The following is a 50,547-nucleotide window of genomic DNA, read 5'->3' on the forward strand; positions in this document are numbered from 1 at the left end:
CCCTCCCACGGGCCCCGGGTAGCGTGGCCACCGTGAACGCAGCACGGAGGACCATCGTCGTCGGCATCACCGGGGGCATCGCGGCCTACAAGGCGGTGCAGGTCATCCGCGGCTTCGTGAAGGCCGACCACGACGTGCACGTCGTCCCGACCGAGGGCGCCCTGCGCTTCGTCGGACTGCCCACCCTCGAGGCCCTGAGCCGGAACCCCGTCACGACGAGCGTGTTCGAGGACGTCGCCGAGGTCCGCCACGTGGCACTCGGCCGCCGTGCGGACCTGGTGGTGGTCGCCCCCGCCACCGCCGACTCGCTCGCCCGGATGGCCGCGGGGCTGGCCGGGGACCTGCTCGGAACGACGCTCCTGGCGACCGAGGCCCCGGTCGTCGTGGCACCGGCCATGCACCCGCAGATGTGGGAGCACCCCGCGACCCGCGCGAACATCGCGACGCTGCGCAGCCGCGGGGTGCACGTCGTCGGCCCGGAGGTCGGTGCACTCACCGGTGACGACGCCGGCATCGGTCGCATGTCGGAACCGGAGGACATCCTGGCGGCGGCCCTGGCCGTGCTGGCCGAGACCACCGGCGTGGGCCGACCCGACGGAGCCGAACCGGGCCTCCAGTCCGCGACCGCCGGCAGCACCGGCGCCCGCGGGGAGCAGGGCGACCTGGCGGGCGTGCGCGTCGTCGTCAGCGCGGGTGGGACCCGCGAACCGTTCGACCCGGTCCGCTTCGTCGGCAACCGCTCGAGCGGACGGCAGGGCGTCGCCATCGCCACCGCCGCCGCGTCCCGCGGTGCGGACGTCATCCTGGTCGCGGCCAACGTCGACGGCAGCCTGACCGCAGGACTCGACGCGCACGTCGTCCCCGTCGGCTCCGCCCTCGAGCTCGCAGACGCCGTGCACGCCGCCGCCGCCGACGCGGACGTCGTGGTGATGACCGCGGCGGTCGCGGACTACCGACCGGCCGAGGTCCGGTCCGAGAAGCTCAAGAAGGACGCACAGGGCGAGCGCATGTCGCTCGAGCTGGTGCGGAACCCGGACGTCCTGGCCGACCTGGTGGCGAACCGCCGGACCGGTCAGATCATCGTCGGGTTCGCCGCCGAGACGGAACCCGACCGCGACGCGCGCCTCGAGCTCGGTCGCGCGAAGATCGCCCGGAAGCCGGCGGACATGCTCGTGCTGAACCGGGTCGGGTGGTCCGAGGGCTTCGAGCGCGAGGAGAACGCCATCGAGGTGCTCGTCCCCGGTGGCGAGGTCATCCGGGCGGCATCCGGCACGAAGGCCGAGGTGGCCGCCGCGGTCCTCGACCTGGTCGCGACCGCGCTGACCTGATCGCCCTGACCTGATCACCCTGACCTGGTCGCTCCGGGCTCGGTCCCCCGCCGCAGGATCCTGGGTCGCTTCTGGGAGCACCCACCGACCGGCGGGCCACGATGGGGCCATGGGACGACGCTCCGCACGCGCCAGACGCGCCACCAGGACCGCGGGCGCGCTCGCGGTCCTCCTGGGCGGCGCCGGCGTCACGCACTTCCTCCGCCCGCGCGGCTACGACCGCATCGTGCCGGCCGGCCTGCCGCCCCGGACCACGACGCTCCTCTCCGGAGCCGCCGAGCTCGGCATCGCGACGGGTCTGCTGATCCCGGCCACCCGCCGCGCGTCCGGGATGGCCGCGGCCGCGCTCTTCCTGGCCGTCTTCCCCGCGAACGTCACGATGGCCAAGGGCATGCTGGACAGCCCGCGGTCGACCCGGGCGATGCGGCTCGTCTCGGTGGTGCGCCTCCCCCTGCAGGCGCCGCTGGTCCTGTGGGCACTGCGCGTCGGTCGGCACGCGCCGCGACGATGACCCCGACGGCGCGCGAGCGGGCGTCCGTCCCCCTGGTGCACCGCGCGGTCACGGTGCACGCGTGGGAGGACGTCGTCTTCGCGCACTGGCGGCACGACCCGGCGTCGCTGGCGCAGCTCGTGCCGCGAGGCACACGCCCCGACGTCGTCGACGGCAGCGCGTGGGCCGGCCTGACGTCGTACGTGTTCCGCGACACCCGGGTCCCGCCGTTCCCGCCGTCGCGGCGAATCGGCTCGATGACCGAGGTCACGATCGAGATCCTGACGATCGACGACCGCGGTCGACGCGGTGTGGTCTACCGGACCGTCGACACCGCCAACGTGCCCGCCATCGTGGCAGCACACGCGCTCCTCGGTGTGCCGTACACGTTCGCACACGCGCGTGGCAGGCGCCGCGGGGACGCGCTGCGCTACCGCTCCGTGCGGCACCCGGAACGCTCCGGGGGCCCGCTCGGTCGTCTGCGCGTCCTGCGCGGACCGACGGGAGGCGCGGTCCAGCCCCGCCACGCCGCTGCGGTCCGGGTCGTGGCCGGTGCGGTCGACGACACCCCGCTGGCGACGGAGCTCACGACCCGGTCCGGGATCCACGCGCGGCACTTGGCGCAGACCGTGTTCTGGCAGCGTCAGCACCCGCCGCTGACACTCCGGCAGGCGCGGTTGGAACGGCTCGAGGGCGACTTGCCCGACGCTGTCGGGATGTCGGGGCTGTTCGACCGGGCACCGGACTCGCTCCTGGTGCTCGACGGCACGACGGTGCGGTACGCGTGGGGGGACGTGGTCCGGTGAGTACGCACCCCGACCTCGACCGGTTCGAGCGCGCCCAGGACGGTGTGCACGAGATCGCGCTGGCCGAACTGCGCCGGGGACGCAAGGACACGCACTGGATGTGGTTCGTGTTCCCGCAGCTCGCCGGGCTCGGGCACAGCGCGACGGCCGTGCGGTACGGCATCAGCGGTGCCGCGGAGGCACGCGCCTACCTGGCGCACCCCGTGCTCGGACCGCGGCTGCTCGAGGTCGCCGACGCCGCAGCGACCAGCCGGGCGCGCTCGGTGGACGCGCTCATGGGCGGCATCGACGCCGTCAAGCTCCGGTCCTCGATGACGCTGTTCGCCGCGGTGGCCGACGATCCCGCCCCGTTCCGTGCCGTGCTGGACCGCTGGTGGGCCGGCGAGGACGACGCGGTGACCCTGGGGCGACTGCGGGACACTGACACACCCTGAACCGAGCGGAACACCGTTCGTATGTCAGGTATCGTCGGCCGTGCATCCGCACACCGACCAGCGTCGGCCGACGGAACCCGAACCGAAGGAAACGACATGCCGGTCCCCAGCAGTGCCCCGACCGAACACCAGCTGCTCCGCGACACCGTCCGTCAGAAGATCCACGCCGCGATCATGGACGGCACGCTCGAACCCGGTGAGCGTCTCAACGACGACGAGCTCATCGCCTGGCTCGGCGTCTCCCGCACCCCCATCCGCGAAGCGCTCAGCCAGCTCGCCCGGGCCGGGCTCATCGAGATGGCGCCGAACCGGTACACCCGGATCACCACACCCAAGCCGGACGAGGTCATCGAGGCGCTGCAGACACTCGGCGTGCTGTTCGGCGGGGTCGTCCGGCTCGCGGTCCCCCGGCTCGGGGCCAGCGCACGCAAGAAGGTCCTGGCGGCGCTCGACCGCACGATCGCCGAGCTCGAGGCGCACGACGTCCGCGCCGTCAACACCGACGCGCTCGGCGTGTTCGCCCTGTACGTCGCCGAGTGCGGCAACGAGAACCTGCGACGGGTGTGCACGGACACGATGGACGGGCTCGCGTTCCGGTTGCGCCTGCCGAACCTCGACGAACTGGTGGACTGGGACCGGATGACCGCCGACTTCAAGCGGCTGCGCAGCGCCACGGAGAACGGCGACAACGTCGAGGCCGAGCTCGCCACCGAGGCGATCCACCAGCTCCCCGGGGAGAAGCACTGACACCGTTCCTGCGGAGACGTACAGGGAACCCCGTCCCGACCGAGCCGGTAGCATCGGCTCGACCACCGCACGACCCCCTGGAGCACCCGATGAGGCAGCACAACTCGGACCACCCGATGGGGCAGACCGACCGCACCGAGATCGCCGCACGCCTGGCCGGGGCGGTCGGACGGATCAACCGGCGCGCACGCTCCGACTCGGCGTCGCTCGGGTACGGGATCGTCTCCGCCCTGGCGACGATCCAGCGCGAAGGACCGCTCCGTCCGGGCGACCTGTCGCGACTCGAGGTGGTCACGAAGCCCACGATGACCCGCATCCTGACGGAGCTCGAGCAGCGCGGGCTCATCGCTCGCGAGGCCGACCCGACCGATGGTCGAGCGTTCAAGGTGAGCATCACCGACGCCGGCGTCACCGCGGTCGAGGACGCCCGGTCGCAGCGCACCGGGATCGTCGCCGAGCTCATCCACGACCTGCCCGCCAGCGACCTCGACGCGATCGCCGGTGCCCTCGACGCGCTGGAGCGCGTTGCACAGGGCCAAGGCGTCCAGCAGGAGCCCAGCTCGGAGCGCTGAGCACCCCCCTGAGGCATCGCGCCAACCGGGTGGACGGACCGTTCTGCCAGTCGCTGTTGACGGTTCGCCCAGGGTCGTCGTCCAGGGTGGCCGTTTCCGTCATCGCGGCGGCCGCCCCACACGGCCGCCCGGCGGACGGACGGGCCCCCACAGCACCGTCCGGACTCCCCCACCGGCGGGTCCCTGCTGCGCTGCGACGATGCGGTGCGCACGGCCGACCCGCCCGACACCCGGAAACGATGCCAGGACTGCACCCCCACGCCCCGACGCCCATCCCCACCGACCCGGTCCCGACGACCCGGCGCGCTGCGCTCGACAGCCCGTCGCGCCGGATCCGCCGCGCGCTCCGCAAGCGCGGCGTGCTGCTCGCGAGCGGCGCCGCCGTGCTCGTCGTCGCCGGTGGCGCACTGACCGTCGGCTCCCAGCCGGCGATCGGCGAGGCCATCGGCATGCCCACGGCCTCCGCAGCGCCCGCGCTGAGCGGGACCGCGCTCGACCGCGCCCAGGCGGCCGCGACGATCACGACCGCGAAGACCGTGGTCGCCGACGCGAACGACAAGACCGACACCGCCTCCCTGGAACGACGGATCAGCGCACTGTCCGACTACCGGCAGCTGTCCGGGGCGGCCATCAGCGACCGCATCCAGTCAACCGTCGACACCGCGCAGGACGTCGCCCAGGCGAGTGCCGACCAGGACCGGCGCGACGCGGCCGACGCGGCCGCCGCAGCACGGGCCGCCGAGGCCGCAGCAGCGGCGAAGGCCGAGGCGGACGCCGCAGCCGCGGCCGCCGCCCAGGCCGCCGCCGCCCAGGCCGCCGCGAACACCCCAGCTGGGGCGAAGTCGACCGCGGCCTCGCTCGCCTCGTCGCAGTACGGCTGGGGGTCCGACCAGTTCCAGTGCCTGGACAGCCTCTGGACGAAGGAGTCGGGTTGGGACTACCAGGCGTACAACCCGTCCGGCGCGACCGGCATCCCGCAGGCGCTGCCCGGCTCGAAGATGTCGACCGTCGCCGCCGACTGGCAGACAAACGCCACGACCCAGGTCACCTGGGGGCTGCGGTACATCAAGGACGCGTACGGCACCCCGTGCGCAGCCTGGAGCCACTCGCAGGCGACGAACTTCTACTGAGCAGGCACCGTCTGAGCGACACGTCGACCGGCCCCGGGTTCCGCCCGGGGCCGGTCCTCGTGTAGGCATGCACGGTGACGACGATCGGACTGCGCCGGATGCGGCCTCGCGACCCCGCCGAGGGGCACCGCGCCGCCAGCCCGCTCGAGCTGCTCTTCGACCTGGTCTTCGTCGTCGCCGTGGGCTTCGCCGCGTCGAACCTGCACGAGATCGAGGCGGAGGGACACGTCAGCTCGGCGATCCTGTCGTTCGCGTTCGTGTTCTTCGCCATCTGGTGGGCGTGGATCAACTTCACCTGGTTCGCGACGTCCTTCGACACGGACGACTGGCTGTACCGCGTGGCGACCTTCGTGCAGATGGCCGGGGTGCTCGTCCTGGCCGCCGGGGTCGGGCCCGCGATGCACGGCGAGGCGCCGGTGGTCGTGGTCATCGGCTACGTGGTGATGCGGCTCGCGCTCGTCGCACAGTGGGTCCGCGCCGGGGTGTCCGCTCCGCAGTACCGGTCGACGGCGACGCGGTACGTCGTCGGCGTCGTCGTCGTGCAGGCGCTCTGGGTCGCGCTGCTGGCGGTCCCGCACGCCGCAGCGCCGGCCGTGATCCCGTTCCTCGTGCTGTTCGAGCTGCTGGTGCCGGTCTGGGCGGAGTCCAGCTCCGAGACGACGCCGTGGCACACTCGCCACATCGCCGAGCGCTACTCGCTCTTCACGCTCATCGTCCTCGGTGAGGGACTGGTGGCCTCGGCGAACGCCGTCATCGACGGCCTGCGGCACGCGGAGCACCTCGGACCGCTGCTCACCCTGGCCGGCGGCGGACTCGTGGTCGTCGCCGGGCTCTGGTGGATCTACTTCGCCCGCGAGCAGCACGAGCACATCCGGGGGCTGCCGAGCGCCCTGGTCTTCGGCTACGGCCACTACGTGGTCTTCGCCGCGGCAGCCGCACTCCCCGCGGGCATCGAGGTCGCCGTCAGTGCCGACGCCGGCGAGGCGGACCTGACCCGGGCCTCCGTCGCGGCGACCATCGCGGTGCCGGTCGCGCTCTTCGTCGCGGCGGTGTGGGCGCTCGCGCTCCGACCGACCCTGGCGCCCCGGTGGAACGTGACCGTCGTCGCACTCGTCCTGGTGGTGCTGGCGAGCATCGCGGTCCCCACCGCGTCACTGGTGGTGACCGCGCTCGCGGTCGCCGCGATCGTGGTGGTCCTGGAGGTCGCGGAGCGCAGCCCGGTCGACTGACGGACGGTCTGCGGTCGCGTCAGCCGACGCGTGCGACGCGCACGTCGACCCGGGACAGCGTGTGGCCGGCAGCCGTCGCGGCGGCGAGCGCCGCGTCGTGCACGGCACGTGCGACCTGCGGTGCCGGGGCGAAGCCGTCCGTGCCGATGACGACGCGCAGGACGTCGCCGTCGACCACGACACGCGGCGGGTTCCCGGTCGCCGAGATGCGCTGCACCGCCGTGACGGCGCTGTGCAGGGTCGGCTTGGCGCGGTACAGCTCGGCGACCCCCGGGACCTCGAGGACCGCGGCCTCGACGGCGTCGACCGTGTCGACGGACCAGGTCTCGTTCGTCTGCGGCGCGTCGTCGGTGTGGCTGGGGTCGCTCATCCTCGGGCCTCCTCGGTGGTGTCGGTCTCGGTGTCGCGGTCGGGGTCGGTCGTGTCGACGTCCACCGCCGCCGGGTCGGCGTGCGCCTCCTCGGCGTCGCGTCCGACGAGCAGGTCACGGACGACGACGTCGACCGCCTCGACCACCAGGTCGGTCTGTTCGCGGAGCGTCTGGTCGACCGCGGTCCGGACCAGGTCCGCCGTCGCCGGGATCGACGGGCCCGCCACGATCGCGACCTCGACCGAGACGCGGACCGGCGCGAGCAGCTGCGTCACGTCGCCCTCGATGGCGCAGCGGGCGACGACGATGCCGGGGACCGAGTCACCGGCACGCCGGACCAGTGACCGGATCGCACCCTCGGTCATCACCGGACGCTCGGTCGCCGACGACGACCGGAGCGGGACGTCGCGGCCGGAGCGGGCCTCGATCGAGATGTTCGCCAGGACACCGCCGATCCAGGACTCGTCGGCCGGGGCCTCGGAGCGGGCGGCGTTCTCGAGCGAGCCGAGCGAGGCGTGACGCAGGCGGATGATCGCCGCCAGGGCGTTCTGACACGCGGGCGAGTCGTCGATGCTCGGGACGGGTGGCTGCATGCCGGCGTCGAGGTAGTCGGCGAGTTCGTCGATCGAGTGACCGTCGAGGTCGTCGGGTTCGAGGGACGCGAGTGCAGCACTGTCGGGCAGTTCGTTCATCGCCAGCCCTCCATCAGACTGATCATGTTCTTTCTGGCGCGGGACAACAGTCCGCGCACGGTGGAGACGGGCACGCCGAGGTCTTCGGCGATCTCCTCGTACGAGGAACCCAGGAGTTCCTTCATGAGCCAGCACCGTCGCTGCGCCTCGGGAAGGGACTCGAGGGCCAGCTCGACGGCGTGCTCGCGGTCGTGGGCCTCGGCGACGCGTTCGGGAGCTCCGTCGGCAGGAGCGGCGACCTCGATCTCGGTGACGTCGTCGTGGTCGCGTCGTGCCCGGATGCGGTCGAGGCACTTGCGACTGAGGATGCGCATCAGCCACGCCTTCACGTGCGACCGGTCCTCGAGCGAGTCCAGCCGGTCCCACGCGGTGATGAAGGTCTCCTGCACGACGTCGTCGAGCTCGTCGGTCGACCCCAGGGTGCGGCGCGCGTAGGCACGCAGCAGCGGGGTGTGCCGGCGGATCAGGACCTCGAAGGCCCGGACGTCACCGTCGGTCGACCGTCCGGCGAGGACGCCGTCGTCGAGGTCGACGAGTGCCGTCCGGGGTGGCTGGTGGTGCACGGTTGGTTCTCCAGGTCGCGAGTGCGGGCTCGGTGTCAGGAGACGCGCGACTCCGTCTCGTCGGCGTCCTCCTCGGGCATGTGCACATCCTGCACCGTCACGTTGACCTCGGCGACCGCCATGCCGACGATCTGCTCGAGTGCGCGGGCGATCGACGAACGCACGTCGTCGGCGAGGCGCTGCAGCGGCACGGGGTACTCGGCGACGATCACGACGTCGGCGGCGACCTGCTTCTCGCCGACCTCGACCGAGATGCCCTGGCCGTGGTCGCGCTGCCCGATCGCGTCGCGGACGGCGCCGATCGCACGGGCGGCTCCGCCACCGATGGCGTACACGCCGGGGACCTCGCGCGCGGCGATGCCGGCGACCTTCTCGACGACGGCGTCCTCGATGACGGTGCGGCCGGTGGTGTTCGTGGAGTTCGTCATGGTGTGCTCCTGCTTCGTTCGTGGGGACGCGGCGACTGCCGGGTCCACCCATGTGACGGTGGTCGGGAGCGGAACGTCACAGGCGCCAGCGAACTGCCAGGTTCCGCTCGGCGGCCTCCGTGGGGCAGGCTGGGTGCATGTCGCTCGTCACCGCCGTCTGCCGCGTCGACCGCCTGCTGCCCGACCGCGGCACGATCGGGGTCACCGCGATCGACAAGCGTCCGGTCGACGGCCCGGTCCGTGTCCGTCCGCTCGGGCTGCACGCCGACGTGCAGGCCGACCGCAAGCACCACGGCGGCGAGGACCAGGCCGTCTACGCGTACGCCGACGAGGACGCCGCCGTCTTCGCCGCGATGCTCGACCGGCCGATCGCACCCGGACTGTTCGGCGAGAACCTCCGCACGAGCGGCATCGACGTCACCGGAGCGGTCACCGGGGAGCGCTGGCGGGTCGGCGACACCCTCGTGCTCGAGGTCACGATCCCGCGCATCCCGTGCGGCACCTTCGCCCGACGGATGGACGTCGACAAGTGGGTCAAGCGGTTCGCTGCGGAGGGCCGCCCCGGCGCCTACCTGCGCGTCGTGAAGTCCGGGCCGGTCGCCGCTGGTGACCCCGTCGTGGTCGTCGACCGTCCCGAGCACGGTGTCACGATCGGTGAGCTCTTCTCCGGGGTGACGCCGGAACGCGCCCAGGCGGTGCTCGACGAGGCCGATGGGCGGGCGCTCGCGCCGAAGGTGCTGCGTGAGGTCACGAAGGCGCTCGCCCGACGCTCGGCGGACGTCACCCCCGCAGGCTGAACCGCGCGACCTCGACCACGTCGTCGTCGGCCAGTCCGGGGTAGTGCCCGCGGAGCCCGTCCCGCAGTGCCGCCACCGACCCGACGTTCTCGTCGCGGGCGTCCTGGTCGTCGATCTCCGCGACGCGCTTGCGGGTCACCGACGTGACCACTGCGGGGACGGCGTCGAAGGCCTCGGCGTGCTCGTCCTCGAACGCGAACGTCGTGGGTCCGGCACCCTGCGGGTCGTCGAACCGGATCGTCGCGGTCTTCCGCCCCGCCAGCACGGCGTCGCGGTACCGGCCCGCGAACCGGACGACCCGTTGTGCCGGCGCGTCCGGCCAGCGGTACGACCGCGGCAGCAGGCTGCGCACCGGGACGCTCTCCGGCTCCGCGCCGATGCCGGGGACCAGCACGAGGGCCTGCGGGTGCAGGTCGAGCAGGACCTGGCGGCACCGGCCGCACGGGGCGAGGACGCCGCGCCCGCCGTCCCCGACCGCGACGATCGACATCACCGGGTCGTCCGACACGGCTGCGGCCGCGCCGAGCACGGCCAGTTCGGCGCAGGGGCCGCCGGTGAAGTGGAACACGTTCGCTGCGACGTGCACTCGGCCGGAGAGGTCCATCGCCGCAGCCGCCACCGTGTGGGTCGCGTCGCCCGCACGGCTCCCGCCGAGTCGGGCCGCGGCGGTCGTCGCCGCGTCGAGGATGATCGAGTCGGTGCGCCACAGCATGGGCCCAGCCTGCCAGGTGTCAGCGGCGGACCAGGCGTCCCGGTCGCGGTCAGTCGTCGCGCCCGCGGTTCGGGTCCAGCGGGCGCTTCGCTCGCGGGAGCCCGGCGACGACCAGGTCGTACGCGTTCGCCACCAGGTCCTCGACGAGGGTCTCATCGATGCCGTCCCCGGGCGCCAGTGTGATCCAGTGCCGCTTGTTCATGTGCCACCCGGGCGTGATCTCGTCGTGGTCCCGCACCAGGGCAGCGCCGTGCGGCGGCGCACACTTCAGGTTGACGATCGGCACGCCCCGCAGCTCCGAGGTCATCACGAACATCTTGCCGACGACCTTGTAGACGAACGCGCCCTCGCCGAAGGGCTGTGTCTCCTCGACCGCCGGCAGGCCCGTCGCCGTGCGGACCGCGATCTCGTGCAGCGCTGCTCCGTCCATCGCCCCAGCATGCCCGAAGCCCCGGACAGGGGGTCTCGGGCACCGCGGACCGATGCGTACGATCAACCGTCACGTGTCCGACGTGACGGGGAACGACCCCTGGGGGGACCATGCGCATCATCACGTCGATCGGCGTCACCGCCACCGCCCTGGCACTCGCCGCGACGGTCAGTCTCGGCACGGCCACGCCAGCCGAGGCCGCCGCGACCGTCTACAAGAACTGCGACGCGGTCCACAAGGTGTACTCCGGCGGCATCGCAAAGAAGTCGGTCACGCAGAACCGGGTCACCACGAAGGGCAAGGTCACGTACCGCGCGCTGCAGGGGACCGTGAAGAAGGACGACGCGCTCTACGCCGCGAACAAGAAGTCCGACGCCGACGGCGACGGGATCGCCTGCGAGATCAGCTGACCCCGACGGTCACAGCGCCGGGACGCCCTCGCCGCCGGAGCGTGGACGGGCGGTTCCGGCGACACCGGTGACGACCGACCCGGCCGGGACGTCCTTGGTGACGACCGTGTTCGCGCCGACGACCGAGTCCGCACCGACCGTGATCGCCCCGATCAGCGACGAGCCGGCACCGAGCACGACCCGGTCCCCCACGGTCGGGTGCCGCTGGGCGCCCGGTCCGTGCGCCCCGCCGCGTCCGCCCAGCGTCACGCCGTGGAACATCAGGACGTCGTCCCCGACCACCGCGGTCTCGCCGATCACGACGCCCATGCCGTGGTCGATGAAGAACCGTCGTCCGATGCGGGCGCCCGGGTGGATCTCGATCCCGGTCAGGGCGCGAGCGGTCTGCGCGACGACCCGGGCCGCGAAGCGGGACCCGGGCAGGTCACGGGCGATCCAGAGCCGATGTGCCACCCGGTGCGCCCAGATGGCGTGCAACCCGGAGTAGACCACCGCGTTCTCGAGGTCACCGCGGGCAGCGGGATCTCCTCGGCGTGCTGCGGCGAGGTCCTCTCGCACCGTCCGCAGCACGCCGTGACGGCGATGGGTCACGCAGTGAGTCCCTCGAAGAGCACCGTCGACAGGTACCGCTCGCCGGTGTCGCAGACGATCGCGACGATGCGCTTGCCGGCGTTCTCGGGCCGGGCGGCGATCTCGATCGCGGCGTGGATGATCGCGCCGGAGGAGATCCCCGCCAGGATGCCCTCGTCCGTCGCGAGCGCACGGGCGACCCGCAGCGCGTCGTCGAGCTCGACGTCGAAGACCTCGTCGATCACGGAGCGGTCGAGCACTTCGGGGATGAAGTTCGCACCGATGCCCGCGATCTTGTGCGGCCCCGCCTTGCCCTCGGTCAACAGGGGCGAGTCCTTCGGCTCGACCGCGACGATCTGCACGCCGGGAACGCGCTCCTTGAGGACCTGGCCCACACCGGTGATGGTCCCGCCGGTGCCGACGCCCGCGATGAACACGTCGACGTGCTCCTCGGTGTCGCGGAGGATCTCCTCGGCCGTCGTGCGACGGTGGATCGCGGCGTTCGCGGCCGTCTCGAACTGGTGCGCCAGGATCGCGCCGGGCGTCTCGTCGACGATGGCGGCGGCTCGTGACACAGCTCCCTGCATGCCCTCGCCACCCGGGGTCAGGACGATCTCGGCACCGTAGGCACGCATCACGGCGCGACGCTCGACGCTCATCGTCTCGGGCATCGTGACGATGACCCGGTACCCGCGAGCGGCTCCGACGAGTGCGAGCGCGATGCCCGTGTTGCCGGACGAGCCCTCGACGATCGTGCCGCCGGGCTTGAGGTCGCCGGACTGCTCGGCAGCGTCGATGATCGCGACGCCGAGACGGTCCTTCACGCTGGCACCGGGGTTGTAGAACTCGAGCTTCGCCAGGATCTCGGCGCCGCCCTCGACGGGGAGTCGGTTCAGCCGCACGAGCGGGGTGTTGCCGAAGGCCTGCGAGATGTTGTCGTAGATGGTGCCGGTCATCCGTTCCGTCCTCACGTTCGGTCGCCCGCGGTCCGACGTGGAGGCGCGGCGTGCGCTGCGATCCTAGCCACCGGACCCGACGTGGCCCTGTCGATGACGCGAGCGGCTCGCGGGAGCCGCACCGGCCTGCGGTCCGTCAGCCGACGCTCGCGTCGAGTGCGCGCCGTAGGTCGGCTTCGGACGGCAGCGCTCGCTGCAGTTCGGGCGGGAGGAGGTCGTAGCGGGCGACGCCGACGGGCGCCGCGGATGAGCCGAGTGCGTACCGGACCACGGCGTCGCTCTTGCCCGTCACCAGCAGCAGTCCCACGGTCTCGGCGTGTGTCGAGAGCCGCATGCGGTCGTCCACGACGGTGACGTAGAACGAGAGCTGTGTCCCCAGGGCAATTGGTCAACAGCCTGTTGACCTCATGACGATTCTTCAGGCCACAGCTGCGAGCTGCCGCATGTACTTCAGGTTCGTCGCCGAGAACCCCTTCACGTCCGGGAAGGCCCGACGGAGATCGCCCGCCAGGCGGGGCAGCACACCGCTCCCCCAACGCCCACGAGCCGACCGTTCGAGCAAGACGGAACCGATGGACCAGTAGAGGTGGATGAGTTGCGCGTTCGCGGCGAGTTGCACACGGCTCCGCGCGGCGCGGACCCTCGTGCTGATGAGCTCGAGCGTCTCGCCGTAGTCAGTCGGCAGGGGGTGATCGTCGGCCATCGTCCGAGCCTGCCCCGCGCAGCCGACGAGGACTGCATCGCCGGTATGCACGTCAGGCGCGATCACGATCGTCCCGCCGCGGGCACGATCCGCCCGACGCGAGTACCCTGCGCGGGAACGACGAGGAGGTCACCATGCCCTGGACAGCACACCCCGACGCCGCTCCGCCGGTGGTCGACCGCAGCGCGTTCGACCAGGCGCTCGCGGAACAGGTCGACGCCGAGAAGGAAGTCACCCGGCACGGCGACCGCGTGTCGGCCGCACGGCGCCGGCTGCCGATGGTCCGGGTCGAGGACTACGCGTTCACCGGACCCGACGGCCCCGTCCACCTGTCCGAGCTCTTCGGCGACCGCTACCTGCTGCTCGTGCAGAACGTGATGTTCGCCCCGAACTGGGACGAAGGGTGCCCGAGCTGCACCTGGGCGGTCGACAACCTCCCCGCGGACATGGGCCGCGTGGAGGACGAGGGCATCGCCTTCGCGATGATCTCGCAGGCACCGATCGAGAAGCTCGACTCCTGGAAACGTGCGCGCGGGTGGCCGCACACCTGGGTGTCCTCGGGCGCGACCAGCTACCACGACGACTGGGGCTGGACGGTCCAGGACGACGACGGAGCGGACTTCCCCCTGCCCGGGTACTCGTACTACCTGCTGCGGGACGGCGTGCCGTACCTGACGTACGCGACGAGTGCCCGCGGGACCGAGGCGATCCTGCCGGTGGCGCACATCATGGACCGCACGGTGTACGGCCGGCAGCAGGACTGGGAGGACAGCCCCGCGGGGTGGCCGCAGTACCCGACCTACGGCTGACCACCGGCACCGACCCCCCGGCGAGCCGACCCCGTCGCCACGCGCTACCGGACGAACGCCGTGCGCGCGAAGCGCTCGTCCGTCGCCTCGAGCACGCGCAGGACGTTGCCGCCGGCGAGTGCCTCGAGGTCGGTCGCACCCCATCCGCGCCGCTCGAGCTCGGCCGCCAGCACGGGGTACCGCGACACGTCGCGCAGGTCCGGGGGCAGCACCGGCGTTCCGTCGTAGTCCCCACCGAGGCCGATGTGCCGGACGCCGGCGACGTCCCGCGCGTGCTCGACGTGGTCCGCGACGTCGGACACCGTCACGAGCGGACCGTCGCCGACCGATCCCGCTGCCTCCCAGTCCGCCCACGCCCGTGAGACGAACTTCGGGACGAACGTGACCATCACCACGCCGCCGTTGTCGGCCAGCCGGGCGAGCACGTCGTCGGGGACGTTCCGCGGGTGGTCGTTGCGGGCGATCGTCGACGAGTGGCTGAAGACCACCGGACTGGTCGCGACGTCGAGGGTGTCGCGCATGGTCGCCGGCGCCGTGTGGGACAGGTCCACGAGCATGCCGATGCGCTCCATCTCGGCGACGACCTGCCGCCCCCGGTCGGTCAGACCCCCGTGGGCCCGATCCCCCGTCGCCGAGTCCGCCCACGGGGTGTCGTCGTTGTGCGTCAGCGTCATGTAGCGCACCCCGAGCCGGGCGAAGTCGCGGAGCACGGCCAGGTCGTCACCGATCGAGTGCCCGCCCTCGGCGCCGAGCAGCGACGCGATCCGGCCGGCGCGCGTCGCGGCCCGGACCTCGGCGGCGGTGCGGGCGAGTGCGAGGTCGTCCGGGTACCGCTCGACCATCCGGTGCACGACGTCGATCTGCTGCAGCGTCGTGCGAACCGGTTCCGGGTCGTCGGCGGGCACGAACACCGACCAGAACTGCCCGACCACACCGCCCGCGCGGAGCTTCGGCAGGTCGGTGTGCAGGGAGTCCTGCTCGGTGTCGATGCCCTCGACGCCGGAGTCATGGGACTCGCGCCGTTCCCAGGGCAGGTCGTTGTGGCCGTCGATCACCGGGAAGGGAAGCGTCATGCCCTCGACGCTACAACGCGCCCGTCAGCGCCATGAGCCCCAGGCTCGAGCCGGTCACGACGAGCCACAGCACCAGCCCGAGCACGAGGGGGCGGAACCCCGCACGACGGAACCCGGCGATGTCCGTGGACAGGCCGATCGCGCTGAGGGCCACCGTGATCAGGAACGCCGCGACGGTCGAGATCGCCGGGTGGACCGGTCCGGGCAGGACGCCCGTGGAGTTCACGGCCGCGGCGATGACGAACCCGATCAGGAACCAGGGGACGAGTCGGGACACGCGACGGACGCCCCAGCGCTGCCGCGGCGTCGCGGACGCACCGGTGTCGCCGGCTGCGAGTCGCACGGCGGCTTCCTCGCGTCGGCCGACCAGCCACGCCAGCCCGAGCACGATCGGGATGATCATGAGCGTCCGGACGAGCTTCACGACGACGGCGAAGTTCGCCGCCTGGGTGCCGTAGGTGCTCGCCGCCGCCACGACCGAGGACGTGTCGTTCACGGCGGTCCCGGCGAACAGCCCGAACGCGTGCTGGCTCATCCCCAGCGCGTGGCCGACGACGGGGAAGACGATGACGGCCGCCACGTTGAACAGGAAGATCGTCGAGACGGCGTACGCGACCTCGACCGACACGGCGCCGATCACGGGCGTCACCGCGGCGATCGCCGACGCGCCGCAGATGCCGGTCCCGACACCGATGAGCGTGCGCAGGTTGCCGACGACGCCGAGCAGCCGGCCGACACCCCACGCCGCGAGCAGGCACACCACGAGGGTGCCGAGCATGACCGGCAGCGACTCGACGCCGACGCGGGCGACCTCGAGCAGCGACAGCTGCGCGCCGAGCAGCACCACGGCGAGCTGCAGCACGAACTTGCTGGCCGTCGTGATGCCCGGCTTGAGCGCGTCCGAGGGGCGACGCACCATCCCGATCACCGCACCGAGCACCACGCCGCTGACCGGCGCGCCGACGACGGGCAGGAACCGGCCGATGACCGTGGCGACCACGGCGATGCCGGTGGCGAGCGCGAGACCGGGTGCGAGCCTCCTGGCCGTTTCCGTCATCGATGTCACGGCACCATCCTGCCCTACGCCAGGATCGGACCATGACGGTTTCGTTCCGGGTCGTGACCGAGCTCGACGCCACCCCCGAGCGAGCCTTCGCGCTCTCGCTCGACATCGGCGCGCACGAGCAGTCGATGGCCGCCAGCGGCGAGCGTGCGGTGAGCGGCACGACGTCGGGCACCATCGGCCTGGGCGAGACGGTCACCTGGCGTGCGCGGCACCTCGGTGTGGTCTGGCGCATGACCTCACAGATCACCGCGTCGGAGGCGCCGCACCGGTTCGTCGACGAACAGGTGCGTGGACCGTTCGCCCGGTTCCACCACGAACACCGGTTCGAGCCGTCGGCCCGTGGTACGCGGATGGTCGACACCATCACCTTCCGCGCGCCCCTCGGGCCGCTCGGGCGCCTGGCCGAGGTCCTCGTGCTCGGGCGGTACATGCTGCACCTCATCCGGCAGCGGAACGCGTTCCTGGCTGAGCAGGCGCGCGCGCACTGAGCGCACCCGCGGTGCTCGGGGCACCGGCGTCCTCGGCCCGCACGACCGCGGGCGATCGGGGTACACGCGTGTGTCGGCATGCCGTACCCCCGGAACCCCCAAACGACCGGGATCCTGCAGAACACCCCCGATCAGGCGCACACTCGCCACACCGGAGATCACGTGCGTGTCATCGATGCCCACACTGTGCCTCTCCAGATCAGACAGGCGCCTCGAATGGCCACGTCCCGTTTCCTCCGCCCCACGCTGATCGCCGTCACCGGCATCGGACTCGCCGCAGCGATGGCCCTGGCCTCCGGTTCTGCAGCGTCAGCGGCCACGGTCATCTCGGGGCCGGTGGACCTCGGGACCGCCGCGACCTACGGCATCCTCGGCGCCAGCGCCGTCACGAACACCGGGCCGACGGTGGTGAACGGCGACCTCGGCGTCTCGCCGGAGTCGTCCATCACCGGGTTCGGGGGCGCGCCGAACGGCAGGGTGACCGGCACCACGCACCAGACGGACGCCGAAGCCGCCCAGGCGCAGCTGGACACCACGACCGCCTACAACGTGGCCGCGTCGCTCAGCCCCAAGCGGACCGGGCTCACCGAGCTGAACGGCCTGTCGTTGTCACCGGGGGTGTACTCCGGGCCCACGCTGCAGCTGGCGAACAACGGCGCGCTGACCCTGGCTGGCAGCGCCGACTCCGTGTGGGTGTTCCAGGCCGCCTCGACCCTGACCGTCGGGTCCGGCACCCGGATCACGATCACCGGTGGCGCGAGCTCGTGCAACGTCTTCTGGCAGGTCGGCAGCTCCGCGACGATCGGGACCAAGGCCCGGTTCCAGGGCACCGTCCTGGCGAACCAGTCGATCACCGCGACGACCGGCGCCACCGTGGCCGGACGACTCCTCGCGAACAACGCCGCCGTCACGCTCGACTCGAACGTGATCACCGCATCGCAGGGCTGCCCCGCACCGGGCTCGACGTCCGAGACCACCGGCCCCACCATCACCGCGGGCACCCCGAGCGATGCCACCGCCGGTCAGCCGTACTCCTACACGGTGACCGCGACCGGCACCCCGACGCCGACCTACAGCGCCGCGGGACTGCCCACGGGGCTGACGATCAACGGCACGACCGGCGTCATCTCGGGCACGCCGACCACACCGGGGACGACGACTGCGACGGTGACCGCGTCCAACGGCACGGGGCCGGACGCGACGACCACCGTGTCGATCACCGTGCAGCCAGGCGCGGGCACCGTGACGCCGGCGCCCACGGCCACACCGACGGCAACGCCCACCGCTCCGGCCACCACGCCGACGACGCCGGGCACGACACCGACACCGGCCGCCGGTCGTGGCGGGAACCGGCCCACCGGTGAACTGGCGTTCACCGGCACCGACCCGACCCTGCCCCTGGGCATCGCCGGGGCGCTCCTCGCCGGAGGCATCGCCCTCGCGGTCGTCACACACCGTCGTCGGGCACGCAGGGTCTGACCCGGCGAGTCCCCGGCCCGTGCTGCTCGGGGCCACGCCGCCGGGCACCCGGTGACGCGGTCACCGCCAGGGCGCGAGCTCCCGTTCGACCACCACGCGTGCCCGTGCCAACTGGCCACGCACGGTCGAGACCGGCACGTCGAGTTCGAGCGCGATCGCCTCGTAGCTGTGGCGCTCGAGGTGTCGCAGCTCCCAGCAGCGACGTTGCAGGGACGGCATGGCGTCCAGTACACGCTGCGCCGCCACGACGAGGGACGCCCGTTCCGCCACGGCCGCCGGAGCACGGTCGGTGGAGGCCGGCATCGAGTCGTCCAGCCCGGTCCGGCGCTGCGCCACGGAGCCCCGAAGCCGGTCGTAGCTGCGGCGTCGGACCGTCGTCACGAGCCAGCCCGTGACGGCAGCACCGTCCGCCATGGCGCCCAAGTGCGTCCAGGCGGCGATGAAGGTCTCCTGCACCACGTCGTCCGCGTCGCTGGAGCTCCGCAGGATCCCGAGCGCGGTCGCACGGAGCAGTCCGGCGTTGCGCCGCACGATCTGCGCGAGCGCACGGTGGTCGCCTGCCGATGCACGGCGGACGAGCGTCCGGTCGGCGTCGCCCGCCGCGGCACGGCTGAGGGCCACCGCGGGAGCGACCGCGCGCAGTCGCGCGGCAGGCCGGACGGGAGGGTCGGCGAACGTGAGCGGACCGACGAACGTTCGGTAGGGGACGGTGGTGAGCATGCGGGATCCGATCCTGGTGAGGCTGGTTGCGGATCCTTCGGAGACATGGGGTCGTCAGGCGGGGACAAGCATGTCCCCAACAGAGGGGACATCGGGTGGCGGAGCCCGGGTCCGCGGCTCCTCCGACCGGCGGGCACGCCAACCGCCGTCCGGACGGCACGTGCCCCCACGCGCCCTCTGGAACGCGTCAGCCGCTGACGCCTTCCAGAGGGCCGCGCACCAGAGCCCCGGCCTGGTCGCCGCTGCCGGGACCGGTCAGAGACCGAACCCACCGTCCGACGTCAGCACCTGCCCGACCACCCAGCTGCCGCTCGACGTGGCCAACCACCCGATCAGCTCGGCGGGGTCCTGCGGCGTCCCCACCCGCCCGAACGGCGTGCTCGCGACGTACGCGTCCAGGTCCTCCAGCGATCGGTCGGTCGTCTCCGGGTCCATGTAGCCGGTGTTGACCGGACCGGGGTTGATCGTGTTGAGCACGATGCCGAGCTCCAGCAGCTCGGCGGCCACCGTCGCGGTGACCCCCGCGAGGGCGGCCTTGCTGGCGGCGTAGGCCACCTCGCCGCGCATCGCGCCGTGGATCTGCCCCGACGTCATCCAGAAGACGTGACCCTGGACCTCGGCGTACGGCCCGGTCCCCGCGATCCGGTCACCCGGACGACGTGGTCCGTCGCTGGCGGGCGCGCGACGACGGGCGAACTCCGCGGTGAGCAGCATGGTCGCTCGGGTGTTGACCTCCCAGAAGGCGCTGAGCCGCTCCGGCGTCATGTCGAGGATGCTGCCGTCGTCGCCGCTCTTCGCGTGGTTGCAGACCAGCACGTCGACCTGCCCGGTGAGCGCAGCCGCCGCCGAGAGCACGTCGGGCACGGACGACGGATCGCGCAGGTCGGCCGACACGTCTGCGAACCGGGCGCCGTCGACCAGGACGTCGCGGATGCCGTCGCGGACCGCGTCCAGGTCGTCACCGCCCCACGGCAGGTCCATGTCGTGTGGTCGGTGGTGGTGGATGACGACGTCCGCGCCGAGTGCGGCCAGCTTGCGGGCGACGGCGAACCCGATGCCGCGGCGCCGCGAGACGCCGGTGACGAGGGCGGTCTTGCCGTGCAGGGGAAGGAGTGCGGACATGGTGGACCTCTCGGACGTGCGCCGGGGATCGGCGCGCAGATGTGGTCGGAGACGGTTCAGCGGCACTGCATGACCAGCACACTACCGACGTCGACGCAGGAGTGCACCCGCAACCGGCGAGCCGATTCCCGCGGGTGTGTGACTTCCGTCGGGTTCACCCCGTCTCACTGGTGAACAGCAACCGCCGGGAACGCCCGGCGGGAACACGAGAGGAAACGACACATGGCTGACACCACGACCACCACCCCGGCGACCACCGCCGCTGCCACGCGCAGCGGCCAGCACGCGGGCGCGAACGGCGTCTCCGGCGCGACGAAGATCGAGGACACCGTCGTCGAGAAGGTCGCCGGCATCGCCGCCCGCGAGGTCAACGGCGTGTACTCGCTCGGATCCGGCGCGGCCCGCGCGATCGGCGCCATCCGTGACGCGATCGGCCAGCACGACCACGGCCAGGGCGTCAAGGTCGAGGTCGGCGAGAAGCAGGTCGCCGCTGACATCGTGATCGTCGCCGAGTACCCCGTGGCACTGCAGCAGGTCGCCGACGGCGTCCGCGCGTCCGTCACGCGTGCGCTCCAGCAGATCGTCGGCATGGAGGTCGCCGAGGTCAACGTCACCGTCCAGGACGTCCACATCCCCGGTGACGACGACGACAACGACGACAAGAAGGAGTCGCGCGTCGAATGACCGGTCGCAACGAGCCGGTGAGCGAGTCGACCTCCGAGCAGCGGCGTGAGGACGCCGCTGCCTGGAGTCCGCTCGCACGGTACCTCTCCGAGTTCTTCGGGACGTTCCTGCTCGTCCTCGGCGGCGTCGGCACGGCGCTCTTCGCCGCGAACTTCCCGAGCAGCACCGACAACCAGTCGGGCGTCGGGTTCCTCGGCGTCGCGCTGGCGTTCGGCCTGACCGTGATGGCCGGCATCGCCGCCGTCGGGCACATCTCCGGCGGCCACTTCAACCCGGCGGTCACGCTCGGGCTGTTCGCCGCGGGTCGCACCGACGCGAAACACGTCCCCGGGTACCTGGTGTCCCAGGTCCTCGGCGGCCTCGCCGGCACGAGCGTCATCGCGATCGTGCTGTCCGGCAAGCGCGGGGCCTTCGCGGCCGCGCAGGACGCCGGCTTCGCCTCGAACGGCTTCGGCGACCACAGTCCCGGCGGCTACGGCCTCGGCGCGGTGTTCCTGACCGAGGCGGTCCTGACCGGCGTCTTCGTCGCGGTGATCCTCTCGGTGACCGCGAAGCGCGAGTACCAGGCGCTGGCCCCGATCGGGATCGGCCTGACGCTGACGCTGATCCACCTCATCAGCATCCCGGTCAGCAACACCTCGGTGAACCCGGCCCGCTCGATCGCGAGCGCGGTCTACGGCGGTGCCGACCCGCTGGCGCAGCTCTGGGTGTTCATCGTCGCCCCGATCCTCGGCGGCGTCGTCGCCGGTGCGGTCGTCCGGCTGGCACGTCGGCGCGAGCGGGCGTGACGGCGGGTCGCGCGCCCTCCTGATCCGGGCGCGCGACGAGACGAACGGGAGGCCCGGTGCCAGCTGGCACCGGGCCTCCCGTCCGTCCTGAGCGCGGGGCGCTCAGAACGCGGGCCGCTCCTCGAAGACCGACATCAGCATCGCCGCGCCGAGGCGCGCGGACCGGGCCGGCTTCGCCGACCCCTGGACGGCGGACTCGACGCGGGCTCCCTCGACCAGCAGCGACAGCGTCTCGGCGATGTGGGACGGCATGTCGGCCCGTGCGCAGAGCAGGGCGAGGTGGTGCTCGACGTCGCGGAAGTGCTCCGCGGCCAGTTCGGCGATGAGCGGGTCCTGGCGGCCGAGCTCGGCGTGCCCGTTGATGAACGCGCAACCGCGCCAGCCCTCGTCCTCGAAGCACTCCTCGAGGTAGCTGAAGATGCCGAGGATCTCGTCACGCGGGTCCGGAGAGGCCTCCGCGATGTGCGCGAGCGCCCGTCGCCAGGCACCGTGCCAGCGCCGCAGGACCGCGACGACCAGGGACTGCTTGGTCGGGTAGGCCGATCGCAGTTCCGCCATGCTGAGCCCCGCGCGCACGGCGACGTCCTCCATCGTGACGGGCTGGACGCCGTGCTCGGTGAAGAGCGCGTCGGCAGCCGACGAGGCCGCGCGTTGTCGGCTCGTCTCGGGAGCGGGCGGTGTCAACGTGAGGATCGTCATCGTGGGTTCGCCTGGTCCTGGTCGCTCGGTCGTCGATCGGTGGTGTCGGTCTCGGTACCGGGGGTCACCCGGCGAAGAAGTCCGCGTAGGTGGGGTCGGCCACCGAGCCGTGGCCCAGGCGGGACCGCACGATCGCCGCGAGGTCGTCCGGCGGGGTCAGTCCCCGGCGACGCCACTCCGCCGGGTCGCGCCGGAGTTCCTCGAGCGAGCCGCGGTCACGCATCGACCCGCTCCTGTTCGGCGAGCAGCGCGGCCATGTCGATCGGCTGCGTCAGGGTCTCGTCGTACGGCGTGACGGCGCTCATGCCGAGAGCCCGAGGACGACGGCGGCCGAGGCCAGGACGGTGACCGAGACCACACCGCTGCCGATCGCGGCGAACTGCAGCGCACGGTGGCGCTGCGCGTCGCGGACCTCGCTGAACGCGCTGCGGTGGTGTGCGCGTGCCCTGATCGCGACCGCGTCGAACGCGGCCTTGGGCCCTGCGGCGGACTCGATCGGTGCTGCGGTCACGGTGCTCATGGTCCTCTTCCTCGTCGTCACGGCGGGGTGCCGTCGGTGTCGATCAGAACCTACGAGTCGGCGCGACGCGTGTCCGGCGGGGTCGGCGGACGTCTCGGATCCCGGACGTCCGGACGCCCCGGACAGCCGGATTCCGGACATCACCCCGCGGGTCGGTCGTGTCCGCGATGCGCGGGCACCCGGGAGATGAGCGCTTCCCGGACAGCAGCCGTGCCAGGGACCCGGCCGTCCGGCACAGTCGGTCACACGATGCTCCATGACTGACGACCGCGCGCGCGTGCACGACGACACCCGGTCCAGCGACATCGAGCAGGCGCGCGACTTCCTGATCGGTGCCTACGACGCCGACGAGTGGCGTGCCGAGACGACCACACAGCCGTTCGACTTCCGGTACTCCGCCGTCGGCGACTCGGCGATGACCCTCCGCGCGATCCGGTTCGACGGGCACCTCGAGGGTGTCATGGTCCCGACGACGGACTTCGTCGTCCAGTGGGTGACCCGTGGCTCGGGCTCGATCGGCGAGGGAGATGCCCGCATCGTCAGCGAGGTCGGTCGGCCGCAGCTCTGGCCGCAGCACGGAGCGACCTTCACCTACCGCGACTACGACCAGCGCCTCGTGCAGGTCAACCGCTCGGCACTCGTCGAGCTCGCCGGCGAACGCGGGGTCGAGGCCGGCCAGGTGCACCTCGACCACACCATCCGCCCCGACGACCGCGCGATGCAGATCTGGAGGAACACGGTCTCCCTCATCTCGCACACGATCATGGACCGGCAGGCGTCACCGCTACTGCAGGCCGAGATGGGACGGCTCGGCGCACTGGCGCTGCTCGAGCTCTACCCGCTCGTGACGGCGTCGCTCCCCGGCGAGCTGCTCCTCCCCCGCAACGCCCACATCCGGCGCGCGGTCGAGTACGTCCACGAGCACGCCCACCAGCCGATCACCAGCACCGACCTGGCCGAGGTGGCCGCGCTCAGCCTGCGCGCCCTGCAGCAGGCCTTCCAGCGACAGCTCGGCGTCAGTCCCAACGGGTACATCCGGCAGGTCCGGCTCGACCGGGTCCGTGACGCGCTGCTGCAGGGCGACCCGGCCACGACGAGCATCGCCGACGTCGCCCGGCTGTGGGGCTTCGCGCACGCCGGGCGGTTCTCGGCCGCCTACCTGGAGCGGCACGGCGAGTACCCCCGGGCGACGCTCCGGCGCTGACCGGCAGTCGGGCGTGACGGTCGACGGCCGAGACGGTCGACGGCCGTCACGGTCGACGGTCGTCACGGCGACCGTCAGACCGCGTGGGTGACGATCGGCGGCAGCGGGACGGCGGAGTCGGCCACCCGGGTGAGCTTCGCAGCGACGGGTCGGAACAGCGCCGACGTCAGCACCTTGTCGGCGACGCCGCGGGCCGCCAGCCCCAGGCGGGACTGCGGGTAGGCGAAGTGGACGATGCCCCTCGGGATGCCCTGGATCCGGTCGACGAGCGGCCGCATCCACCGGTCGAACGCACCGAACGCCGCGTCCAGGTCCCGCCGGCTGGGTCGTCCAGGGCCACGGGCGGACAGGCTCGCGGCGAGCACGTACCCGCTCGTCAGGGCGAGCGAGGCACCGCCGCCGCCCATCGGCGTCACGCACCACGCCGCGTCCCCGATCGCGACGACGCGTCCCCGGTGCCACCGCCGCATCCGGATCTGCGTGAGTTCGTCCAGGTACACGTCGTCGGACTCGGCCAGGCCGTCGAGCACCCGCTCGGACTCCCAGCCGGCACCGGCGTACCGGCGACGCAGCACCGCCACGGCCTCGTCACGCTGCACGCCCGCCAGCGCGTCGCCGCCGGCGTACGCCAGGATGGCCCGCGTCGTGCCGTAGGGGTCGGGGCGCAGGTGCACCTGTCGGCCGCCCACCGCGTTGTACCAGCGCCACCGGTCGTCGTCCGTCGGGGTGCGCGGGATCGTCCCGAACACCATCGTCACACCCAGGTCCCGCGCGTCGACGTCGTCGTCCGGGAACACCAGGTCCCGTGTCCGCGACCGCACGCCCTCCGCGATGACGAGCAGGTCAGCGTGCAGGACCCGTCCGGTGCCGGTGGTCACCGTGACACGGTCCGCGTCCGCACCGTCGTTCGCTCCCCCGGCCATGTCCTCGACCTCGTCGATCGTCTCCCCGTAGACCAGCTCCACCCCGGCGGGCAGCGCATCGAGCACCGCGCGGGCGAAGTCGCCGCGCAGGACCTCGAGTTCGGCGGTCGCGCCGTCGGGACCGTCCGAGGGCAGCTCCGCCCGGACCCGGCCGTCCCGGTCGACGAGCACCGTGCCGGTCTCGGTGGTGTTCGCGGCGCGGATCGCCGGCACGAGCCCCATCCGGTCGAGCACCTCGCGGGCGACACCGCGCACGTCGACGTTCTATCCGCCGTCACGGAACGCGGGTGCCCGTTCGATCACGGTCACGTCCCATCCGGTGTGCCGGAGCCACCAGGCGGCCGACAGACCTGCGATGCTCGCCCCGGAGATCACTGCATGTGGTTTCGTCATGCTTTACAGTAAAGCGACTTTGCAGCAAAGGAACCTGGATGACCGAGATCGACCCCCTGACCCACCCGTGGGCCGAGGACCAGGTCGCCGCGATGCACCGCCTGCGCGACTGGGCGGTGACCTTCATGGAGCTGAACCACCACCTGTCGTCCTGGATGGCACTGCCGGTGTCCGATGCCAACGCCCTCGGCCAGGTCATCTGGGCCGAGGTCGCCGACGCCCCCCTGTCGCCCGCGTCGCTGGCGCGGCGGATCGGGATGACGAGCGGCGCCACCTCGATCCTGCTCGACCGCCTCGAGACGGCCGGGCACGTGGAGCGGCACCGCGAGAGCGCCGACCGCCGGCGCATCACCCTCCGTGCGACGGCGACGGCACGTGCCGAGAGCCAGCGGTTCCTCGCCTTCGCGGGCACCGAGATCGCGGCCACCGTGCAGGAGACCCCGGCCGAGGACCTCGAGGCGGTCATCCGGTTCCTCGACCGGATGACCGCGGCAGCGACCGCGGCGAACGGGCGGCTGGTCCAGCGCGCGACCACCGGTCGCTGAGACCCGGACCGCTGACAGCACCCGCCGACCAGGATCATGCACAGGGATGTGCACGATGATGGCGGCATGGACTCCATCCGCTACGTCGCGATCGGCGACAGCTTCTCCGAGGGCATCGGCGACACCGGCGACGGCACGACCGCCGGAACCCCGACGCTCCCCGGGTGGACCGGCCGCCTGGCGACGGGCATCGCCGCACTCCACCCCGGCGCCGCCGTGTCCTACGCCAACCTCGCCGTCCGCGGTCGACTGCTCGCCGGGGTCCTGGACGGACAGCTCGACGCAGCGCTCGCCCTCGACCCGGCCCCGACGCTCCTGACCTTCTGCGCGGGTGGCAACGACCTGCTGCGTCCGGCCTTCGACCCCGCCGTGCTCATCGCGCCGCTCCAGGCCGCCGTCGAACGCGTGCTGGCGCGCGGCATCCGGTTCGCACTGCTGAGCCCCGCCGACCCGAGCGCCCGCCTGCCGCTCGGTGCGCTCATCAACCGCCGCGGTGATGCCTGGGCCGATGCCCTCGAGGGCCTGGCCCGACGCCACGACCTGCCCTTCGTCGACGTGTCGCGCGACCGGCACCTCGGCCGTGCGGAGTTCTGGTCGGAGGACCGCCTGCACATGAACGCCGCGGGGCACCAGCGCGTGGCCGACCTCGCGCTGCACGCGATCGAGGCCGGCCCCCTCCCCGCGGAACCGGCGGACGCCCGGACGGCGAAGGCGCGCCTGCCCGAGGAGCTCCGCTACTACCGCGACCACGTGCTGCCGTGGGTCGGTCGGCGCGTGACCCGACGCTCGTCGGGCGACGGCCGGTCGGCGACGTTCCCCGCATGGACACCGGTGGTCTGAGCACCCCCTCAGAGAGTGGTGAACACGCACGATCAGCGCGGTTCCCCGCACGCCCCGACGGCCCCGGTTGCCGCTGGACGGACCAGCCGGTCCACTGGACGGGTCCACGCCAGCCGACGTCCGGGGAGACGGCCATGACGACCACTGCACCGCGCGCATCATCGACTGCCGCAGCAGCCACTCCCGGCAACGTCCGTGGGATCGACCACATCGGGCTCACCGTTCCCGACATCGACCGGGCCACCGACTTCTTCGTCGACGGGTTCGCGGCGGTCGTGCTGTACGACCGGTTCCTGCGGAGCGAACCCGTCCGCGGCGAGGCCGACGTGCAGCGGCGCCTGGGCATCCCGCACACGATGGCCCAGGGCGCCCTGCGGATGCTGGCGCTGCCGAACGGCCCCGGGCTCGAGCTGTTCGAGTACCACGGGCGCGGTCAGCGCGATGCGGCCCGTCCCAGTGACCTCGGGTGGCAGCACGTCGCCTTCTACGTGGACGACCTCGACCGTGCGCTCGCCCGGATCGAGGCAGCGGGCGGGCGTCGCTACGCCGATCCACGTGACCTCGGCGGCAACGAGAGCGGCGCCGGCAACCGCTTCGTGTACGTCGGCACCCCGTGGGGATCGACGCTGGAGCTCATCACCTACCCGACGATGCAGGCCGGCGAGCTGTCCGCCCCGCGCCCGAAATGGCGGGTCTGAGGCGTTCCGAGCAAGCTCGAAGCGACGTTCCAGCGCCTTTCGAGGAACTGGATCAGCGACGGAGTTACCTTCTGATCGTGCCCGGTGACGAACCCCGGACACCACAACTCGACATCAGGAAGGGGACATCTCCACCATGGCTGTGACGTTCGATCCTCTCTCGGAACTCGACCGCCTGACCGGCGCCCTGCTGGGTGGCCGCCAGACGCTCAGGCCGATGCCGGTCGACCTGCACCGCGACGGCGACCAGTACGTGCTCAACGCCGACCTGCCCGGCATCGACCCGGGGTCCGTCGACATCAACGTGGACGGACAGCTCCTCACGATCCGCGCCGAGCGCACCGCCCCGACCCAGACCGACGGCGGCGGGTGGCTGCTGCGGGAACGCCCGCACGGCTCCTACCTCCGCCAGTTCAGCCTGGGTGAGGGCGTCGACTCCGACGCCATCTCCGCGCACTACGACAACGGTGTGCTGTCCCTCGTGATCCCGGTCACCCCGAAGGCCAAGCCCCGGAAGATCGAGGTCACGAGCGGCGCACCGACCGACCAGCAGGCACTCGCCGGCTGATCCGGGACCGGGAGCGACCGTGGAGCTCGTGGCAGCAGTGCAGCCGCCCGAGGTCGACGACGAGCTGCTCCGTGACGTCGAGTCCGTCATCGTCGACGCGCTCTTCGCGGACGTCGTCCGCGACGGGTGGCGGACGACGACGGGACTCGCGCCCCGGCCGACACCGCCGGACGGCTCCGTCCGACCCGGTGACGGTGCGCAGCCGTCACGACCCGGGGGGCCCGGTGACGACTCGTCGGCGGACCGGTGGGCGAGGTCGCCCCCGGCGCAGCGGACGTGAGGACGGACGGGAGGCCCGGTGCCAGCTGGCACCGGGCCTCCCGTCCGTCAGCGGGTGACGTAGGTGCGGGTCGGCGTGCCGGTCAGTGCATGCGGGAAGTCGACACCGGCGGATCGGAAGCCGGCAGCCTCGTACAGGCGGACCGCACGGGCGTTGTCGGCGAGCGCGTGCAGCGCGATCGCCGGGTGTCCAGCCGCCCTGGCGGCGGTGACCCCCTCGACGAGCAGGCGCCGGCCGACTCCGTGGGCCTGGACGTCCGGCCGCACCGCGAGCAGCGACAGGTAGGCCGCGTCCTCCGGGTCCGTCGGGCGACCGGTGCCCGGCTCGGTGACGAGCACGAAGCCGTCGAGCCGGTCTGCGACCCCGGACGCGACCAGCAGCGCCACCCGGGGGGCGGTGAACTTCTGCTCGGCCCGCGCACGGGTCGCAGGGTGCTCCGGCACCCCGTCGCGGGCGGCGACGGCGGCGCACCACAGGTCGATGCAGCGGGGCTCGTCGTCCGGGTTCGCGGGGCGCACGACCACGGACGACTCGATCACCCGGTCAGCCTACGACCGCGTCGCTGCCGATCCGGTAGGCGGCACCGCGGTGCTCGGCGGGCAGGCGGTCGCCGCGACCGTGCAGCTTGTGGCGCAGCGAGCCCACGGTGTACTCGGTGGGGTAGGCGCCACGAGCACGGAGCTCGGGGATCACGAACTCGATGACGTCCTCCCAGGTGCCCGGGGTCACCGCGTAGGCCAGGTTGAACCCGTCGACGTCGGTCTGCTCCTGGATGTCGAGCAGCTGCTGGGCGATGGTCGCTCCCCCACCGACCGCCACCGGACCGAGCCCGCCGATCGCGGTGTGCCGGGCCAGGTCGCGGATCGTCCACGCGCTGCCGTCCTCGCCGGTCGCCGCCGAGATGTTCGCCGCTGCGGACTGGATCGCGTTGGACTCGACGTCCCCGAGCGGCTCGTCGAGGTCCCACTGCGACAGGTCGACGCCCATCCAGCCGGAGTTGAGCACGAGCGCGCCGAGCTCGGACGCGTACGACAGGTAGTCCTCGTACTTCGCCTGCGCCAGCTCGTCGGTGGCGTCGGTGATGACGGTCAGCAGCGTGTAGATCCGGGCGGCGTACCGGTCGCGCCCCGCGGCCTCGAGCGCGTCGCGGATCTTCGTCACGGTCGCGGCGAGCTGCGGCAGCGTCGGCGCCCCGACGAAGATCGCCTCGGCGTTCTCGGCGGCGAACGCGATGCCCCGCGGCGAGGCGCCGGCCTGGTAGATCACCGGCGTGCGCTGGACCGACGGCTCGGAGAGGTGGATGCCCGGCACGTCGAAGTGCGCACCGTGGTGCTCGATCGGGTGCACCTTGGCGGGGTCGGTGAAGACACCGGCTTCGCGGTCCTCGACCACGGCGTCGTCCTCCCACGACCCTTCCCACAGCTTGTAGAGCACCTCGAGGTACTCGTCGGCGACGTCGTACCGGTCGTCGTGGCTGAGCTGGTCGGTCTGGCCCATGTTGCGCGCAGCGCTCGGCAGGTACCCCGTGACGACGTTCCAGCCGACGCGGCCCTTGGTGAGGTGGTCGAGCGTCGAGACCCGACGGGCGAACGGGTACGGGTGCTCGTAGGCCGTCCCCGCCGTGATGCCGAACCCCAGGTGCTCGGTGACCGACGCCATCGCCGACACGAGCAGGATCGGGTCGTTCACCGGGACCTGCGACCCGGTCCGCAGTGCCGCCTCGTTCGAGTCGCCGTAGACGTCGTAGGTGCCGAGGACGTCGGCGATGAAGATGCCGTCGAACGCACCGCGCTCGAGCGTCTGCGCCAGGTCCGTCCAGTACGTCAGGTCGCGGTAGTTCCGCGACCGGTCGCGCGGGTGGCGCCACAACCCGGAGGACTGGTGCGCCACGCAGTTCATGTCGAACGCGTTGAAGCGGATCTGCCTGGTGGGGTTCGAAGGGTTCGTCGGCTCCGTCACGATCGCGACGCTACGGCGGGTCGGCGTGCGGGTCACGCAAGGTGACGAAGGATGACGCTGCCGGCGGTCAGGGCTGCCGTCGGCCCGACGGTCGCAGGAACAGGCCGGCGGCGATCAGCAGGAGCGCCGCACCGGTGACCGCGGTCAGCCCGTGCGTCTCCATGTGCGGGACGCCGAGCACCTGCAGCACGTTGGACGTCAGCGCGATCACGGCGATCGCACTCAGCCCGATCAGGGTGGTGGCGGCGAGCCGATGCCGCGCACGTGCGAGCAGGAGCAGCACGACGGCGAGCGCCACGGCGACCCCGCCGACGACGCCGACAGCGGCCGCGATCGCCACGGTGGACGGCAGCGGCTGCCCGGCCTGCAGGAGCACGGTCTTCACGATCGACGACGCGGCGGCGACCATGAGCAACGGCATGGCGCAGCGGACACCGCGCAGGGGGCGCTCGTCCGCTCCCCCGGTCGCGAGCACGCACAGCCCCACCAGCGTCGCCATCCCGCTGATGATGGAAGCGGCCGAGTGCACCGGCGACGCGGTGGCGACGACCGACACGACGAGGGTGGAGAGACCGGCGACGCCGAAGACCACCGACGGCAGTCGCCGGGCAGCGCGATCCCGGAACCCCGGCGGCACGCCCTCGGTGGCCACGTCGAGGCCGTCTCCGTCGCGATCGTCCCGCACCGCGCCATCGTGACACGACCGGCGCGGCTCGCCACCGACGAGACCTGAGGATCCCGCCGATGCGCGTGAACCGGACGGCCCACCGTGGCAGTCTCGGCACCATGACGATGCCCGCCGACGCACACGTGCACAGCCAGTTCTCCTGGGACGCCGGGTCCGACCCCGGGTCCGTCGACCTGATGCGCCGGACGTGTGCCCGAGCAGTCCGGATCGGGCTGTCCGCCCTGGTGTTCACGGAACACCTCGACCTCGAGGACGCCTGGTGTGTCGACGACGGCGACCTGGGGGACCACGCGTCGAAGTACATCGGCAGCGACGGCATGGTCCGGTTGCCCCCGTTCGACCTGGACGGGTACCTGGACCAGATCGACCGATGCCGCCAGTCCTTCCCGGAGCTGCGCATCCTCACCGGGCTCGAGTTCGGGCAGCCGCACCTCTGGGAGTCGGCGGCCTCGGCGGTGCTCGCGAGCGGGGCGATCGACCGCGTGAACGGGTCCCTGCACATGCTGCCGCGGTCCGACGGGCTCCGTGCCGAGCCCGTCACCCTGTACCGGCAGCAGCCTGCTGCCGAGGNNNNCACCCACATCGACTACGCCGTCCGGAGCTGGCCGTCCGACACCGAGGGGTCGTTCGACCCGCGAGCGTTCGAGGACGGCTTCCGCTCGGCGATGCGGGCGATCGCCGGGTCAGGGCGAGCGCTCGAGATGAACACGCGGCGGCTGTGGCCGTGGATCCCGGAGTGGTGGGCGCAGGAGGGCGGCCGTGCGGTGACGTTCGGCAGCGACGCGCACGCGCCCGAGTCGCTCGCGCACGGGTTCCCCGAGGCCGTCGCGATGCTCGAGCACTTCGGCTTCCGCCCGGGTCGGCGCTCCGAGGACCCCTGGATGCGCTGAGCCCTGGACACGCTGCGCCCTGGACGCCCTGGACGCCCTGGACACGGACCACCTGACCTGCGCGGCCGGTGACGTCGTCGGGCCGGCGGACTGGTCCCCCGCCCCACGTCCTGGGGAACCTGTCTGCGACTGTCACGTTCCCCAGGACGTCGGGAGTTCCTTCCCCAGGCTGGCGAGCAGTGCGCCATGCGGTCGTGGACGGCCCCCCACGACCGTCCTGGTGTGCGATTCGAGCACCGTGAACCCCGCGGCGCGCAGCACCTCGGACAGCGCTTCGGGTGGCCAGCGGTACGCCGTGGTGACCGCGTGGTCGAAAGGCTCGACGACCGCCCCCGTGAAGAACCCGACGAGCAGGCCGCCGCCGGGTTCGAGGACCCGCGCGAACTCGGCGAACACCGCGGGGAGCGCCGCAGGCTCGTGGTGGATCAGCGAGTACCAGGCGAGCACGCCGGCGAACGCGTCGTCGGCTGCCCGGAGGTCGGCCACGTCGTCGACGTCGAAGCGGACGCCCGGCCAGGAACGGCGTGCGCGCTCGACGAACGCCGGTACTGCGTCGATGCCGACGGCCGCGACGCCGTGCTCGACCAGATGCGCGGTCCAGTGACCGGGTCCGCACCCGGCGTCGAGCACGCGGCCGGTCATCGCAGACGCCCACGACGTCACCAGGTGGTCGTCGGCGGGGTGGACGTGCGCCATGGTGCCGAGCTGCTGCGCGTACTCGGCGGCTCGGTGCGTGTACCGCGCGACGACCTCGTTCCGCACCACGGGCCTCCCGTCAGCCGTCGTGGCGGTCGAGACGGTCCCACCCGGTGGGCAGGTCCACCGGGGCCCACGTCGGGTCGGGCACCCAGGCCGACCAGTCCGCGTCGAAGGGGAACGTGCGGGCCGTGGCGGACGCGACGGCCTGGGCACCGACGCCCTCGATGACCGACCGCATCGCGGCGGGCCAGAGGCCGAGGTCGGCGAAGAAGGCGAGCTCGTCCTCGTCCTTGTACCGGACCGACCACGAGCCGTCGTCGTCGAAGCGGGCGACGACGTCGAGCGTCCAGTCCTGGCTGTCGAAGCCGGTCGCGGTCCTGGTCCACGGCAACTCGAGGTTGACGTACCAGTCGGGCTCCCAGCCGACGCCGTCGTGCCAGCGCCACACCGACCACGGCGTGCCCTTCCGGTGCACGCGGACGACGGGTGCGCCGAACCAGCGGTCCTCGACGTACGAGCCGTCCCAGTCGTCCGGGACCACGAGCCGTCCGTTCGGTCCGCTGCCCGCCCCCGCGCGACGACGGACGGCGGAACCCGCTGGTGTCGCCACCACGGCCAGGTCGTCGTCGTCCACGAGCACGCGTCCGGCGACGGCGAAGCCGACGGCCTCGCCGTGCGCTCCGTACGTGTTCACGCTCCGCATCGCGACGCGGTCACCCTCGGCGAACGGCTCGGTCCTGGTGTCGGTCGGCACGGCGATGTCCATCCCCCGATGCTGCCACGGCTCCGGGGTACGCAGGGCGCTGCCGGGCACAGCACGCGGTCGGTACAACTGGGAGCATGACCTCTTCCTCGCGCACGCCGCTCGGCGTCACGCTCGTCGACGGCGGCGCCAACGTCGCTCTCTTCTCCACCACCGCCGACCGTGTCGAGTTCTGCCGCTTCGACGACGACGGGACCGAGCACCGCACGGAGCTCACCCACCGCACCGGCTACACGTTCCACGACATCGTCCCCGAGGTCACGGTCGGCACCCGGTACGGCTTCCGCGTGCACGGCCCCTGGGACCCCGCCAACGGCCTCCGCCACAACGCCGCGAAGCTGCTGCTCGACCCGTACGCCACCGCGATCGACGGCACCTACGAATGGGGCCAGGCGCTGTTCGGGCACGACATGGAGAACCCCGACCAGATCGACGAGACCGACTCGGCGAGCGCGATGCCGAAGTCCGTGGTCGCCGACCGCAGCTTCGACTGGGAGGGTGACGCCCGCCCGGACACCTCCCTCGCCGACACCGTCGTGTACGAGGTGCACGTCAAGGGCTTCACCAAGCAGCACCCCGACGTGCCCGAGGAGATCCGCGGCACCTACGCCGGTCTGGGTCACCCCGCCGCGATCCAGCACCTGGTCGACTTGGGCGTCACGGCCGTCGAGCTGCTGCCCACGCACCAGTTCGTGCAGGACTCGACGCTCGCCGACAAGGGCCTGCGCAACTACTGGGGCTACAACTCCATCGGGTTCTTCGCCCCGCACGACGAGTACGCCTCCTCGGGCACGGCCGGCCAGCAGGTCGCCGAGTTCAAGGCGATGGTCAAGGCCCTGCACGCAGCGGGGCTCGAGGTCATCATGGACGTCGTCTACAACCACACCGCCGAGGGCAACCACATGGGCCCGACGCTGTCCTTCAAGGGCATCGACAACCCCTCGTACTACCGCCTGGTCGAGGACGACGGCTCGAGCTACTTCGACACCACCGGCACCGGCAACTCCCTCAACGTCGCACACCCCGCGGCGCTCGGGCTGATCGCCGACTCGCTGCGCTACTGGGTCGAGGAGATGCACGTCGACGGCTTCCGCTTCGACCTCGCCACCACGCTGACCCGCCAGGACAACGAGGCGAGCCGCCGCTCCGCGTTCCTCGACATCATCCACCAGGACCCGGTGCTCCGGACGGTCAAGATGATCGCCGAGCCGTGGGACACCGCCGGCTACCAGGTCGGCGGCTTCCCGGCCGAGTGGGCGGAGTGGAACGGCAAGTACCGCGACGACATGCGCTCGTTCTGGCGCGGTGACGAGGGCACGCTCGGCGACGCCGTCCAGCGCGTCCTCGGCAGCCCCGACGTCTACGAGGGATCGCGCCGTGCACCGGTGTGCTCCGTCGACTTCATCACCGCGCACGACGGCTTCACGCTGGCCGACCTGACGATGTACGCCGAGAAGCACAACGAGGCCAACGGCGAGGACAACAACGACGGCGAGAGCAACAACACGTCGTTCAACGGCGGCATCGAGGGCCCGACAGACGACGGCGCGGTGAACGACTACCGCGACCGTCAGCGCCGCAACTTCCTCGGCACGCTGATGCTCTCCGCCGGTGTGCCGATGATGCTCGGCGGCGACGAGATCGCCCGGTCGCAGGGCGGCAACAACAACGCCTACTGCCAGGACGACGAGATCTCGTGGTTCGACTGGGACGCCGCAGACCAGGACCTGCTGGCCTTCACCCGCTCGGCGATCGCGTTCCGCAAGCAGCACGTCGCGCTGCGTCCGGAGTGGTACCGCACCGCTCCCGGTGACTCCGAGTCCACCGTGTCGGTGCTCCGCGCCGACAACGCGGGCTTCGAGGACGGGGACTGGGCCGACACCGGCAACCGCGCCGTGATGCTCGTGCTCGAGCAGGGCGACGACACGGTCGCGGTGCTGCTGAACGCATCGGACACGACGGTCGAGTTCACGCTGCCCGAGAAGCCGGATGGCGGCTCGTGGTCGCTCGGGCTCTCCAGCGACACCGAGCAGCACGTCGGGGACGGTGCCACCACGGTGCTGGTCCGCGACGCGTCCTTCACCGCGCTCGTCTGACGCGGTCGCGTCTGACGGACGGGAGGCCCGGTGCCAGCTGGCACCGGGCCTCCCGTCCGTCCTCCCCCGCCACTCCCCCGTAGGGTTCGTCTCGTGGTCCTCCTCGCGCTCGCCGTCGTCTGTGCCCTCGTCTACGTGGTGTTGCGGCGTCGTGACCGCCGGATGCTCCGCAACGGGGTGCTGCTGCTGGCGACGCTCTTCTTCGCCGTCCTCGGGGTGACCGAACTGGCGGCGGCGCGGTTCCCGGCGGTCGAGGTCCTGATCGTCGGCGCGATCCTGCTGTTCCCGGTCGGGGTCGTCGTGCTGGCGGGCTTCCTCATCGCGAACGGCGTCCGGATGTTCCGCCGCGAGGGCCGCAGCCTGGGGAACATGCTCTCGCTCGTCGTCGGGGTGGCACTCGTCGTCGTGGTCGCCGTACTGCTGCTCCTGCTGCGCTCGGGCTCCACCGTCGGCGAAGCCGCGCTGCTGCTGGTCCTGGCCGTCGCCGGGTACGTCGGCGTCGTGTTCCTGGTCTTCCTGCTGTACGCGGTCGTCTACGGCCGGGTGGGCAAGCCGCGCGAGGCCGACGTGGTGGTCGTCCTCGGCTCGGGGCTCGTGCGCGGCGAGGTGTCGCCGCTGCTGCGATCGCGGCTCGACAAGGGGCTCGAGGTCTGGCGGCACTCGACGGCGCAGGGACGTGCCGCCGTGATGATCCCCTCCGGCGGCCAGGGCTCGGACGAACCACGGCCCGAGGGCACGGCGATGGCGGAGTACCTCGTGGCGCAGGGTGTGCCGGAGTCCGCCGTGCTGCCAGAGACCCGGTCGCGGAACACCGACGAGAACCTGCGCTTCTCGCGCGAGGTGCAGCAGGCGGCCGGTGTCACCGGGACCGTCGTGGTGGCGACGAGCAACTACCACGTGATGCGCGCTGCGATGCTGGCGCGCAGCCTGGGCAGCTCCGCCGAGGTGGTCGGTGCCCGGACGGCGCGGTACTACGTGCCGAGTGCGTTCCTGCGGGAGTTCGTCGCCGTCGTCGCGGCGCACCGGGTGGCCCATGCGGTCGCGCTCGCGGTCGTCGTCGCGGTCTGGGCCTGGATCGCCGTCATCGCCCTGACCTGACCTCGGCCCCCGTCGCCAGGAACGGGTCGATGGCAGCCCAGGTCGCTGCCGGCGCCTCGAGGTGCGGCAGGTGCCCGGCCTCCGGGACCTCGGCGAACACCGCACCGGGGACGGCCGCGGCGACGGCACGACCGTGGGCCGGCGTGACGATGCGGTCGCTCGCACCCCAGACCACGAGCGTCGGCACGGAGATCGAGCCGAGGCGCCCGAGCAGTGCCGGGTCGCTCATGCCGGCACCCGCGACGGCTGCCATGGTCGCGCCGTTCGACCGCTGCACGGCGCGCTGCTCGTCCGTCATCGCGGCGGGGTCCCGGTACCCGCGCTCCGGGTCGTGCCACGCCGCCTCGGCCAGCCCGCGGGCGTCGAGCGCGAAGAAGTCCGCGATCGGCTCCCCCGGGACGACGACCCCCACGCTGTCGATCAGGACGACCGCGCCGAGCACGCCCGACGTCCGGTCGTCCGCTGCTGCCTGGACGGCCATCTCCAGCGCGATCCACCCGCCGATCGACGACCCGACCAGCACGACGTCACGTTCACCGTCCCGCACGAGCGCGTCGAGGTAGGCGGCTGCCAGGTCGGCCACCGACCCGATGCCGTCGGGGCGCGGAGTGCCGTCCCACCCCGGGTGCGTCGGTGCCACGGCGTGCATCGTGCTGCCGAGGTGCTCGACGATCGGCGCGACGGTCGCGGGACCACCACCGCCGTGCAGCACCAGCGCGGTGCGGGCTGCGGGGTCGCCGGATCGGAGGGCGGGACGGTCGTCGAGGAGTGTGTTCGTCACGGGGTTCCTTTGTAAGCATGTTTATGTACGAGTGTTGATACGGTAGCACCATGACCACCGATCTGGAATCCCTCGGCCAGGCCGTCAAACGCGCGCAGTACCGGAACCACCGCACGATGGACGCTGCGTTGCAGGACTTCGGCGTGACCCTGGTGCAGTGGGACGCGCTCCGGGCGGTCGACCGCATGCCGGGCGCGTCCGGCCACGACCTGGCGGTGGCGACGTTCCAGAGCGACCAGGCGTTCGGCACCCTGGCGAAGCGGCTGACGGACCGCGGGCTCATCGTGCGGGCCGCCGGTCAGGGCCGACGCATCGAGCACACCCTCACGCCCGCCGGACGGACGGCGCTGACGGACGGGCACCGGGTGGCCGCCGCGGTGCTCGACGACCTCTTCGCCCCGCTCGACGAATCCCAGCGAGCCGTCCTGGCCGAGACCCTGCGGCTGCTCGTCACCGACGGGTGACACCGCTCTTCAGACGGACGGGAGGCCCGTGGCGGCGTCGCCACGGGCCTCCCGTCCGTCTGGGGTCGCGTCAGCGCGCCGGGGCCGCGTCAGCGAGCCGTGGTCGCCTCGCGGACCGCGGCCTCGGCCGCGACCCAGGCGAGCATCCCGCACTTGACGCGCATGACGAACTTCGAGACCCCGTGGAAGGCGACCAGGTCCTCGAGCAGGTCCTCGTCCGGCTCGCCGGCACCGCGCGAGCGCATCATCGACCGGAACTCCTCGACCAGCGCGAGCAGCTCGGGAACGGTCCGCCCGACGGCCATGTCGGTGAGCACCGACGCCGAGGCCATCGAGATCGAGCACCCGTCACCCTGCCAGGCGACCGCGGCGATCCGGTCGGTCCCCGGTTCGAGCCGCACGCTGACCGTGATCTCGTCGCCGCAGGTCGGGTTGCGCTCGAAGTGCGACGCGTCGGCGTCCGGAAGCACGGCGTCACCGTGCCGGGCCTTCGCGTGGTCGAGGATCACCTGCTGGTACAGGGAGTCGAGGGCGCTCACGCGTCGGCTCCGTCCGCACGGAAGTACCCGCGGACCTCGCTGACGGCGCGGACGAAGCGGTCGACGTCCTCGTCGGTCGTGTACACGTAGGTGCTCGCCCGGCTCGTTGCGGTCAGGCCCAGGCGGCGGTGCAGCGGCTGCGCGCAGTGGTGGCCGGAGCGGACGGCGATGCCCTGGGCGTCGAGGTACTGCGACACGTCGTGCGCGTGCACCCCGGCGACGTCGAACGACACCAGGCCGGATCGCGCCACCCCCGCGGCCGGTCCGACCACGGTGATGCCGGGAACGGCGGCCAGGCCGGTGAGCATCCGCTGGGCCAGGTCCTCCTCGTGTGCGCGGACGCGGTCCATGCCGATGGCCTGCAGGTAGCGGACGGCCTCGGCGAGCGCGACCGCCTGGGACACGGGCTGCGTGCCGGCCTCGAAGCGCTCGGGGGCGGGCATGAAGTCGGTGTGCTCCATCGTGACCGTGGTGATCATCGACCCGCCGGTGCGGAACGGCGGCAGCGCGTCGAGGAGTTCCTGGCGTCCCCACAGCACGCCGATGCCGTTCGGGCCGAGCATCTTGTGCCCGGAGAACGCCGCGAAGTCGACCCCGAGGGCCTGCACGTCGAGAGGGCGGTGCGGCGCCGACTGGCAGGCGTCGAGGACGACGAGCGCGCCGTGCGCGTGGGCGGCGACGACGAGTTCGTCGACCGGGGCGATCATGCCGGTGACGTTGGAGACGTGCGCGAACGCGACGACCTTCGTGCGGTCCGTGATCAGCGCGAGCGCGTCGGCCGCGGTCCAGCAGCCGGTGTCGTCGACGGGGACCCAGCGGAGCGTGGCGCCGGTGGCGAGGGCGAGTTCCTGCCAGGGGACGAGGTCCGCGTGGTGCTCGGCCTCGGTGACCAGGACCTCGTCACCGGGTCCCAGGCGGAAGCGCTCGGCGGCGGGTCCACCGCGCCCGCGGCTGGCGTTGGCGATGCCGTAGGCGACGAGGTTGAGCGCGTCGGTGGCGTTCGCGGTCCAGACGACCTCGGACGGTGACGCCGCGTTGACGAACCCGGCGACGGTGGCGCGGGCGTCCTCGTACGCGTCGGTGCTGCGCGCGGCCAGGGTGTGCGCACCGCGGTGCACGGCGGCGTTGTCGTGCTCGAGGAAGCGTCGCTCGGCATCGAGGACCTGGCGGGGGCGCTCGGCCGTCGCACCCGAGTCCAGGTAGACCAGCGGGACGCCGTCCACCTGCTGGTCGAGGACCGGGAAGTCCGCCCGGATCCGCCGGACCTCGGCGTCGGTGAGCGGATGGGCTGGGGCGACGATCGTCACGGGGCTGGTTCCTCCTGCTGTCGTCGGGGTCAACCGCTCCATCGTCCCCGTTGTTCCGGCCCGAGTCCAGCCGGACACCGAACGGCCCCGGCGCCGCGGGGACGTCGGGGCCGTGGTCGCCGGTCGGGCTACTCGTTGCCGATGTGCTTGTCGGCCGAGTCGCGGGCGCCGTCGATCTTGTCGTCGTACTTGCCGCCCGTGGCCTTCTTGACCGCGTCGGCCACGCCGTCGAGGACCTTGTCGCTGATGTCCTCGGCCTTCTCGCCCTTGAGCGCGTCCTGGACCTTGCCGTCCTTCAGGAACTCCTGCGCCTTCTTCGTGATGTCGTCGAACCCCGCCATGTCCGTGCCTCTCGTTCCGACGCGGGACCCGCTGCCCCGGCGTGTGCAGCCGATGGTAGGCCGGTCGCGCCTATTCCGTGACGATCGCTCGGTGGTGGGCTCGTGAGCGTGCAGGCGGCCGAGTGCACGGGCGTGCGCGAGGGCGGGCGTACGGAGGCGCGCTCGTCAGGCCATCTGGGCACTGCGGCGACGCGCGAGCACGAACCCGACGGCGACCGACCCCGTGATCGCCAGCAGCGCCGGGATGAGGATGTCGGTCCCCTGCTCGGTGAACTCCACGACGAGCACGAGCGCGGTGAACGGCGCCCGCATCGTGGTCGCGAGGAACGCCGCCGCCCCGATGAACGCGAACGACGCCAGGCTCGACCCGTCCGCCGGCCACAGCAGCAGCCACGCCCCGCCGAGGAACCCGCCGAAGGCCGAGCCGATGGCGATCGACGGCGTCAGGGTGCCGCCGACCGCGCCGGCGCCGATCGTGGCCGAGGTCGTGATCGTGCGGATCACCCCGAGCACCAGCAGGAACAGGATCGGCGCCATGCCGGTCACCGGGTCGCCGTCGAGGTCGGTGTTCATCGCCAGGACGCCGAGCGCGCGACCGTTGCCGAGGATCTCCGGGAACGGCACCGCGATCAGCCCGACCATCGCGAACACCACGGGCAGGACCACGAGCAGTCGCCACCCCTTCGGCGCGAGCCCCTGCAGCCGGTTCGTCAGCTTCACGAACCCGACCCCGGCGAAGCCGAGCACCGGGCCGACGATCGCGGCCCAGACGAGCAGCGACGGTGACATGTGCATCGCGGGCACGTGGTAGAGCACCTCGTCCGGGATCGCCAGGCGCGCGACGACGGCGGCGATGGCACTCGTCGCGAAGGCGGGCAGCGCGGTCGCCAGGGTGAGCTCCCCGAGCAGCACCTCGACCGCGAACAGCGCACCGCCGAGCGGCACGTCGTAGACCGCGGCCAGACCGGCCGCGGCGCCGCACGCGACCAGGATCTTCGTCTCGCGCTCGGTCAGGCCGGCGCGGCGCGTGACGACCTGCGCCAACCACGCGCCGACCTCGCGCGGCGCGACCTCTTTGCCGATGGAGGCGCCGAGCCCGACCGCCAGGATCTGCACGCCGGCGTTGGCCAGGGTCACCAGCGTGGGCATCCGCGTGCCGCCGACCGCCGCGGTGACCGCCACGGTCGGACGGCCCCAGCGGCGCAGCGCCCACCAGGCGAACCCGGTCAGGACGCCGGCGGCGGCGAGCGCCAGGAAGCGGTTCAGGCCGGACGGGGCGTCGGCGGCCTCGAGGTGCCCACCGAAGGGGTACCCGAAGGCGACGAACTGGATGAGCTGCAGCGCGAGCCACACCGAGACCCCGGCGACGCCACCCGCGATGCCGACCAGGGCGGTGACGACGGCCAGCTTGACGGCCCAGATCGGTGTCGCGTGAGCAGCGTGCGGCATGTCAGGAACCCTATCGGCAGCACGGCCCGGGCCCGGTCGCGCCCTAGGCTGACGACGTGCCCGACATCCCCGAAGCTGGACGCCCGCGCGCCTGGGACCCCTTGGTCGGCAGCGCGCAGTCGGTCGTGCTCGAGGTGCTCCGCGCCGGGCCCCGACCCCGCACCGAGCTCGCCGCCCGCCTCGGGCTGTCCGGACCGAGCCTGTCGCGCATCACGAAGCCCCTGCTCGGGTCGGGGATCCTGGTCGAACGGCAGGGCGTGCAGGGCACCGGGACCGGTCGGCCGTCGATCCCGCTCGACATCGACGCCGACGCGCACCACTTCGTCGGGGTGAAGCTCACCGGCGACGGACTGTTCGCGGTGTCGACCGACCGCCGCGGCCGGGTCCTCACCGAGCGCGAGGAGCCCCTGCCGGACCCGACCGTCCCGGCCGTCGTCGCCCGTGTCGCCGCGGTCGTCGCCGGGCTCGTCGAGGACGACGACCGGATCCGCGGTTGCTGTGTCGCCGTGGGCGGCGCCACCGAGGGGCGCAGCGTCATCCGCCGCGCGCCGTTCCTGGGCTGGCAGGACGTCCCGCTCGCCGCCCTGCTCACCGACGCGACCGGGCTCCCCGTGAGCGTGGAGAACGACGTGCGGGCGCTGACCCACGCCGAGCACTGGTTCGGCGAGGGCCGCGACCGTCGCTCGTTCGCCCTGCTCACCATCGGCGCCGGGATCGGACTGGGGCTCGTCGTCGGGGACTCGGTCGTCGACGGCGCGCACTCGACCGCGGGCAGCATCGGTCACCAGCGGCTCGGTGGCTCGGTCGGCGCGTCCGACGTGGAGTGCGAGTTCGGGCACCGCGGATGCGCCCGGGCGGTCCTGAGCGCCCGGGCGATCGCGCTCACCGGCAGTCGTGCCCTCGGTCGGACGGTCACGGCCGCAGCGCTGCTCGACGCCGCGCGGGACGGCGACCCGGCTGCTCGCGACGTCGTCGACACCGCCGCCGAGGCGCTCGGCCTGCTCGTCGCGGACGTCGTCAACGTGGTGGACCCCGAGGTGGTCCTGCTCTCCGGCGAGCTCGTCGCGGTCGCCGAGGTCGGCCGCGCGGCGCTCGACCGCTCCGTCGATGCGGCACGCCACTGGTCGACCCCCACCCCGACCCTGGTCGCGCAGCCGTTCCGGTTCAACGAGTGGGCCCGTGGCGCAGCCGCGGTCGCCATCCAGATGCACGCGCTCGGCGCCTGACGCAGCGCGCAGCGCGGGGTTGCGTCGGCGCAGCCCGCCTCCGGTGCGAGGTTGACCGCCCCGTGCGACCCTGTTGCCTCGCACCACCCGGTCAACGCCGCACCACCCCGCAACCGCGCACCGTGCGCACCGTGCGCACCGCTCCTACGTGAGCCGCAGCAGCGTGTTCACCTGCTCGTTGACGGCGGTGAGCGTCGAGATCGGTTTGCCGTTCGCGTAGATGTCGTCGAAGGCGGGCTGGACCAGCGCCTGCACGTCGGCCGGGTTCCGCGTGACCGGGAACAGGAACGTGGTGTCGTCCTCGACCTGTTCCGTGAACGCGGACACGTCGAACCCGCGCTTGCGGAACGCGGCGACCGCGGCGTCCGTGCCCGAGCGGCGCGCCGGGAACACGATCCCCGCCCGCCCGACGATCTCCTGCGCGGTGGCACCGCCGAGGTAGGCGACCCACTTCGCCGCGGCCTCGGGGTGCTTCGCCTGCTTCGTGATCGAGTCGCCGAGGCCGTTGAACATGGAGGCCCGGTGCCCGACCGGACCGGACGGCGTCGGAGCGATGCCGACCGTGATGCCCGGCAGGTTGGCGTAGGTCCCGATCATCCACGAGCCGTTGAACGACAGCGCGACCTTCTTCGCGCCGAGCTGCACGTCCGGCCCGGTCGTCGTCGAGAACACGCCGTACTTCGGCATGTAGCCCTTCTCGGCGAGGCCGAAGTACCACGAGATCGTCTTCTGGAACCCGGCGTCGTCGTAGCGGAACCGGTTCCCCCAGGGGTTGCTGTTCGTGTAGTACCAGTCCGTCGACCCGGTGAAGGGCGACCACTGCGTCTGCCCGAACCCGTCGCCACCGCTGCCGTTCGCGCTCATCCCGTAGACCGCGACGTCGGACTTGTCGAACCCGGACTCGTCACCGCGACGCCCCTTGGAGTCGATCGTCAGGTGGGCGACGGCCTGCTCGAACGTGCCACCGTCATCGGGGTTCCAGGACAGTCCAGCCAGGTCCGCCGCGGAGTAGCCGGCCTTGGCGATCACCTTCTCGTCGTAGAACATCGCCACCGTGTCCCAGTCCTTCGGGGACCCGTAGCGGTGTCCGTCCTTGCCCTTCCAGAGCTGCGCGAGCCCGGACTGGTAGTCGTCGTCGCGGATGGACGAGGTCGCCTCGAGCTCGTCGAGCTTGTACAGCACGTCGAGGTCGGCGAACTGCGGGAACTTGGACAGGTGGTCGGTGAACACGTCCGGCGCGGTCCCGGCGATGAACCCGGCCGTGAGCTTCGTCCAGTAGTCGGCCCACCCGAGCTGGGTGATCTTGATCCGGATGTCCGGGTTCTCCTGCTCGAAGGCCTTCGCGACGGCCTGGTAGGCGGGGAGCTGGTTCGCGTCCCAGAGCCAGTACGACACGGTGCCGGTCGCACCGCTCCTCGGGTTCACGGTGCCGGGTGACGAGCACGCGGCGAGCGCGCCCAGGGCCAGGGCCGAGGCGCCGCCGGCGAACAGCGAGCGACGGGTGATGGGGTTCGTCATGAGGAGGGATCCCTACTTGATGCCGGAGAAGCCGATGGAGTTGACGATCCGCTTGGCGAAGACGCCGAACAGCACGATCATCGGGAGCGCCGCCACCAGGGTGGCGGCCATGAGCCCTGCCCAGTCGGTCCCCGACTGCGGGGACTGCGACTTGAAGACACCGAGCGCGACGGTGAGCACCCGCGAACTGTCCGTGTACGACACCATGAGCGGCCAGAAGTAGTCGTTCCACGCGGTGATGTAGGTCAGGACGGCGAGCGTCGCGATCGGCGCGGACGCCATCGGCAGGATCAGCCGGAAGAACACCCGCACCTTGCCGGCGCCGTCGATCAGCGCGGCTTCCTCGACCTCCTTCGAGATGCCGAGGAAGAACTGCCGCAGGAAGAAGACCGCGAACGGCGTCATGAGCATCGAGGGCAGCGAGATCCCGAGCAGCGTGTCGACCAGCCCGAGCGACTTGATGAGCGTGAAGTTCGGCAGCAGCGTGAAGATCGTCGGGACCATGAGCCCCGCCAGGAACACGCCGAAGACCTTGTCGCGTCCGGGCCATCGCAGCCGGGCGAAGGCGTAGGCCGCGGCGGCGGAGAAGAAGACCTGGCCGACGGTGATCATCGTCGCCGTGAGCACCGAGTTGAGCAGGTACTGCCAGAAGTTGATGGCCGCGCCGGAGCCGCCCTGGGCGAGCGCCTCCTTGGTGGACTGCAGGCCGAACACCCGCTCGAACCCGCCCAGGCTGAAGCCGGTGGGCAGCAGCGACGTCGGGTCGGCGGAGATCGCACCGTTGGACGACAGGGCCGTCCGGAGGATCCAGTAGAACGGGAACAGGGTCACGACGATCACGGCGATCATCGCGATCCAGGCCACGACGCGTCCGACGGACGGCTTCGGGCGGGGGGCTCGGGCACCACGGGTGGTGACGGCGCGGGTGGTGGGTTCGACCACCGGGGGCAGGGTGCTGGTCATCGTCGACTCGCTTCCGGTCAGTGCTGCGTCAGGGGGCGGCGGGCGGCCGCGTCAGTCCAGGTCGCTCTCGCCGGAGCGCGAGAGTCGGTACTGGATGACGGTGATGATGCTGAGGACGACGAGCAGTGCCACCGAGACGGCGGACGCGTACCCGAACTGGAACCGACCGAAGGCCAGGTTGTAGATGTAGTTCTGCACGACGTTCGTGGCGTTCGCCGGACCGCCCTGCGTGGTGATGGCGACGGTGTCGAACACCTGGAACGAACCGATGACCGTGATGATGAGCACGAGCGACAGGATCGGGCGGAGCAGCGGCACCGTGATGCCCCAGAACATGTTCCACTCGCTGGCACCGTCGATGCGGCCGGCCTCGTACACCTGCTCCGGCAACGCCTGCAGCCCCGCGAAGATCAGCAGCGCCGTGTAGCCGACGTTCCGCCACACGTTGATGAACGCGATCGTGGGGATGCCCCAGACGTCGCTCTGCAGGAACGGGATGCGCCCGACGCCGATCGCGTTGAGGACCTCGTTGCCGATGCCGAGCTGCGTGTCGAGGATCCAGAGCCAGATGAGCGCCGCGACGACGTTCGACACCAGGTACGGCGCGAGGACGATGCCCCGGACGAAGGTCGACTTGGTCAGGCGGTGCATCATCACCGCGATGAACAGCGCGAGCACCGTCTGGAAGCCGATGTTCAGCAGCACGTACTCGACCGTCACCGCCATCGAGTGCCAGAAGATCGAGTCCTGCAGCAGTCGCTGGTAGTTCTGCAGGCCGGTGAACACCGGCGGGGTGAGCAGGTTGTACGTCGTGAAGCTCAGGTAGATGCCACGCAGGGTCGGCCAGAGCAGGAACGCGGCGAACCCGATCGAGGCCGGGGCGATGAAGACCAGCGCCAGCCAGAGGTCGTTGCGACGTCGGCGCTTCGGGCTCGCGGCCCTGGCCGTGGTCCCGGCGACGGTCCGGCTGCGCCGGGCACTCGTCGTCAAGGGTGACGACACGGGTGTTTCGGTGGCCATCGTGACTCCTTCGTCAACGCGGTTTCCGTCGGGCGGCAGCGCCCGGACGGCTTTAGTGTCGCCGCAAAACAAACCGCTTGTCAAGACATCCTGGCCATCAGATGACGGGAGGCCCGTGGCGGCGTCGCCACGGGCCTCCCGTCATGTCGACGGTCGCGTCTACACGGCGGTCAGCCGGAAGGGGACCACGCGCTCTGCGGACGTGGCCGGGGCCTCGAGCCCCACGGTCGTCAGGACACGTCCGGTGAAGACGCGCTCGCCCGACCACCACTGCGGCGCGCGGACGCCGTCCGCGCCCGTGCCGATCAGGACCGGGTCGACGCGGTACCGCGTGTCGGGGTCGAGGTCGCGGAACGTCACACGGCCGCGGACGCTCGCCTCGGGGCTGCCGAGCGACGCGAGGAAGAACATCGCCTCGCCTCGGTCCGGGGCGACCACGCCGTAGACGTTCAGCGTCTCGTCGACCTGGTCGACCCGCACCAGGTCGCCGCCGTGCAGCAGCGGGCGGGCCTCCTTGTAGAGCGCGATCCACTCGGCCAGGTCGCGTTCCTCGGCCGCGGAGGCCTTCGACAGGTCCCACTCGATGCCGAGGTGCCCGAAGAGCGCCGTCCCCGCACGGAACGACAGGTCGTGCCAGCGACCCGTGGTGTGGTTCACGCCGCTGGCGATGTGCGAACCGAGCAGTTCGGCGGGCAGCAGCTGCATCGTCCAGCGGTTCATCTGCTGGCGCTCGAGCGGGTCGATGCAGTCGGACACCCAGACGCGGTCGGTGTGCTCGATGACACCGAGATCGACGCGGCCGCCACCCGACGAGCACGACTCGATCTCGAAGCCCGGGAAGCGGTCCTTGAGTGCCGCCATCAGCCGGTAGGCGGCCAGGGTCTGCTCGTGCACGGCCGCACCGCCCCCGCGGTGGCCCGCCTCGACCAGGTCGCGGTTGTGGTCCCACTTGACGTAGTCGATCCGGTACTCGTCGATGATCGCCGTCATCCGGTCGAGGACGTGCTCGTACGCCTCGGGGATCGCCAGGTTCAGCACCTGCTGGTGCCGCGAGCGGATCGGCAGCCGCCCGTCGGCCTGCATGATCCACTCCGGGTGCGCACGGGCCAGGTCACTGTCCTCGTTCACCATCTCCGGCTCGAACCACAGGCCGAACTGCATGCCGGCGGCACGGACGTGGTCCACGAGCGGGGTGAGACCGTCCGGCCAGACGCCCTCGTCGACGAACCAGTCCCCCAGCCCGGCGAAGTCGTTGCGACGGTGGCGGAACCAGCCGTCGTCCAGGACGAAGCGCTCCACGCCGAGCCGGGCGGCGCGGTCCGCCAGGTCCGTGAGTCGATCGAGGTCGTGGTCGAAGTAGACGGCCTCCCAGACGTTGATCGTCATCGGACGGTCGCTCGTCGGGTGCTGCGGCCGGCTGCGCAGGTGGGTGTGGAAGCGACGGGCCTGGGCGTCGAGGCCGTCGGCGTACGCGCCGTACACCCAGGGCCCCTGGTAGGTCTCCCCGGTCCCGAGCCGGACCTCGCCCGGCAGCAGCAGTTCCCCGCCGCCGACGACCTGCTTGCCGTTGAACAGCCGCTCCGCGAAGTGCCGGTGGTTGCCGCTCCACGCGGTGTGGACGCCCCAGACCTCGCCGTGGGCGAATCCGAACCCGGGCACGCCCACGCTCAGGACCGTGGCGGCGTCGGCGCCCGTGCGGCCCTTGCGGCCCTCGCGCTCGTGGATGCCGACGACGAGGTCGCTGCGCTGCGGGGTGCGCTCCTTGCCCCAGCGGCCGGCGAAGTCCAGGACCTCGCGGGCGCGGGTCGGGGTCGGCAGCGCGACCGTGACGTCGTCGACCGTGTAGGAGCCCGGGCCGGTGTTCGTGACGGCGGCGCGCGTGCGCACCAGGCCGGAGGGCAGCAGCTCGATCGTCAGGCGGACGGCGAGCTGCGCGGTGGGGTCCGCGGCCTCGACGACGACCGCGGCCGGTCCGGCGTCGACGAGGCGCCCGTCCTCGTGCGCCTCGCCGACCACGTCGATGCTCGTCGTCGTGAACCGTGGCGACCAGTCGTGGCCGTCGCGGTGGCCGCTGATCCCCGGCTTGCCGGACCAGCCCGCGTGGGGCTCGGGCAGGACCGCCAGGCGGATCGGCTCGTCGACCGCGTTCGACACGACGGGCTCGAGTCCGGAGACGACCAGTGCCGCCAGGTCTTCGGTGGAGAGCCGCCCGAGCGCGGCACCCCAGTGCACGACGGCCGGCAGCCGCCCCTCGGTGCAGTCGAGGACGAGGGACACCCCCGCCGCGGTCAGGTGGACGAGGGCGTCGGGATGGGTCTGCTGCGTCATCGGAGCTCTTTCTTTTGTCTCGCAACTATGTGCGTGGCAAGTATGTCAGAACCAGCGCTTGACCTTGAAGACCACGAACAGCGCCGCCGCGAAGACGATCATCGCCAGGACCGCGAGCGGGTAGCCCCACGTCCACGTCAGCTCGGGCATGTGGGTGAAGTTCATGCCGTAGATCGCAGCGATGAGCGTCGGCGCGAAGAGGATCGCCGCCCAGCCCGAGATCTTCTTCGTGTCGTCGTTCTGCTTCTGTGCCGCCAGGGTCGCGTCGACGGTCAGCGCGTTCTGCAGCAGTTGGCGGAAGGTGTCGAGTCGCTCCGCGGTGCGGATGGCGTGGTCGAGGACGTCGCGGAAGCGCCGCTGCATCTCGACCGGCAGGTGGTACTTCTCCGCGCCGCGATGCAGGTTCTCGATCATGTACACGAGCGGACGCGCCGCTCGTTGGAAGTCGACGACCTCGCCGAACAGCTCGTAGATGCGCTTGGACACCCCGGGCACTCCGGAGAAGAGCTGGTCCTCGATCTGGTTGATGTCCTCCTCGAGCCCGTCGATCACCGGCAGGTAGTCGTCGACGATCGAGTCCATCAGCGCCCAGAGCTGGGCCTGCGGGCCGGCCGTCACCAGTCCCGGTTTGCCGCTCATCCGCTGCAGAGAGCGCGGGACGACCTGCCGACCGCGCGGGTCCGCCTGCACGACGGCGAGGAAGAAGCCGTCCCCGACGAAGGCGTGCACCTCGCCGAACGCCACTTCCTCGCGGCGGTCGTTGTAGAGCGCCGGCTTGAGGACCGCGAACAGCGTCGAGCCGTACCGCTCGAGCTTCGGGCGCTGGTGCCCCTCGGCGGAGTCCTCGACCGCCAGCTCGTGCAGCCCGAGGGCCACGGCGACGTCGCCGAGCTCGGTCGCGTCGGGCTGGTACAGCACGATGCAGGCACTGGCGTCCTGGTCCGACATCATCCGGAAGGTGTCATCGAGCGAAGGACTCACCATCGGTGCGATGCGGTCGACGTAGACGGTGTTCAGCTCGACGGTCACAGGGCCAGGCTACGCACGTCCCCCGTCCGCTGAGCAGCACCTGCACGACGTGACAGCGAACGGGCATACCGTGATGTCTTCAGCATGCTGACGAGTGGCTGCTGACGGAAGGAGTGGTCATGCGTTGGTTCCGGAAGATCGCGATCGCGGTGAGCGCCGTCGTCGCCGTGGTGGGTTCGTTCATCGGCTCGGGTGCCGCGGGTGGCACGCCGATCCAGGACGCGGCCGGTGGGGCGCTGTCGGCGTCGTCCACGGCCATCGCCCCGGGCGGCCCCGCGTTCGGCATCTGGAGCGTCATCTACGTCGGGCTCATCGCGTTCGCGGTCTGGCAGTTCCTGCCGCGTCGTGCGGACCAGGCCCGCCACGACCGACTCGCGGTCCCCGCGGTGCTGTCGCTGCTGCTCAACGCCGCATGGATCCTGTCCGTGCAGTTCGGGTTCCTGTGGGCGAGCGAGCCGATCATCGTCGCGCTGCTCGCCGTGCTGGCGTGGGCGTTCGTCATCCTGCGGCGCACGCGGCCGTCCGGCATCGTCGAGGCGATCGTCACCGACGGCACGTTCGGGCTGTACCTCGGGTGGCTCTGCGTCGCGACGGCGGCCAACACCGCCGCGGTGCTGACGGCCGCCGGGTTCCGCGGCTTCGGACTCGGGCAGGACGTGTGGGGTGTCGTCGTGGCGCTCGTCGCTGGGCTGGTCGGGGTCCTCGTGGCCGTCGCTGGCCGGGGTCGCCTGTCGCCGGTGGTGTCGCTCGCGTGGGGTCTGGCATGGGTCGCGGTCGCTCGTCTCGACGGGCCCCTCGTGTCGACGCCCACCGCGGTCGCGGCCATCGTCGCCGCTGCCGCAGCGGTCGTCGTCACCCTCGTGGTCCGCGCCCGCGCCGGATGGTCGGCAGCGCGCACGGCCTCGGCCGCCCGCGTGTCCTGAGCCACGGGGCCGATCGGCGGCGCGGACCACGACTGGAGCGACATCACCCATCCGAATGCGACGCGCCAACCCGCACCCGATGTCGCACGATGCGCACACACCAACCCCGCAGCACCGAAAGCGACATCACCCATCCGGACGCGCACGCACCAACCCCGCAGCACCGAAAGCGACATCACCCATCCGGACGCGACGCGCCA

The 50,547-nt window shown here is 72.0% G+C and carries 61 protein-coding genes and 1 pseudogene; 28 read left to right on the plus strand and 34 right to left on the minus strand.

The genetic code is table 11. The features are described 5' to 3' along the window. Positions 1 to 32: 32 nt before the first annotated feature. From ASG04_RS01370 to ASG04_RS01405, 8 genes are all read left to right on the plus strand, one after another. On the plus strand, positions 33 to 1,328 hold the full coding sequence (locus tag ASG04_RS01370; RefSeq protein ID WP_056120151.1) for a bifunctional phosphopantothenoylcysteine decarboxylase/phosphopantothenate synthase: 1,296 nt from the start codon (positions 33 to 35) through the stop codon (positions 1,326 to 1,328). 109 nt (positions 1,329 to 1,437) lie between these two features. Beyond that, positions 1,438 to 1,839 (plus strand): hypothetical protein, encoded by a 402-nt coding sequence (locus tag ASG04_RS01375; protein ID WP_056119133.1) that lies wholly within the window; start codon positions 1,438 to 1,440, stop codon positions 1,837 to 1,839. Continuing rightward, complete coding sequence (locus tag ASG04_RS01380; RefSeq protein ID WP_146245145.1) at positions 1,836 to 2,624, plus strand: YqjF family protein; 789 nt, start codon at positions 1,836 to 1,838, stop codon at positions 2,622 to 2,624. Before ASG04_RS01375 ends, ASG04_RS01380 begins: the two co-directional genes overlap by 4 nt. After that, on the plus strand, positions 2,621 to 3,058 hold the full coding sequence (locus ASG04_RS01385) for a DUF1810 domain-containing protein (RefSeq protein WP_056119140.1): 438 nt from the start codon (positions 2,621 to 2,623) through the stop codon (positions 3,056 to 3,058). The genes ASG04_RS01380 and ASG04_RS01385 overlap by 4 nt, the downstream gene beginning before the upstream one ends. Positions 3,059 to 3,154: 96 nt before the next feature. Beyond that, positions 3,155 to 3,805, plus strand: a complete 651-nt coding sequence (locus ASG04_RS01390) for a GntR family transcriptional regulator (protein WP_056119142.1) — start codon at positions 3,155 to 3,157, stop codon at positions 3,803 to 3,805. A gap of 89 nt (positions 3,806 to 3,894) precedes the next feature. Continuing rightward, on the plus strand, positions 3,895 to 4,377 hold the full coding sequence (locus tag ASG04_RS01395; RefSeq protein ID WP_056119144.1) for a MarR family winged helix-turn-helix transcriptional regulator: 483 nt from the start codon (positions 3,895 to 3,897) through the stop codon (positions 4,375 to 4,377). A gap of 239 nt (positions 4,378 to 4,616) precedes the next feature. After that, a complete protein-coding gene (locus ASG04_RS01400; protein WP_056119146.1) occupies positions 4,617 to 5,507 on the plus strand; it encodes a hypothetical protein in 891 nt (296 codons plus the stop codon). Between the two features lie 74 nt (positions 5,508 to 5,581). Then, positions 5,582 to 6,736 (plus strand): low temperature requirement protein A, encoded by a 1,155-nt coding sequence (locus ASG04_RS01405; protein ID WP_235515390.1) that lies wholly within the window; start codon positions 5,582 to 5,584, stop codon positions 6,734 to 6,736. A gap of 19 nt (positions 6,737 to 6,755) precedes the next feature. Here the strand turns inward: ASG04_RS01405 and ASG04_RS01410 are convergent, their stop codons facing one another. The 4 genes from ASG04_RS01410 to ASG04_RS01425 are packed head-to-tail and all read right to left on the minus strand — an operon-like array spanning position 6,756 to position 8,789. Then, the gene (locus tag ASG04_RS01410) at positions 6,756 to 7,106 is read right to left on the minus strand and encodes a hypothetical protein (protein WP_056119151.1); all 351 of its coding nucleotides are present in this window, start codon (positions 7,104 to 7,106) and stop codon (positions 6,756 to 6,758) included. Further along, the gene (locus ASG04_RS01415) at positions 7,103 to 7,798 is read right to left on the minus strand and encodes a hypothetical protein (RefSeq protein ID WP_056119155.1); all 696 of its coding nucleotides are present in this window, start codon (positions 7,796 to 7,798) and stop codon (positions 7,103 to 7,105) included. Before ASG04_RS01415 ends, ASG04_RS01410 begins: the two co-directional genes overlap by 4 nt. Continuing rightward, the gene (locus ASG04_RS01420; RefSeq protein WP_056119158.1) at positions 7,795 to 8,361 is read right to left on the minus strand and encodes an RNA polymerase sigma factor; all 567 of its coding nucleotides are present in this window, start codon (positions 8,359 to 8,361) and stop codon (positions 7,795 to 7,797) included. Before ASG04_RS01420 ends, ASG04_RS01415 begins: the two co-directional genes overlap by 4 nt. A gap of 35 nt (positions 8,362 to 8,396) precedes the next feature. Continuing rightward, entirely contained in the window at positions 8,397 to 8,789 is a 393-nt protein-coding gene (locus tag ASG04_RS01425; RefSeq protein ID WP_056119161.1) for an Asp23/Gls24 family envelope stress response protein, read from the minus strand. A gap of 137 nt (positions 8,790 to 8,926) precedes the next feature. Here ASG04_RS01425 and ASG04_RS01430 point away from each other — a divergent pair, with 137 nt between their 5' ends. After that, positions 8,927 to 9,586, plus strand: a complete 660-nt coding sequence (locus ASG04_RS01430) for an MOSC domain-containing protein (protein ID WP_056119163.1) — start codon at positions 8,927 to 8,929, stop codon at positions 9,584 to 9,586. On the opposite strand, the gene ASG04_RS16945 is transcribed toward ASG04_RS01430, so the two are convergent. Beyond that, positions 9,570 to 10,298 carry an ASCH domain-containing protein gene (locus tag ASG04_RS16945; protein WP_082517717.1) on the minus strand — a complete coding sequence of 243 codons (729 nt, stop codon included), beginning with the start codon at positions 10,296 to 10,298 and terminating at the stop codon, positions 9,570 to 9,572. The two genes, ASG04_RS01430 and ASG04_RS16945, sit on opposite strands and share 17 nt — an antisense overlap. A gap of 49 nt (positions 10,299 to 10,347) precedes the next feature. Then, positions 10,348 to 10,728 (minus strand): MmcQ/YjbR family DNA-binding protein, encoded by a 381-nt coding sequence (locus ASG04_RS01440; RefSeq protein WP_056119166.1) that lies wholly within the window; start codon positions 10,726 to 10,728, stop codon positions 10,348 to 10,350. A gap of 110 nt (positions 10,729 to 10,838) precedes the next feature. On the opposite strand from ASG04_RS01440, the gene ASG04_RS01445 reads away from it, so the two are divergent. Next, positions 10,839 to 11,138 (plus strand): excalibur calcium-binding domain-containing protein, encoded by a 300-nt coding sequence (locus ASG04_RS01445; RefSeq protein WP_056119168.1) that lies wholly within the window; start codon positions 10,839 to 10,841, stop codon positions 11,136 to 11,138. A gap of 9 nt (positions 11,139 to 11,147) precedes the next feature. Here the strand turns inward: ASG04_RS01445 and epsC are convergent, their stop codons facing one another. The 4 genes from epsC to ASG04_RS17745 form a co-directional block, all read right to left on the minus strand. Next, the gene (gene epsC, locus ASG04_RS01450; protein WP_235515391.1) at positions 11,148 to 11,729 is read right to left on the minus strand and encodes a serine O-acetyltransferase EpsC; all 582 of its coding nucleotides are present in this window, start codon (positions 11,727 to 11,729) and stop codon (positions 11,148 to 11,150) included. After that, positions 11,726 to 12,664, minus strand: coding sequence for a cysteine synthase A (gene cysK, locus ASG04_RS01455; protein ID WP_056119174.1), 939 nt, complete (start codon positions 12,662 to 12,664; stop codon positions 11,726 to 11,728). The genes epsC and cysK overlap by 4 nt, the downstream gene beginning before the upstream one ends. A gap of 136 nt (positions 12,665 to 12,800) precedes the next feature. Further along, positions 12,801 to 13,049: a PDDEXK nuclease domain-containing protein gene (locus ASG04_RS17740; protein ID WP_321164474.1), complete on the minus strand. Its 249-nt coding sequence runs from the start codon at positions 13,047 to 13,049 to the stop codon at positions 12,801 to 12,803. 33 nt (positions 13,050 to 13,082) lie between these two features. Then, complete coding sequence (locus ASG04_RS17745) at positions 13,083 to 13,367, minus strand: DUF1016 N-terminal domain-containing protein (RefSeq protein WP_235515393.1); 285 nt, start codon at positions 13,365 to 13,367, stop codon at positions 13,083 to 13,085. Between the two features lie 134 nt (positions 13,368 to 13,501). Between ASG04_RS17745 and ASG04_RS01470 the strand changes: the two genes are divergently transcribed. After that, entirely contained in the window at positions 13,502 to 14,176 is a 675-nt protein-coding gene (locus ASG04_RS01470; RefSeq protein ID WP_056119183.1) for a DUF899 family protein, read from the plus strand. A gap of 44 nt (positions 14,177 to 14,220) precedes the next feature. On the opposite strand, the gene ASG04_RS01475 is transcribed toward ASG04_RS01470, so the two are convergent. Continuing rightward, positions 14,221 to 15,249, minus strand: coding sequence for a dipeptidase (locus ASG04_RS01475; protein WP_056119186.1), 1,029 nt, complete (start codon positions 15,247 to 15,249; stop codon positions 14,221 to 14,223). Between the two features lie 10 nt (positions 15,250 to 15,259). After that, complete coding sequence (locus tag ASG04_RS01480) at positions 15,260 to 16,306, minus strand: YeiH family protein (protein ID WP_056119189.1); 1,047 nt, start codon at positions 16,304 to 16,306, stop codon at positions 15,260 to 15,262. Positions 16,307 to 16,347: 41 nt separating this feature from the next. On the opposite strand from ASG04_RS01480, the gene ASG04_RS01485 reads away from it, so the two are divergent. Next, the gene (locus ASG04_RS01485; RefSeq protein ID WP_056119192.1) at positions 16,348 to 16,803 is read left to right on the plus strand and encodes an SRPBCC family protein; all 456 of its coding nucleotides are present in this window, start codon (positions 16,348 to 16,350) and stop codon (positions 16,801 to 16,803) included. 216 nt (positions 16,804 to 17,019) lie between these two features. Further along, the gene (locus ASG04_RS01490) at positions 17,020 to 18,282 is read left to right on the plus strand and encodes an ice-binding family protein (protein ID WP_056119195.1); all 1,263 of its coding nucleotides are present in this window, start codon (positions 17,020 to 17,022) and stop codon (positions 18,280 to 18,282) included. A gap of 60 nt (positions 18,283 to 18,342) precedes the next feature. Here the strand turns inward: ASG04_RS01490 and ASG04_RS01495 are convergent, their stop codons facing one another. Both ASG04_RS01495 and ASG04_RS01500 read right to left on the minus strand, forming a co-directional pair. Beyond that, positions 18,343 to 19,002 (minus strand): RNA polymerase sigma factor, encoded by a 660-nt coding sequence (locus ASG04_RS01495; protein WP_056119198.1) that lies wholly within the window; start codon positions 19,000 to 19,002, stop codon positions 18,343 to 18,345. Positions 19,003 to 19,257: 255 nt separating this feature from the next. Further along, complete coding sequence (locus ASG04_RS01500) at positions 19,258 to 20,124, minus strand: SDR family oxidoreductase (RefSeq protein ID WP_056119200.1); 867 nt, start codon at positions 20,122 to 20,124, stop codon at positions 19,258 to 19,260. Positions 20,125 to 20,346: 222 nt separating this feature from the next. Between ASG04_RS01500 and ASG04_RS01505 the strand changes: the two genes are divergently transcribed. After that, the gene (locus ASG04_RS01505; RefSeq protein WP_056119203.1) at positions 20,347 to 20,808 is read left to right on the plus strand and encodes an Asp23/Gls24 family envelope stress response protein; all 462 of its coding nucleotides are present in this window, start codon (positions 20,347 to 20,349) and stop codon (positions 20,806 to 20,808) included. Then, complete coding sequence (gene aqpZ / locus ASG04_RS01510) at positions 20,805 to 21,596, plus strand: aquaporin Z (protein ID WP_082517719.1); 792 nt, start codon at positions 20,805 to 20,807, stop codon at positions 21,594 to 21,596. Before ASG04_RS01505 ends, aqpZ begins: the two co-directional genes overlap by 4 nt. A gap of 102 nt (positions 21,597 to 21,698) precedes the next feature. Here aqpZ and ASG04_RS01515 read toward each other — a convergent pair whose 3' ends face one another. From ASG04_RS01515 to ASG04_RS01520, 3 genes are all read right to left on the minus strand, one after another. Further along, positions 21,699 to 22,295: a TetR/AcrR family transcriptional regulator gene (locus ASG04_RS01515; RefSeq protein WP_056119206.1), complete on the minus strand. Its 597-nt coding sequence runs from the start codon at positions 22,293 to 22,295 to the stop codon at positions 21,699 to 21,701. Between the two features lie 64 nt (positions 22,296 to 22,359). Beyond that, positions 22,360 to 22,518, minus strand: coding sequence for a hypothetical protein (locus ASG04_RS17245; protein ID WP_156463473.1), 159 nt, complete (start codon positions 22,516 to 22,518; stop codon positions 22,360 to 22,362). 78 nt (positions 22,519 to 22,596) lie between these two features. Continuing rightward, the gene (locus ASG04_RS01520) at positions 22,597 to 22,815 is read right to left on the minus strand and encodes a hypothetical protein (protein WP_056119209.1); all 219 of its coding nucleotides are present in this window, start codon (positions 22,813 to 22,815) and stop codon (positions 22,597 to 22,599) included. 256 nt (positions 22,816 to 23,071) lie between these two features. On the opposite strand from ASG04_RS01520, the gene ASG04_RS01525 reads away from it, so the two are divergent. Further along, positions 23,072 to 24,019: a helix-turn-helix transcriptional regulator gene (locus ASG04_RS01525; protein ID WP_056119212.1), complete on the plus strand. Its 948-nt coding sequence runs from the start codon at positions 23,072 to 23,074 to the stop codon at positions 24,017 to 24,019. A gap of 74 nt (positions 24,020 to 24,093) precedes the next feature. Here ASG04_RS01525 and ASG04_RS01530 read toward each other — a convergent pair whose 3' ends face one another. Together ASG04_RS01530 and ASG04_RS17680 are read right to left on the minus strand one after the other, a co-directional pair. Further along, positions 24,094 to 25,197, minus strand: coding sequence for an FAD-dependent monooxygenase (locus tag ASG04_RS01530; RefSeq protein ID WP_200938377.1), 1,104 nt, complete (start codon positions 25,195 to 25,197; stop codon positions 24,094 to 24,096). A 9-nt stretch (positions 25,198 to 25,206) separates the two neighbouring features. After that, on the minus strand, positions 25,207 to 25,335 hold the full coding sequence (locus tag ASG04_RS17680) for an NAD(P)-binding protein (protein ID WP_200938378.1): 129 nt from the start codon (positions 25,333 to 25,335) through the stop codon (positions 25,207 to 25,209). A 38-nt stretch (positions 25,336 to 25,373) separates the two neighbouring features. On the opposite strand from ASG04_RS17680, the gene ASG04_RS01535 reads away from it, so the two are divergent. The 5 genes from ASG04_RS01535 to ASG04_RS01555 all read left to right on the plus strand — a co-directional run bounded on the left by ASG04_RS01535 (position 25,374) and on the right by ASG04_RS01555 (position 28,266). After that, a complete protein-coding gene (locus ASG04_RS01535; RefSeq protein WP_056119215.1) occupies positions 25,374 to 25,880 on the plus strand; it encodes a MarR family winged helix-turn-helix transcriptional regulator in 507 nt (168 codons plus the stop codon). Positions 25,881 to 25,946: 66 nt separating this feature from the next. Continuing rightward, entirely contained in the window at positions 25,947 to 26,720 is a 774-nt protein-coding gene (locus ASG04_RS01540) for an SGNH/GDSL hydrolase family protein (protein WP_082517720.1), read from the plus strand. A 134-nt stretch (positions 26,721 to 26,854) separates the two neighbouring features. Continuing rightward, the gene (locus ASG04_RS01545) at positions 26,855 to 27,418 is read left to right on the plus strand and encodes a VOC family protein (protein WP_082517721.1); all 564 of its coding nucleotides are present in this window, start codon (positions 26,855 to 26,857) and stop codon (positions 27,416 to 27,418) included. Between the two features lie 136 nt (positions 27,419 to 27,554). After that, positions 27,555 to 27,986 carry an Hsp20/alpha crystallin family protein gene (locus tag ASG04_RS01550; protein WP_056119217.1) on the plus strand — a complete coding sequence of 144 codons (432 nt, stop codon included), beginning with the start codon at positions 27,555 to 27,557 and terminating at the stop codon, positions 27,984 to 27,986. Positions 27,987 to 28,014: 28 nt separating this feature from the next. Then, positions 28,015 to 28,266, plus strand: coding sequence for a hypothetical protein (locus tag ASG04_RS01555; RefSeq protein ID WP_156463474.1), 252 nt, complete (start codon positions 28,015 to 28,017; stop codon positions 28,264 to 28,266). A 47-nt stretch (positions 28,267 to 28,313) separates the two neighbouring features. On the opposite strand, the gene ASG04_RS01560 is transcribed toward ASG04_RS01555, so the two are convergent. The 3 genes from ASG04_RS01560 to ASG04_RS01570 form a co-directional block, all read right to left on the minus strand. Next, positions 28,314 to 28,805: a GNAT family N-acetyltransferase gene (locus ASG04_RS01560; RefSeq protein ID WP_056119223.1), complete on the minus strand. Its 492-nt coding sequence runs from the start codon at positions 28,803 to 28,805 to the stop codon at positions 28,314 to 28,316. A gap of 4 nt (positions 28,806 to 28,809) precedes the next feature. After that, positions 28,810 to 30,225, minus strand: a complete 1,416-nt coding sequence (locus ASG04_RS01565) for an LLM class flavin-dependent oxidoreductase (protein ID WP_268750880.1) — start codon at positions 30,223 to 30,225, stop codon at positions 28,810 to 28,812. 67 nt (positions 30,226 to 30,292) lie between these two features. Beyond that, complete coding sequence (locus ASG04_RS01570) at positions 30,293 to 30,910, minus strand: hypothetical protein (RefSeq protein WP_156463475.1); 618 nt, start codon at positions 30,908 to 30,910, stop codon at positions 30,293 to 30,295. A gap of 101 nt (positions 30,911 to 31,011) precedes the next feature. Here ASG04_RS01570 and ASG04_RS17750 point away from each other — a divergent pair. Together ASG04_RS17750 and ASG04_RS18050 are read left to right on the plus strand one after the other, a co-directional pair. Then, the coding region (locus ASG04_RS17750; RefSeq protein WP_414835809.1) for a PHP domain-containing protein at positions 31,012 to 31,483 on the plus strand (472 nt) is incomplete at its 3' end. A gap of 4 nt (positions 31,484 to 31,487) precedes the next feature. Beyond that, positions 31,488 to 31,803 (plus strand): annotated as a pseudogene (locus tag ASG04_RS18050) (hypothetical protein); the annotation flags it as partial. Positions 31,804 to 31,935: 132 nt separating this feature from the next. Here ASG04_RS18050 and ASG04_RS01585 read toward each other — a convergent pair. After that, on the minus strand, positions 31,936 to 32,568 hold the full coding sequence (locus tag ASG04_RS01585; RefSeq protein WP_056119237.1) for a class I SAM-dependent DNA methyltransferase: 633 nt from the start codon (positions 32,566 to 32,568) through the stop codon (positions 31,936 to 31,938). A 10-nt stretch (positions 32,569 to 32,578) separates the two neighbouring features. Continuing rightward, positions 32,579 to 33,268, minus strand: a complete 690-nt coding sequence (locus tag ASG04_RS01590; protein ID WP_056119240.1) for a DUF402 domain-containing protein — start codon at positions 33,266 to 33,268, stop codon at positions 32,579 to 32,581. Between the two features lie 74 nt (positions 33,269 to 33,342). Here ASG04_RS01590 and glgX point away from each other — a divergent pair, with 74 nt between their 5' ends. Both glgX and ASG04_RS01600 read left to right on the plus strand, forming a co-directional pair. After that, complete coding sequence (gene glgX / locus ASG04_RS01595; RefSeq protein WP_056119243.1) at positions 33,343 to 35,361, plus strand: glycogen debranching protein GlgX; 2,019 nt, start codon at positions 33,343 to 33,345, stop codon at positions 35,359 to 35,361. A gap of 93 nt (positions 35,362 to 35,454) precedes the next feature. Then, entirely contained in the window at positions 35,455 to 36,459 is a 1,005-nt protein-coding gene (locus tag ASG04_RS01600; protein ID WP_235515394.1) for a YdcF family protein, read from the plus strand. On the opposite strand, the gene ASG04_RS01605 is transcribed toward ASG04_RS01600, so the two are convergent. Continuing rightward, positions 36,443 to 37,240 (minus strand): alpha/beta fold hydrolase, encoded by a 798-nt coding sequence (locus ASG04_RS01605; protein WP_056119245.1) that lies wholly within the window; start codon positions 37,238 to 37,240, stop codon positions 36,443 to 36,445. The two genes, ASG04_RS01600 and ASG04_RS01605, sit on opposite strands and share 17 nt — an antisense overlap. Before the next feature lie 50 nt (positions 37,241 to 37,290). On the opposite strand from ASG04_RS01605, the gene ASG04_RS01610 reads away from it, so the two are divergent. After that, complete coding sequence (locus tag ASG04_RS01610; RefSeq protein WP_056119247.1) at positions 37,291 to 37,704, plus strand: MarR family winged helix-turn-helix transcriptional regulator; 414 nt, start codon at positions 37,291 to 37,293, stop codon at positions 37,702 to 37,704. Between the two features lie 89 nt (positions 37,705 to 37,793). Here ASG04_RS01610 and sufU read toward each other — a convergent pair whose 3' ends face one another. The 4 genes from sufU to ASG04_RS01630 all read right to left on the minus strand — a co-directional run bounded on the left by sufU (position 37,794) and on the right by ASG04_RS01630 (position 41,340). Continuing rightward, positions 37,794 to 38,243, minus strand: a complete 450-nt coding sequence (gene sufU / locus ASG04_RS01615; protein WP_056119249.1) for a Fe-S cluster assembly sulfur transfer protein SufU — start codon at positions 38,241 to 38,243, stop codon at positions 37,794 to 37,796. Beyond that, entirely contained in the window at positions 38,240 to 39,592 is a 1,353-nt protein-coding gene (locus ASG04_RS01620) for an aminotransferase class V-fold PLP-dependent enzyme (protein WP_056119250.1), read from the minus strand. Before ASG04_RS01620 ends, sufU begins: the two co-directional genes overlap by 4 nt. Positions 39,593 to 39,678: 86 nt before the next feature. After that, entirely contained in the window at positions 39,679 to 39,891 is a 213-nt protein-coding gene (locus ASG04_RS01625) for an antitoxin (RefSeq protein ID WP_056119253.1), read from the minus strand. A 165-nt stretch (positions 39,892 to 40,056) separates the two neighbouring features. After that, positions 40,057 to 41,340: a chloride channel protein gene (locus ASG04_RS01630; RefSeq protein ID WP_056119256.1), complete on the minus strand. Its 1,284-nt coding sequence runs from the start codon at positions 41,338 to 41,340 to the stop codon at positions 40,057 to 40,059. A 56-nt stretch (positions 41,341 to 41,396) separates the two neighbouring features. Between ASG04_RS01630 and ASG04_RS01635 the strand changes: the two genes are divergently transcribed. Then, the gene (locus ASG04_RS01635; RefSeq protein ID WP_082517722.1) at positions 41,397 to 42,566 is read left to right on the plus strand and encodes an ROK family protein; all 1,170 of its coding nucleotides are present in this window, start codon (positions 41,397 to 41,399) and stop codon (positions 42,564 to 42,566) included. Positions 42,567 to 42,710: 144 nt separating this feature from the next. Here the strand turns inward: ASG04_RS01635 and ASG04_RS01640 are convergent, their stop codons facing one another. From ASG04_RS01640 to ASG04_RS01660, 5 genes are all read right to left on the minus strand, one after another. Next, entirely contained in the window at positions 42,711 to 44,084 is a 1,374-nt protein-coding gene (locus ASG04_RS01640) for an ABC transporter substrate-binding protein (protein WP_056119263.1), read from the minus strand. A 12-nt stretch (positions 44,085 to 44,096) separates the two neighbouring features. Then, on the minus strand, positions 44,097 to 45,047 hold the full coding sequence (locus tag ASG04_RS01645) for a carbohydrate ABC transporter permease (RefSeq protein ID WP_082517723.1): 951 nt from the start codon (positions 45,045 to 45,047) through the stop codon (positions 44,097 to 44,099). A 51-nt stretch (positions 45,048 to 45,098) separates the two neighbouring features. Beyond that, on the minus strand, positions 45,099 to 46,067 hold the full coding sequence (locus tag ASG04_RS01650) for a carbohydrate ABC transporter permease (protein WP_082517724.1): 969 nt from the start codon (positions 46,065 to 46,067) through the stop codon (positions 45,099 to 45,101). Positions 46,068 to 46,226: 159 nt separating this feature from the next. Then, complete coding sequence (locus ASG04_RS01655; protein WP_056119269.1) at positions 46,227 to 48,395, minus strand: alpha-galactosidase; 2,169 nt, start codon at positions 48,393 to 48,395, stop codon at positions 46,227 to 46,229. Between the two features lie 45 nt (positions 48,396 to 48,440). Next, the gene (locus ASG04_RS01660; RefSeq protein ID WP_056119272.1) at positions 48,441 to 49,424 is read right to left on the minus strand and encodes a magnesium and cobalt transport protein CorA; all 984 of its coding nucleotides are present in this window, start codon (positions 49,422 to 49,424) and stop codon (positions 48,441 to 48,443) included. Between the two features lie 119 nt (positions 49,425 to 49,543). Here ASG04_RS01660 and ASG04_RS01665 point away from each other — a divergent pair, with 119 nt between their 5' ends. Beyond that, positions 49,544 to 50,347 carry a tryptophan-rich sensory protein gene (locus ASG04_RS01665; protein WP_056119275.1) on the plus strand — a complete coding sequence of 268 codons (804 nt, stop codon included), beginning with the start codon at positions 49,544 to 49,546 and terminating at the stop codon, positions 50,345 to 50,347. Positions 50,348 to 50,547 lie beyond the last annotated feature (200 nt).

This window comes from Curtobacterium sp. Leaf183, assembly GCF_001424385.1.
Lineage (GTDB): Bacteria > Actinomycetota > Actinomycetes > Actinomycetales > Microbacteriaceae > Curtobacterium.

What these genes read in the sequence shown, in the direction of transcription:
- ASG04_RS01375 (WP_056119133.1), top strand. Translation starts at nt 1,438, where the DNA reads ATGGGACGACGCTCCGCACGCGCCAGACGCGCCACCAGGACCGCGGGC.
- ASG04_RS01380 (WP_146245145.1), top strand. Translation starts at nt 1,836, where the DNA reads ATGACCCCGACGGCGCGCGAGCGGGCGTCCGTCCCCCTGGTGCACCGC.
- ASG04_RS01390 (WP_056119142.1), top strand. Translation starts at nt 3,155, where the DNA reads ATGCCGGTCCCCAGCAGTGCCCCGACCGAACACCAGCTGCTCCGCGAC.
- ASG04_RS01395 (WP_056119144.1), top strand. Translation starts at nt 3,895, where the DNA reads ATGAGGCAGCACAACTCGGACCACCCGATGGGGCAGACCGACCGCACC.
- ASG04_RS01400 (WP_056119146.1), top strand. Translation starts at nt 4,617, where the DNA reads ATGCCAGGACTGCACCCCCACGCCCCGACGCCCATCCCCACCGACCCG.
- ASG04_RS01410 (WP_056119151.1), bottom strand. Translation starts at nt 7,106, where the DNA reads ATGAGCGACCCCAGCCACACCGACGACGCGCCGCAGACGAACGAGACC.
- ASG04_RS01415 (WP_056119155.1), bottom strand. Translation starts at nt 7,798, where the DNA reads ATGAACGAACTGCCCGACAGTGCTGCACTCGCGTCCCTCGAACCCGAC.
- ASG04_RS01425 (WP_056119161.1), bottom strand. Translation starts at nt 8,789, where the DNA reads ATGACGAACTCCACGAACACCACCGGCCGCACCGTCATCGAGGACGCC.
- ASG04_RS01430 (WP_056119163.1), top strand. Translation starts at nt 8,927, where the DNA reads ATGTCGCTCGTCACCGCCGTCTGCCGCGTCGACCGCCTGCTGCCCGAC.
- ASG04_RS16945 (WP_082517717.1), bottom strand. Translation starts at nt 10,298, where the DNA reads ATGCTGTGGCGCACCGACTCGATCATCCTCGACGCGGCGACGACCGCC.
- ASG04_RS01440 (WP_056119166.1), bottom strand. Translation starts at nt 10,728, where the DNA reads ATGGACGGAGCAGCGCTGCACGAGATCGCGGTCCGCACGGCGACGGGC.
- ASG04_RS01445 (WP_056119168.1), top strand. Translation starts at nt 10,839, where the DNA reads ATGCGCATCATCACGTCGATCGGCGTCACCGCCACCGCCCTGGCACTC.
- cysK (WP_056119174.1), bottom strand. Translation starts at nt 12,664, where the DNA reads ATGACCGGCACCATCTACGACAACATCTCGCAGGCCTTCGGCAACACC.
- ASG04_RS17745 (WP_235515393.1), bottom strand. Translation starts at nt 13,367, where the DNA reads ATGGCCGACGATCACCCCCTGCCGACTGACTACGGCGAGACGCTCGAG.
- ASG04_RS01470 (WP_056119183.1), top strand. Translation starts at nt 13,502, where the DNA reads ATGCCCTGGACAGCACACCCCGACGCCGCTCCGCCGGTGGTCGACCGC.
- ASG04_RS01475 (WP_056119186.1), bottom strand. Translation starts at nt 15,249, where the DNA reads ATGACGCTTCCCTTCCCGGTGATCGACGGCCACAACGACCTGCCCTGG.
- ASG04_RS01480 (WP_056119189.1), bottom strand. Translation starts at nt 16,306, where the DNA reads ATGACGGAAACGGCCAGGAGGCTCGCACCCGGTCTCGCGCTCGCCACC.
- ASG04_RS01485 (WP_056119192.1), top strand. Translation starts at nt 16,348, where the DNA reads ATGACGGTTTCGTTCCGGGTCGTGACCGAGCTCGACGCCACCCCCGAG.
- ASG04_RS01490 (WP_056119195.1), top strand. Translation starts at nt 17,020, where the DNA reads ATGGCCACGTCCCGTTTCCTCCGCCCCACGCTGATCGCCGTCACCGGC.
- ASG04_RS01495 (WP_056119198.1), bottom strand. Translation starts at nt 19,002, where the DNA reads ATGCTCACCACCGTCCCCTACCGAACGTTCGTCGGTCCGCTCACGTTC.
- ASG04_RS01500 (WP_056119200.1), bottom strand. Translation starts at nt 20,124, where the DNA reads ATGTCCGCACTCCTTCCCCTGCACGGCAAGACCGCCCTCGTCACCGGC.
- ASG04_RS01505 (WP_056119203.1), top strand. Translation starts at nt 20,347, where the DNA reads ATGGCTGACACCACGACCACCACCCCGGCGACCACCGCCGCTGCCACG.
- aqpZ (WP_082517719.1), top strand. Translation starts at nt 20,805, where the DNA reads ATGACCGGTCGCAACGAGCCGGTGAGCGAGTCGACCTCCGAGCAGCGG.
- ASG04_RS01515 (WP_056119206.1), bottom strand. Translation starts at nt 22,295, where the DNA reads ATGACGATCCTCACGTTGACACCGCCCGCTCCCGAGACGAGCCGACAA.
- ASG04_RS17245 (WP_156463473.1), bottom strand. Translation starts at nt 22,518, where the DNA reads ATGCGTGACCGCGGCTCGCTCGAGGAACTCCGGCGCGACCCGGCGGAG.
- ASG04_RS01520 (WP_056119209.1), bottom strand. Translation starts at nt 22,815, where the DNA reads ATGAGCACCGTGACCGCAGCACCGATCGAGTCCGCCGCAGGGCCCAAG.
- ASG04_RS01525 (WP_056119212.1), top strand. Translation starts at nt 23,072, where the DNA reads ATGACTGACGACCGCGCGCGCGTGCACGACGACACCCGGTCCAGCGAC.
- ASG04_RS17680 (WP_200938378.1), bottom strand. Translation starts at nt 25,335, where the DNA reads ATGACGAAACCACATGCAGTGATCTCCGGGGCGAGCATCGCAGGTCTG.
- ASG04_RS01535 (WP_056119215.1), top strand. Translation starts at nt 25,374, where the DNA reads ATGACCGAGATCGACCCCCTGACCCACCCGTGGGCCGAGGACCAGGTC.
- ASG04_RS01540 (WP_082517720.1), top strand. Translation starts at nt 25,947, where the DNA reads ATGGACTCCATCCGCTACGTCGCGATCGGCGACAGCTTCTCCGAGGGC.
- ASG04_RS01545 (WP_082517721.1), top strand. Translation starts at nt 26,855, where the DNA reads ATGACGACCACTGCACCGCGCGCATCATCGACTGCCGCAGCAGCCACT.
- ASG04_RS01550 (WP_056119217.1), top strand. Translation starts at nt 27,555, where the DNA reads ATGGCTGTGACGTTCGATCCTCTCTCGGAACTCGACCGCCTGACCGGC.
- ASG04_RS01590 (WP_056119240.1), bottom strand. Translation starts at nt 33,268, where the DNA reads ATGGACATCGCCGTGCCGACCGACACCAGGACCGAGCCGTTCGCCGAG.
- glgX (WP_056119243.1), top strand. Translation starts at nt 33,343, where the DNA reads ATGACCTCTTCCTCGCGCACGCCGCTCGGCGTCACGCTCGTCGACGGC.
- ASG04_RS01610 (WP_056119247.1), top strand. Translation starts at nt 37,291, where the DNA reads ATGACCACCGATCTGGAATCCCTCGGCCAGGCCGTCAAACGCGCGCAG.
- ASG04_RS01620 (WP_056119250.1), bottom strand. Translation starts at nt 39,592, where the DNA reads ATGGAGCGGTTGACCCCGACGACAGCAGGAGGAACCAGCCCCGTGACG.
- ASG04_RS01625 (WP_056119253.1), bottom strand. Translation starts at nt 39,891, where the DNA reads ATGGCGGGGTTCGACGACATCACGAAGAAGGCGCAGGAGTTCCTGAAG.
- ASG04_RS01630 (WP_056119256.1), bottom strand. Translation starts at nt 41,340, where the DNA reads ATGCCGCACGCTGCTCACGCGACACCGATCTGGGCCGTCAAGCTGGCC.
- ASG04_RS01640 (WP_056119263.1), bottom strand. Translation starts at nt 44,084, where the DNA reads ATGACGAACCCCATCACCCGTCGCTCGCTGTTCGCCGGCGGCGCCTCG.
- ASG04_RS01645 (WP_082517723.1), bottom strand. Translation starts at nt 45,047, where the DNA reads ATGACCAGCACCCTGCCCCCGGTGGTCGAACCCACCACCCGCGCCGTC.
- ASG04_RS01650 (WP_082517724.1), bottom strand. Translation starts at nt 46,067, where the DNA reads ATGGCCACCGAAACACCCGTGTCGTCACCCTTGACGACGAGTGCCCGG.
- ASG04_RS01655 (WP_056119269.1), bottom strand. Translation starts at nt 48,395, where the DNA reads ATGACGCAGCAGACCCATCCCGACGCCCTCGTCCACCTGACCGCGGCG.
- ASG04_RS01665 (WP_056119275.1), top strand. Translation starts at nt 49,544, where the DNA reads ATGCGTTGGTTCCGGAAGATCGCGATCGCGGTGAGCGCCGTCGTCGCC.